Consider the following 57,671-nt stretch of genomic DNA (forward strand, 5'->3'; position numbering starts at 1 on the left):
CCGCGGACGAGTCCAGCTCGCCCTTCAGGCCCAACTGCTGCCGGGTGGCCTTAACGCTGGCATTGACCGAAGGCAGTCCGGCCGCGCCCGCCTGCACGGTTTGCTCGCGCGCGCCGGCGATACGCAACACCGCCTGTTGCAACGTAAGATTACCGGCTATCGCCCGCTCGATCAGGCCGTCGAGCTGCGGATCGTTAAAACTGCGCCACCAGGCCGGGTTCGGTTGCGACGCCAGCGCAACCGACGACGCGCCGGGACCGGGCTTGCCGCCGGCCTGCGCAAACGCGGCCGGTGTGGCGGGACGGGGCGGCTGGTAATCCGGTCCCACCGCGCAGGCGGCCAGGGCGAGCGGCAAGACGCCGAGGCTGAAACGCCATACCAGTAAGCGATGCCGCCGCCGGGCGGCCAGTAAACAAGCCGGCATATCAATGTGCTCCCGCGTTGCCTTCGCTTTTGACCGGCGACAGCAACAGACATAAAGGTATAAGGATAAAGGCCACCACCGCGCACAGGGAAAAAACGTCGATATACGCCAGGATCCGTGATTGCGAAATCATCTGTTGATACATCTGGCCGGTGGCCAGCTGCATCGGATCGCCGATCTGGTGGGAAAAATCGCGAATAGCCGCCGCGGTGCGGTTCAGCGTCTGTTGAAACTGCTCGTTAAGCGGCGACATGTTATGCACCATGGCGGCGCTGTGGACCTGGGATCGTTCGGTGATCGCCGCGGTGGACAGCGAAATACCCACCGACCCCGCCACGTTGCGGAACATGGTAAACAGCGCCGAGGCGTCGGCGTTCAGCCGCGGCGCCAGCGTGACGTAGGCAACGGTGGTCAAGGGGACAAACAGGAAACCCAGCCCGATGGACTGCGCGCTGCGCATCATCACCAGGGTATTAAAATCCACGTTGGGCACCAGATGGCGCGAATAGATAAACGACAGCGCCAGCAGCAGGAAACCAAAGGCCACCAGCCAGCGGGTCTGCACGATCGGCATCAGCTTTAACACCAGCGGGATCGACAGCACAATCAGGATGGCGCCCGGCGACAATACCAGCCCGGACAGGGTGGCGGTATAACCTAATTCCTGCTGCGCCAACTGCGGCATCACCACTGAACTGCCGTAGAGGATCATCGCCATGCCGGCCATCAGCAGGCTGGCAACCGCAAAATTACCATCCTTCAGGCAGCGTAAATCCACCACCGGTTTTTTGGCATACAGCAGCCAATATACCGCGCCTACGATGCCGACCACCGTGAGCACCGCGAACAGCCGGATAAAACCGGAGGTGAACCAGTCGTCGTCCTCGCCGCGATCCAGCATCACCTGCAGGCAGCCCAGTCCCAGCGCTATCAGGCCGATGCCGGTAAAGTCGATGCTGAGTTTTTTACCCTTGACCTTGCGCTCCCACGGCGGATCCTCCAATAACTGGTAAATGGCCAGCAGGGTCAGCACGCCGATGGGAATATTGATCAGGAATACCCAGCGCCAGCTGTAGTTATCGGTAATCCAGCCGCCGAGCGTCGGGCCGATCACCGGCGCCACGATAATGGCGATGGAGGACAGGCCGAACGCCTTGCCGCGATCCTCCGGCTTGAAATAGTCCAGCAGCACCGATTGCTGGACCGGCTGCAGTCCGCCGCCGAAAAATCCCTGCAGCACCCGGAACAGGATCATCTGCCACAGTTCAGTGGCTATGCCGCACAGGAACGAGCACAGGGTAAACATCAGGATGCACAGCAGGAAATATTGCTTGCGGCCGAACGCCCGGCTGAGGAAGGCCGAAATGGGCAATACGATGCCGTTCGCCACCAGATAGGAGGTCAATACCCAGGTGGATTCATCATAACTGGACGACAGCGTGCCGGCGACATGCGGCAGGGCTACGTTGACAATGGTGGTATCGAGGATTTCCATAAATACCGCCAGCGTCACCACCACCGCCACCAGCCAGGGATTGCCGGCCGGCCGCCAGTCGCGCCCGCCGCTCATTCCAGCAGTACCTTCGGCGCCACCGAGAGTCCCAGGGGCAGGGGAGTATTGGCGTCAAGACCGCTGTCGATAACAATCTTCACCGGCACGCGTTGTACAATCTTGACGAAGTTGCCGGTGGCGTTTTCCGCCGGAAACGCCGAGAAACGGGAACCGGTGCCTTGCTGCACGCTGTCCACATGGCCGCTCAGCTTCATATCGGGGAACGCATCGACGGTAATCTCCACCTTGTTGCCGGGGCGCATGCGTTCCAGTTGCGATTCCTTAAAGTTGGCCATTACCCAGATATCGGGCGAGACCAGCGAAAACAGCGCGCTGCCCGCCTGCACCAGCATGCCGGGCTGGACGTTGCGCCGGGTGACATAGCCGTCGAACGGCGCCCGCACCTCGGTATAGGAAAGATTAAGATCGGCGGTCTCCAATTGGGTTTTTGCCTGCCCGACCTGTTGCCGCCGGGCTTCAACCTGGGACTCGGCCTGGTTGATTTGCAAGCTGACCTGCGCGGCCACCTCCACCTGGGCGCGGGCGCTGGCGGCATCCGCGCGGGCGGCGCGCACCTGGGCGCTGGCGCTGTCGATATTTTGCTGTGAGGTGGCGCGGGGATCCACGCCGCGCTGGCGGCGGAATTCCGCCTCGGCGTTTTGCAGGTTGGCGTCGGCCCTGGCCTGCTGGGCCTGGGCCTGGGCCAGTTGGGCCGGATACTGCACTTTGGCCAGCGCCAGCTGCGCCACGGCCTGGTGAAGCTGGGCCTCGGCCAGCCCTAACTGGGCCAGAGCCCGATCGTGCTGGGCTTTATAATCCCGCGCGTCGATCTGCAGCAACAGATCTCCTTTATGTACCCGCTGGTTATCCTTGACCGCCAGGTTCACCACATAACCGGCGACTTTCGGCGCCACGGTGACCGCATCGCTGTCGGTAAAGGCGTCATCGGTGGTTTCCTGGTTGCGGGTGGTCAGCCAATAAAACAGCCCGACCGCAAGCAGGACCAATGCCACGATCCCAAGGATAATCAGCGGCTTTTTGCCGGGGCGTTTGCGCGGGGGATTTTCCTCGCCGCCGCCGTCGCCGTTGTCTGCGTCGTCGTTATCCGGCGCCCGGCCGCCATCCCGGCGGTGATTATCCTCAACCCGCTTCCCTGGGGGCGGCGGGGCGCCGCCGTTGCCCGCCTGCCGCCGGTTTGCCTGGCGGGAGTCTGATTCCTGGTCATCGCCGCGGCCGGTCGCGCGCTTAGGCAACGCGTCATCTGATTCGCTATTGTTATTGCTGTCCATAGGCCTCATCAAGATATCGGCAGCGAAACGCTGCGCCGGTGAGAAACGGGGGATGGTTTTGTTGTTCAAGCGATTATAGCAAAGGGAAAAAAAGACGAGGCGGAACGCGCCAAACCGGCGCGGCGCGTTCCGTTGGTTTTTTATAGCCGCTAAAACAAAGCGTTGCCGTGCCTGGGATGCCGCCGGCCGCCACCGTGCGGGTAAAGGGTAAAAAAAGAGTTAAAATTTATGTCAGCGGCTTATGCCATGCCGCCCGGGAGGGTGGGTAGCGTCGAAAGCGGCGGTTGATTACAGATAAAACGTTGGGAGGAGGGCAGAGGGTGAAGACAGGTTTAGGATTCTACTTATCGGTTTAATAATGACAGCAAAAAAATATCAATTACACGACGTTTAGAGTCAATGATACTCTGCCAGTCTGGTTTGTATCATAAATTAATTGCATTTAAGGTAATATTAGCACATATTAATTGGGATTATCATGAAAGATAATGCTGGAAAAATACAAAAAAATATACCCGATTATCACGATTGTGTAATTCACGTTCGGTTTATTTTCTATAGCACAAAATAACTTCTTAATGAATTTTTATTTCATTTATGCAAAAGATTTTCAAAAAAACACTCTATTTTACGCGCGGCGTCGGCTGCATTTATTTATCTGCCGGACTTTATTGTTATAGAGATAACGCCGCCTGCGGGATACCCTTTTATCATGACCAAAACTGCCATGCTCGCTGTTGCCGCCGTTGCTCCCGTTGGTGATGATAACCGCGCCGGCGCGCCAACGGCACTGCCCGGCCGCGGGCAGGTGCGAAGAATTATTATCCTCACCTATCCCGGCTGCTTTCTTGGCGAAATAATTAAGCTGCTGGAGATGCTGGCGGCGCTTAATGACTTCGCCGTGCAGCATGGCGGGCAGAAAGTACAATTCGTGACGCAAATCTATTCATCGGTGGGCGGGCGGATATCCTCGCCGGCCAGCCGGATGATCCACGCGGAAACCCTTACCATGCGCGGACCGGTGCCGGTCGAGACCGATTTGCTGATCGTTGCCCATGGCACCCGGGCCGCCGCCGCCGCGCCCAACCCCTTATTGTCCCGCTGGCTGCAGGCGGTATGCCCCGGCGCCAAACAGATTGTCGCGCTGGGTTCCGGCGCGTTGCGCATGGCGGCGGCCGGGCTATTGAATCACCGCCAGGCGACGACCCATTCCGCGCTGGCGCCGTATCTCGCCGAACACTATCCGCTGGTCAGCGTCAACGTGCCGGCGGCGCTGCAAATCGACGGCAATATTCTGACCACCAGCGAACATATTGATTTGCGTGAGCTGGCGCTGCTGCTGTTAAAAGAACCGTTACCGCCGAACCGGCCCGCACAAGGGGGCGAACAGGCTTTACAACTCGACACTACGCCGGTTATGGCCAGGGTTTTTACCCGCCATGACACTATCTCGCACCGGGTGACGCTCTGGTGGCTGGCGCATATTGATGAAGATTTGAGCATGGACCGTTCGGCGCGGTTTTTAGCCATGAGCGAGCGCAGCCTTCGTCGCCATTTCACACTGGAGGTGGGCTATTCGCCGTATCTTTTTTTGCTGTTGCTGCGGTTGGAATTAGCGCGCCAGGCATTGATTGACACCGATTTACCCATTGACAAGATCGCCCGGCGCGGCGGGTTGCACGACGGCCAGCAGTTGGCGCGCATGTTTCGCAAATTTTTCAAAATCACTCCTCATCAATATCGCACGCAACCGCGCGAGGCAAGGCCGTCGCTTGACCATCCCTTATATGCCGCCCTGTTTAACGGCCGCGCCATCCCGCCCTGGCTGCAGGAATTACAGTGCGACGCCGCTTCCCATTCCGGCCGTTGAACATGGCCCGGATACGCATTATTTTAATGAACAAATCATGGGTGAATTCAACGTTTTCCATTATAAATCATATTGATAAGGTGGTTTTTATGCCAATGGCAAGTTAATTTAATCAATGGGCTGGGAACCATGGCAGGATTTAATGGGGGAATAAAGAGAATATATTTATACTTATATGGTAATTATACTTTAAATAAATTAACCTTGATTAAAATATATGCTACTGCTGAGATATATTCAAATGTCGACCAAAAGGCATCCTTATCCCAAGATTAACCCTGCAAAGTCGGTAATCATCCTTCAGCGCGTGAGCCGGATATTATGGCTTTGGCCGTTAATGCAGGTATTCCGTCCGGATTTGCGACGGTATACATTACCTTGTCTCACCTTTTTCGGTTAAAATAACCGCGAGAAATGGCCGGTTTAATAAGCCAAATCCATTCAAATCGCAAATCGCATCTTTCAAGGAAATACTATGTCCAGCAAACGTCTTTTTAAAGTCGGTGCTTTGTCACTTTTATGCCTCGGCGCCACCGTTATTTCCCCCGCTTTCGCGGCCGGTACCGCCTCGACTAATATTGCGGTTACCGCCGCGGTAGAATCAGCCTGCACTATTTCCACCACCGCATTGGCGTTCCCGGCCTATACCGGTACCGCCGTAGTGGATACCACCGCGACCCTGTCGCTGACCTGTACTAACGACGCGCCTTACGTGGTAGCGCTGGGCGCGGGCACCGGCACCGGCGCCACCACCGCGTTGCGCGTCATGACCGGTTCCGTGGCCGGCTCGGTACTGAACTACGGTTTATACTCGGATGCAGCCCATACCACTACCTGGGGTAACACTTCAGGCACCGATACCGTCGCGGGCACCGGCAACGGCGATGAGCAGAATATCACCGTGTATGGTGAAATCGCCGCCAACCAGCTCTCCTCGGTGGTCGGTGACTATACCGATACCGTAGCCGTGACCGTTACCTACTAATATAAGATCAGCCCCTATGCCCCGTTACGTTAATTTTATCCGGGCGCTTATGCTGGCGGGCCTGTGGGTCATCGTACCCCAGGTCTTTGCGCAGGCATTGGCTATCGTCCCCATCCGTCAGGATCTGTCCTCCGTTCACCGCTCCGCCAGCTTTACCCTGACCAATAACGCCGACACCCCGAGCGTAATACAGATCCGTGGCTACAGCTGGATTCAACAAGGCAATAACGACACCTTCGTCAGCACCAATAAGCTGTCGGTCAGCCCGCCATTCGCCACCATCCCCGCCGGCAAATCCCAGACCGTGCGGGTGTTGCTGCGTGAACCGGCGGCCAAGGGCGAAGAGGCCTATCGCATTATTTTTGACCAGATTCCGGAGCGCGGCGTTGCCAAAGTGCAGTTGGCGATACGCTTTACCGTGCCGGTTTTTTCGCTCAGTACCCAGCCGGCCAGTCCGGACGTACAGTGGCGCATCGAGCGCCAGGGTGAAGGCATGATGCTGGTGGCGGTAAACCAGGGCCTGAAGCACAGCATGTTATCCAACCTGAGCGCCACCACCGTGAGCGGCGAGCGTTTAAAACTCACCGGCCCCGGCATGCCTTATATCCTGGCGGGCAATCAACAACATTGGCTTATCAGCGATCCCAGGCACCTGTTGACCACGGGATCCAGGATCCATGTGCAAAACGCCAACACGCAGAATAAATCGGATCAATGGGTCAATGTCGGCCCTGGTCATTGACAGCCCCCGGGCGTCGCCGGCTGCCGGGCCAGGTGCTGATCCTGGCGCTGCTGTGGCCGTTAATGGCATCGGGCGCGGAAACGGCAACCGCAACCGCACCGTTACCGGCAACGGCGCCGGACGCCGGGCAAAGCCTGTTGCTCAACGTGGTGGTCAACGGCCGCAACCACGATAATATCCAGGAGATCGCCGGACGGCAGGGCGCGCTGCTGTTAACCCGTGAGCAGATTACCGCCTCGGGGCTGATCCTCAACGGGCCCTATACCGATACCGGCGGGGGGCTGATTGCCTTAAGCAGCATCAAGGGCTGGACCTGGCGGCTGGATGAGAATACCCAAACGCTGTTTATTCAGGTGCCGTCCGGCGATCAGATTGCGCAGCAGTTTAGCTCGGACGTGATGTCCGCGGGCGATGTCGCGCCGCACAGCGACCGGGGCGCGGTACTGAATTATGATGCGCAGGTCACCGATTACAACGGCCAGGACAGCAGCAGCCTGCTCGGCGACCTGCGGCTGTTCGGCGATAGCGGCGTACTGACCAATAGCGCCATCCAAACCCATAACCCCTACCTCGACCGCACGGTACGGCTGGAAAGTACCTATAGCCGGTCCGATATATCCACCCTGCGCACCTGGAATACCGGCGACTATATCAGCGGCGGCCTGGACTGGACCCGGCCGGTGCGCATGGGCGGCGTGCAGATGACCACCAATTTCGGCCTGCGGCCCGACCTGGTGACCTTTCCCCGTCCGGGGATCAGCGGCGAGGTGGCGGTGCCCTCGTCGGTGGATATCTATGTCAACGGCCTGCACCAGATGACCCGCCAGGTGGACGCCGGGCCGTTTGACATCACCTCGCTGCCGGTGACCACCGGCGGCGGCGATGTCTCCATGGTGGTCAAGGACGCCAACGGCCGGCAGACCACCCAGACCTTGCCTTTTTATGCCAGCAGTTCCATGCTCCGCCAGGGACTGGAATCCTTGTCGGTGGAGGCCGGTTCGGTGCGCCGCGGTTATGCCAGCCGATCCGCCGATTATACCGGCGGCGCCGCCTCGGCAAGCTACCGGCGGGGCGTATGGCCGGCGGTAACGCTGGAAACCCATCTGGAAGCCACGCAAAAACTGGTCATGGGCGGGATCGGCGCCGATCTGTTGGTCAGGGATCTGGGGGTGTTATCCGGTTCGCTGGCCGCCAGTCGTTATGGCGAAAAGCAAGGACAACAATATGGGCTGGGCTTTTCCCATACCGTGCATACCTTCAGCTACGGTTTCAGCGCGCTGCGGGCCGACGCCGACTTTTACGATATCGCCGCGGCCTATGGCGACAGCACCGCGGGCACTACCCTGCGCGCCAGCCTTGGTTTTCCGGTGTTCCCCGGCAATGGCTCCTTCGGACTGGTCTATGCGCGTAAATTAGTGAACTATTACAACAGTTATAATTATGAGTCCGAGCGCATAGCCACCTCGTCCCTGTCGGGCACCTATTCGGCCCCGCTGCCGGCGTTGGCGGCGTTCGGCTATCTCACGCTATTGCATGATTTTGATTATGATAAAGGCAATAGCCTGTATGTCGGCATCTCCATCCCCTTTGGCAAGCGCTCGACCATCAGCACCAGCGCCAGCGTCAGCCACGGCGACAGTTATCAAACCGTGCAGGCGCAGCAGTCGGCGGTACAACATGGCGATATCGGCTGGAGCCTGGCGACGCAAAACGGCGCGGTGTCGCGGCAAAACGCCGGCCTGGAATATAAGGCCGACTGGGGCCTTATCGGCACCGAAGTTGAGCAGGGCAGCTCCGGCCACGCGGTCCGGGCTTCCGCCCGTGGCTCGCTGGCGGCTATCGGCGGCCATGTTTTTGCCGCCAATACCATCGAGAACAGTTTCGCGCTGGTGGACACCGATGGTTTGCCCGGCATCACCGTCCTGCAGGAAAACCGTCCGGTGGGCAAGACCGACCGCAATGGCCTGATGTTTATCGAGGATATGCGCGCCTACGAAAGCAATCGCCTATCCGTTGATCCCAACGATGTGCCGATGGATGTCGCCCTGACCAATGAAGCCATGACCGTCAGGCCGCGCGATCAATCGGGCGTCATCGCCCGCTTTCCCATCCGCCGCAGCCGCGGCGCTACCCTCTTGCTGGTGGACGCGCAGCATAAACCCTTGCCGCTTGGCAGCGTGGCGATCCTGGTGGGCAGCGGCGCCCAGGCCATGGTGGGCTACGATGGCCAGACGTTTTTCGAGGACCTGGCGGAGCACAACCAGCTGAAGGTCGAAACCACCGGCCGGCCCGACTGTACCCTGAGCTTTGATTATCATCCCCAGGCCAACGTCCTGCCGCAAATCGGGCCGTTAACCTGCAACACAGGAGCATGAACATGCGTTCACCTACTGCAAACCGTACCTTGCCCGTCTTGCTTATCGTCCTGTTTGCCGCCCCGGCGCTGGCCTACGACTGCACGATCGCCTCCACGCCGCTGAATTTCGGCGCGCTGGCGGGCGTCGCCGGGGCCACGCGGCAAACTACCGCCACCATCACCGTGGTATGCCGCAGCGGCGCCGCCGCCGCCAACGTCAGCTATCAGATTTTGCTTGACGGTCCGGCGGGGGAGGGGCAGCGGCAAATGTCGGCCGGCGGCCACAGCGCCGATTATCAGCTCTATACGTCCGGCAATTACCAGCAGGTCTGGGGCAACAGCGGCGGCGGGGTAATTACCGACGGCTACAGCCTGGACGCCAACGCCACGGTAACCCGCACTTACACTGTTTACGCTAAAATGAAAGCCGACCGCGACGATCCGCCCGGTAGCTATATCGCCAATACCGCCGTGCAGCTGTTATATTAATAACCGCCTGGGCCGGCGCCGTACCATCGGCGCCTGGCCGATGATGTCTCGCGGAATAAGGATATCCATTTTCATGACCTCTGCACAAAAACAGCTTAGCTTTGCCCTGGTACTTGGCTCACTGGCCGCGCTCGGCCCCTTATGTACCGATTTTTACCTACCCGCACTGCCGGAACTGGCCGGCTCCTTGTCCACCAGCACCGCCACCGCGCAGTTGAGCCTTACCGCCGGCCTGCTCGGCCTGGGGGTCGGCCAACTGTTTTTTGGCCCGCTCAGCGATAAGCTGGGGCGCATGAAGCCATTGCTGTTTTCGCTGATGCTGCTGCTGCTGGCCTCCATCGCCTGCGCGTTGGCGCAAAATATCGGCCAACTGCTGGCGGCCCGGTTAATACAGGGCCTGGCAGGCGCGGGCGGCGCGGTTCTGTCGCGGGCGGTGGCCCGGGATCTCTACAGCGGACACGCGCTGACCAAATTTTTCTCCGTGCTGATGCTGGTCAACGGGGTGGCGCCCATCGGCGCCCCGGTCCTCGGCGGCGCGCTGCTGGCCTGGCTGGACTGGCGCGGGTTGTTTATCGTGCTGGCGGCGATTGCGCTGCTGCTGCTGGCGGTATGCGCCTGGCGGTTAAAAGAAACCCTGCCGCCCGCCCGCAGAAGCCAGGCCTCGCTGCTCAGCGTGTTCGGCGGCCTGGGCGGGCTGCTGGTGCAACGGCAGTTTATGGGGTTATGCCTGACGCAGGGTTTTAGCATGGCGGGGATGTTTGCCTATATCGGCGCCTCGCCCTTTGTCTTGCAGCAGCTCTACGGTCTCAGCCCGCAGGGCTTTAGCTTTTGTTTCGCCATCAACGGCCTGGGCCTGATTGCCGCCTCGCAGATTGCCGCCCGCACCAGCGCCAGGTTAGGCGAATACCGGGTGCTGGCCTTTGGGCTGGGCGTGGCGGGGACCGCCTCCAGCGCCTTGCTGCTGTGCGGCCTGCTCGGTTCGCCGCTGCCGTTTATCCTGGCGGCCCTGTTCTTTTCGGTGATGATTAACGGCCTGATCGGCACCCTGGCGTCGTCGCTGGCCATGCAGACCCAGGGCAAAAATGCCGGCAGCGCCTCCGCCATGATTGGCGTGGCGATGTTCGCGCTCGGGGCGATAAGCGTCCCCTTTACCGGCATCGGCGGCACCTCGGTGGTGACCATGGGCCTGACTATCTGGGGCTGTTATATCATCGCCATCGTGCTTTTCCTGGTGATGGTGAATAAAAAAGCGCTTAGCGCCGCCGCCTGAGTGTTTAACCACATTCCCGGGCGGGGGCGGAAAAAATATATTGGCGAAAAAGATTTATTAAATACGCCCGCCGCAAAAATACCCGGCCGATGCTCTCGTCCGGGTATCATTTTTTAAGCAAAATTCGCAGACGAATGCGTCAAATATTGCGTTTTTGTTATTCATTAATAGGTTACTAATAGATTAACCCTGCCGAAATAACCCACAGATTGATGCGGCGCCACGCGGATATTTGTCAATAAATACGCCGCCTTTTTTAGTGACAAAAAAATACAGGCTTTTAGCGATTTTCGTTTGTGGAGAATCGGATATACTATGTCGTCATCAACCGCGGTCCCGCGGTATTTTTCAGGTACTGGATAATGTTATCTTTGTTTCGTGTCGCTTGTTTCGGCGTGTCACTTTTTACGCTTACGAATGTGATGATTAATGATGCACGCGCCGCCGTCGACGCACAGACGACGCCCTTGGTATCGCCTCTGGTGATTGCCTCCGGCAGCGCTATTGTCTTTGATATGACGGACAATCATCTGCTGTATTCATCCAATGCCGATAAAGTCATGCCTATTGCCTCGCTGTCGAAGCTGATGACCGCCATCGTGGTATTAGACGCCAAACAGCCGCTGGATGAGATTATTTCGGTGGATATCCATGAAACGCCGGAATTAAGGGGCGTATTTTCACGCGTGCGGGTGGGCAGCGAAATCAGCCGGCGCAATATGCTGCTGCTGGCCCTGATGTCCTCGGAAAACCGCGCCGCCGCCAGCCTGGCGCACCATTATCCCGGCGGTTATCCGGCCTTTATTGCCGCCATGAATGCCAAGGCGCGGTCCCTGGGCATGATGAATACCCATTACGTCGAGCCCACCGGCCTGTCGTTTAATAACGTCTCGACGGCGCGCGATTTATCCAAATTACTGATCGACAGCCAGCAGTATCCGTTGCTTACCGAGCTGAGCACCACCCACGAAACCATGGCGACCTTCAGCAACCCGCCTTACACCCTGCCGTTCCGTAACACCAACCATTTGGTTTATCGCCCGGACTGGACTATCCAGCTGACCAAGACCGGGTTTACCAACCCGGCGGGGCATTGCCTGGTGATGCGCACGGTAATTAATCATCGGCCGGTGGGATTGGTGGTATTGGACGCCTACGGTAAATATACCCATTTTGCCGACGCCGGGCGCATTCGCAATTGGCTTGAGACCGGCCAGGCCTCCCCGCTGCCGTCGGCGGTGTTCCCGGCCGCTCCCGCGCTGCTTTCCATCCGCTCGGCGTATAAACCCGCCGCGCATCGCGCCGCCCGGGCCAATAATAATAAGCTTAAAAGCCATGCGGCGGGCCAGACGGCGTATAAAAAGACCCGCAGCGGCAAACCCGGCCAGGCGGCCGCCGTCAAGACCGCCAGGGCCGCCCAGGCCACCGCTGCCAGGAAGGTCAAGCCCGGCCAGACCGCCTATAAAAAAGCCAAAGCCGCCAAGCCGGGCCAGACGGCATACAAAAAGTCCAAAGCCCACCCGTCAGGACAAACGGCGAAAAACAGCGCCGGCGATCGGGAAAAACAGGTCGATTAAATCCCGCCGCGGCCGGCTATTATGCCCGGCCGCGCAAATCCTCGATAATCTCTCCCTGGCTTACCGCTTCTTGCTCATGTGAATCTTCACGCCATTTCTCGGCCAGCGCCGCCTGATACCACTCCCGCAGCGCCGGCTGCGCCAGCATGGTCCCGCACCACTGCCGCGCGGCGTCCGACAGCGGCAGGCCGTAGGTCTGGACCCGGAATACCACCGGGGCAAAAAACGCGTCCGCGGCGCTAAAGACCGGACCGGCCAGGAATGGGCCGCCGAAACGGGAAAGGCCCTGCCGCCACAAGGCATCCAGGCGCGTCAGATCGTCGCGCAGCGCCTCGGGCAACGTCCGCAAGCGCACCCGCACGCCGCAGTTCATCGGGCACAGGTTGCGCAGCGTGGCGAAGCCGGAATGCATCTCCGCCGCCGCGCAGCGCGCCCAGGCCCTGGCCTGGCGTTCCTCCGGCCAGACCCCGGCGTGGGTATCCGCCAGGTATTCGGTTATGGCTAACGAATCCCATACCACGGTCGTGCCGTCATACAGCGCCGGCACCCGGCCGGACGGCGAAAAATGCTGGAACAGGTCATGATTGTCGCCCGACTGGAACGCATGCAGCGCTTCATCAAAAGGAATTTCCAGCGCCTTCATCAATACCCAGGGGCGCAGTGACCAGGACGAGTAATTTTTGTTGGCGATATGCAGTTGATACAAGATTGAATACTCCGTTGCTGTCTGGGTGATGATTCGCGTCGCCGAACGCTCGGCGCAACGCGTCTTAACCCTTGTCGGCGGCCCGGCAGCGCGTCAGGGTAATCCGGAAACGCGGCGTGCCGTGGCCGCCGGGAACCGGGCCCGGGTCGGCCGTGTCCGCCGCGCGCGCGCCCATGCGTTGGTAAAATCCGGCGGCAAGGGGATGGCAATCAATCAACAAACGTTCGGCGCCGGCCCGGTGGGCGGTATTGATCGACCAGCCGAATAACGTCTTGCCGATGCCGGTCTTGGCGTTCGCCGGCGCGACGAACAGTCGTTCGAGGAAAGCGATTTCATCGTGAAGCAGCAGCTGTGCGGCCCCTAGCAAAGCGTTATCGGCTGCGGCGACGCAAATCAGCGAGTTTTCCATATCCGCCGGGCGGAAGGTCAGCCGTTCACGGCAGGCGTGCCGCAGCGCGTCGTCGTAGCCTAATAACGCCGTTGACTGCAAACAGAGCTCGGTGAGTTTAGCCAACTCATCAATACGGGCCGCCCTGAGCTGAAACATCAACGGCTCCCCGCGCGACATCGGTAAATGCGCAGGATAAGGTCGGTGGCGCGCCGGGCGTCGTTACCCTCCGCCAGCGGCGTGCCGTCCTGCGCCACCGCCCGCTCGAAATCCTCGATAACCGCTTCATGCCGGGAGGAATCCGTTATGGCGGGGCTGCTGGCGCCGTCATCGGGCGCCGGTTCCACCCGCGTCGCCGGATTGTCGATACCGGCGATATGCCATTCGCTGATACGGTCGTTAAGCAGGGTGAAGGTCCCTTTTTCACAGCTGACCTCCAGGCGGGGAGGATATCCCGGCGGGGCGCAGGTGGAGGCGACTATGGTGCCGATCATGCCGTCGGCATGGCGCAGCACCACCGCGCCGTGATCCTCCGCTTCCATCCGGTGGGCAAAGGTGTCCAGCTCTCCCTGTACCCGTTCCGGCATGCCGAACAGCCAAATATAATTATCGATATTATGGCTGGCCTGCTGCATAAAGACGCCGCCGCCGTCGATGGCGTAGCCGCCGCGATAGGGGGCGCTGTCGTAATAGGCCTGGTCGCGCCAGAATCGGCAGCTCAGGTCGGCGGAATAAACCCGGCCGAACGCCTGCCGCCCAAGCAGTTGTTTAACCGCCTGGTTATCCGGATTGGTTCGACGCTGGTAACTTACGGCCAGGATGACCTGGTGCCGGGCGGCGGCATCTATCATATCGTCCATGGCGGCCTGGCTGATATCCAACGGTTTTTCCACCAGCACATGCTTGCCCAGGCCCGCGGCCTCGATGGCGCTTTGGTGATGCAGCCCGTTGGGCGTGGTGACGATTACCGCGTCAAACGGCCGGTCGACCGCCGCCAGGGACGGCCAGCAAGGCAGGTGGCCTTCGGCCTCGCCCGGGGTTTTGCCGCGGGAAATAAATCCCACCGCTTCACTTGCCGGCAATGCCCGCAGCGCCTTGAGGTAGGTGTGGCTGATGTTGCCTGTACCAACGATGACATATTTCATAAAAGAGTCGGTGCCTTGTTGAAAAAGAAGAACCGATCATCCCTGAACATCATGATTACCGGCGAAAAGCGGGCCGGCATTGCCATCGGGCTGACGCGCCTTAAGCGATTGTCAGCGCTTGTATAGACCGATCATGACTTGTAACACCAAAGCAGTATTGCAAAGGTCATCGCGCTTGCCAAGCCCCCAGTGAGGGCGGCATGGGGTTGCCACGATAAAGCGCCGTCCTCAGGACGGGTTATGCCCGTCGCCCTGCTCGCGCCACTGTTTCAATTTGGTGGTTTTACCAATGCCGGGATTAAAGGTATTGGTGGGGTCGCTTTGCCGATAGAACGCCGCCAGCACCGGCTTGGCCTGGTAAAGATGGCCGACGTTATGTTCGGCCGGGTATTCGGCCCCGCGTTGGTTAAGCAGTTCCAGCATCCGTTCTTTCAGCGCATGGCTGTCGACGCCTTTGCGCACGATATAATCCTGGTGGAATACATGGCACATAAAATGACCGTAATAGAGTTTGGCCACCAACTGCCGGTCAATCTCCGGCGGCAGGGTCTCGAACCATTGGGTTTCATTACGCGGCAGGGCGATATCAAGGGCGAGAATATCCTCCACCTCGGCGCCGTGAACCGCATGGTAGCGCACCGCGGCCCCGGCGGCGGCAAACCGGTGCAGGAAGGCCTTGCCGCCCTCGTCGTCGGTGCAGATGAAATAATCCCCCGGCTCCCGGGCAAAAAAGTTTTTCAGGTACCCCTCGGCCTCATTGATGCCGTCGCCGGACATTTTCAGCAGCAGATGATGCTCATAGGTATCGCGGAACGTCCTCATGCGCGGCGGCAAATGCTGCGGCCACAGGCGGCCCGCCAACTGCAGGAAACGATCGCTGAGCTGCGGCGGCAGCCAGGACTGGGCGTTCAGCGTGGCGTCGATACGCCCCTTGAGCTGGAACATCCGCGGCATCCAATCGGTGCCCAGCCGGTTGATCATGACAAAGGTATCTTTGCCGTAGGTGGCGCTGATATCGTAACAGTCGCGGTGCATATACTCGCCCGCCACCGGCAGGTTGGCGAAACCGGACAGCACGTCGCGCCGCAGCCGGGTGAGTACCTGCGGGTCATTGGTGCCGATATAGAATACCTGCTGCCGGGTTTCGGCGGGGAAGGTGTCGAGGCGCACCGCGAACACCGCCAGCTTGCCGGCGCTGCCCGACGCCTCGAACAGCCGGCGCTGGTCGGCGTTAAACCGCGACGGGGTATCGGCGTCCACGTCACGCACCCGCCCGGCGTAATCATGATCGGAGCAGGCATGATCGGCGGGATGGACGTCAAGCGCCGAGTATTGCTGGTCCTCCAGCCGGGTCAATATCTGTTCCGGCGTGGCGCCTAAATCAATGCCCAGATGGTTGACCAGCCGCAGCTGGCCGTGCTGGGCAACCTCGGCAAACAGCGCCATCTCGGTATAGGCCGGGCCGCGCTTGACCAGCGAGCCGCCGGAGTTATTGCAAATGCCGCCGATAACCGACGCGCCCAGGCAGGAGGAGCCGATGACCGAATGCGGTTCCCGTTTCAGGGGCTTCAGGAGTTTTTCCAGCGTATACAGCGTACTGCCCGCCAGGGCCACCGCCTGCCGGCCCTCGTCGAGCAACTGCACCCCGCCCAGGCGCCGGGTGCTGATCACCACCACCTCGCGATCGTAATCCGTCCCGTTGGGCGTGGAGCCTTCGGTCAGGCCGGTATTGGCCGCCTGCATGATAATTACTTTGTCGGCGGCCACGCAGGCTTCCAGCACCCGCCACAGCGCCAGCAGCGAGTCGGGCGAGACCACCGCCAGCGCCGGTCCGCTGCCGGAACGGAATCCCTTGCAATAGCGCTGGGTCTGGCGGCTGGAGGTAAGGACATGGCGCTGGCCGACAATGGCGGTAAGCCGTTCTATAAACGCATGTGATAGGTAAGGCGAAGTTTGCGGCATAACGATATCCCTTGCTCTGCGGGGTAGACTAACTTTATATCCCCGGGCGGGCATGACGCCCCGGAATATGATGCACTGAACTGGCTCGTCTGATCTATGAATATACGCCGGGAATAATGCCAATGGGAATTTAATGAAAATCGACATCCAGAAACACATGCTTTCAATAATTTAACCATACCCGATCCGGTTCGTGATGGTCTACACTGAGCTCTGCGATGCCCCGTGGCATATTGACCAGAACTTCCGTACCGGGCGTCCGGCCCGGTCCGCTTTCCCGAGTATGAGAACAACGATATGAAATGGCTGTGTTCACTTAGCCTGCTGACAGCATTAACGCTTCATCCCGCCCTGGCGGACAACACCCAGCTTCCTTCCCCTGATTTGCCGCGCGACGCCTACGTCAACGCGCTGCTGCAAAAAATGACCCTAGAGGAAAAAATCGGCCAGCTGCGGCTTATCAGCGTCGGGCCGGAGAATCCGAAAGAGGCGATTCGCGAAATGATCAAAAACGGCCAGGTGGGCGCGATCTTCAATACGGTGACCCGCCAGGATATCCGCAAGATGCAGGATCAGGCCATGCAACTGCCCAGGCTGAAAATACCGCTGTTTTTTGCCTATGATATCGTCCATGGCCAGCGCACCATATTTCCCATCAGCCTGGGCCTTGCCTCCAGCTGGAACCTGGACGCGGTAGCCACCAGCGGGCGCATCGCCGCCTTCGAGGGCAGCGAGGACGGGCTTAACATGACCTGGGCGCCGATGGTGGACGTGACCCGCGATCCGCGCTGGGGCCGGGTCTCGGAAGGGCTGGGGGAAGATACCTTCCTTACCGCGGAAATCGGCCGGGCGTTGGTGCAGTCGATCCAGGGCAAAAACCCGGGCGAACGCCATGCGCTGATGACCTCGGTGAAGCATTTTGCCCTGTATGGCGCGGTGGAAGGCGGGCGTGACTACAACACGGTCGATATGAGCCCGCAGCGGATGTTCCAGGACTATATGCCGCCCTATAAGGCGGCCCTGGACGCCGGCAGCGGCGGGGTGATGGTGGCGCTTAATACGGTAAACGGCATTCCGGCCACCGCCGATTCCTGGTTGCTGAAGGATGTCCTGCGCAAACAGTGGCATTTTTCCGGCATTACCATCAGCGACCATGGCGCCATCAAGGAACTGATCAAACACGGCGTCGCCAGTTCACCGATCGAGGCGGTAAAAATAGCGCTTAACGCCGGCATCAATATGAGCATGAGCGACGAGTATTTTATCCGCTACCTGCCGCAGCTGGTGAAAAGCGGCGACGTCAGCCAACAGGAAATCGATGAAGCCGTGCGCCACGTGCTTAACGTGAAATACGACATGGGCCTGTTCCGCGACCCATACAGCCATTTGGGACCGGTGGGCAGCGACCCGCAGGATACCAATGCCGAAAGCCGCCTGCATCGTGACGCGGCCCGGCAGGTGGCGCGCCAGAGCCTGGTATTGCTGAAAAACCGCCTGCATACCCTGCCGCTGAAAAAGCAGGGTACCATTGCCGTGGTCGGTCCGCTGGCGGACAGCCAGCGGGACATCATGGGCAGCTGGTCGGCGGCCGGCCGTCCCGGGCAAACCGTTACCCTGCTGCAGGGAATGCGCAACGCCGCCGGGAATAAAGCCACCATTGTCTATGCCAGGGGCGCGAACATTACCGACCATAAGGATATGCTGGCTTACCTGAATTCATACGATCGGGCGGTGCAGAACGATTCGCGCGCGCCGCGGGCGATGATAGACGAAGCGGTCAAGGCCGCCCGCAATGCCGATGTGATCGTCGCCGCGGTGGGGGAATCCCAGGGCATGGCCCACGAGGCGTCCAGCCGTACCAATATCACTATCCCGGATAGCCAACGCGCGCTTATCGACGCGCTGAAAGCCACCGGCAAGCCGCTGGTGCTGGTGCTGATGAACGGCCGTCCGCTGGCGCTGGTGCGTGAGGATCAGCAGGCGGACGCCATGCTGGAAACCTGGTTCAGCGGCACCGAAGGCGGCAACGCCATCGCCGACGTGCTGTTTGGCGATTATAACCCGTCCGGCAAGCTGCCGATGTCCTTTCCCCGTTCGGTGGGCCAGATCCCGATTTACTACAATCATCTCCCCACCGGCCGGCCTTACCTGGCGGACAAGCCGGATAAATACACCTCGCATTATTATGATGAGGCCAACGGTCCGCTCTATCCGTTTGGTTTCGGCCTGAGCTACACCACCTTCAGCGTATCGGCGCCGACGCTGTCCAGCCCGACCCTGCGGCGCGGCGGCAGCATCACCGTCAGCGTAACCCTGACCAATACCGGCGATCGCGACGGCGATACCGTGGCGCAGCTGTACGTGCATGACGTGGCGGCATCGTCGAGTCGTCCGGTCAAGGAATTGAAAGGCTTCCAGAAAGTCTTCCTCAAGGCCGGCGAAACCAAAACGGTGGCTTTCAAACTGGATGCCGACGCGCTGAAATTCTATGACCAGCAGATGCGGTTCGCCGCCGAGCCGGGCGAGTTCGAGGTGATGGTCGGGCTGGATTCGGCCAGGGTCAAGACCACGCGATTCACCCTGTTGTAAAATGTGCTTGCGGGCATGACGGGCAGGACCCTGCGCAGGTTTGCCGACAATAAAGCATGTCCCCCGGACATGCTTTATTGCAAAAAAAAAACCGGGTTAACATTAATACCCCGTTATGGCACAGATTTTTTCGGCCGCTCCCGGTAAAATAATCCATAAGTCCGGCTTATCGAGGCAATATCATGGCGTTTACCGAAGTGGTCCTGGTCAATGAACGCGATCGGTGCGTGGGCCGGATGGAAAAACTCCAGGCCCACCGCGAGGGGCTGCTGCATCGGGCGATTACGGTCTACGTGTTTAACCCGCAAGGGGAACTGCTGCTCCAGCAGCGCGCCGCCGCCAAGTACCACTGCGGCGGATTATGGAGCAATACCTGCTGCGGGCATCCCACGCCCCAAGAGGATACCCTGGCGGCGGCCCACCGTCGTTTGCACGAAGAAATGGGCCTGCGCTGCGTCCTGACGCCGATGTTTGATCTGCAATACCGTCTGCCGCTGCCCAATGGCCTGATTGAACATGAGTTCGACCATGTATTTTTCGGCATCAGCGCCCAGGCGCCCAATCTCAATCCCGACGAGGCCATGGCCTGGCGCTACCAGGCGTTGACGGCGGTGCTGGCGGATATCAACCAATGTCCCGCGATGTTCACGCCCTGGTTTAAGCTGACGATTTCCGCTATACCGCGGCATTTCATCGAATTCATGCGGCTTGAGCGCGCATGTTGATATTAACCTGCCGGTCATATTGCCGCCGGTGAATCATTAGATCCTATATTGCTCCCGCGCTTTACGATCTAGGGTTATGCTTTCTTCATCAATGAATAAATTTTAATTTGAACTATTATTTCAGAAACCTATTGAACGCCGATCCATGGCGGATATTTTAACCATAACCTCTGAGAGGAAAAAAAATCATGGGTAATTTTTTTCATCACGGACGAGCTCTGTGCCTTGCCGCAGCCATGCTGGGCATGACCGCCGGCGTCCAGGCGGCCGACGCGCCGGTGCGGGTGGGGTCTAAAATCGATACGGAAGGTTCGCTGCTGGGCAATATTATCGTCCAGGTCCTGGAATCCCATGGGGTGAAAACCATTAATAAATCCCAGCTGGGCACTACCCAGGTATTGCGCGGGGCCATCACCTCCGGTGAAATTGATATTTATCCCGAATATACCGGCAATGGCGCTTTTTTCTTCAGCGATGAAAAAGATCCCGCCTGGAAAGATGTCAATGCGGGGTATCAAAAAGTCAAACAACTTGATTATGACAAAAACCATATCGTCTGGCTGGACCCGGCGCCGGCCAATAACACCTGGACCATCGCCATCCGCGAGGACCTGGCCAAAGGTAAAAACATCGGCTCATTGACTGATTTAAGCCGTTATCTCAAAGAGGGCGGCAAGTTTAAACTGGCGGCGTCGGCGGAATTTATCGAACGCCCCGACGCCTTGCCCGCCTTTGAAAAAACCTATGCGTTTAAACTGCAGCAGGATCAGCTGCTGTCGCTGGCCGGCGGGGATACCGCGGTGACCCTGAAGGCCGCGGCCGAACAGACCTCCGGCGTCAATGCCGCCATGGCCTACGGCACCGATGGGCCGGTGGCCGCGCTCGGGTTGCGTACCCTGTCCGATCCTGACGGCGTGCAGCCGATTTATGCCCCGGCGCCTATTGTGCGCGAAGCGGTTTTGAAACAGCACCCGGATATGGTGGTCTGGCTTAAGCCGGTATTCGCCTCGCTCGATACCCAGACGCTGCAAAAGCTGAACGCCAGCATTGCGGTGGAAGGGCAAAACGCCAGCAAGGTGGCGGCGGATTACCTCAAGCAAAAGGGATTTGTGAAATCGTAACCCTCCAGGCGCACGGGGGAATATCCCGCCGTGGTTAAAAACCCTGTCCTGCTGACCCTGACGGTATTGCTGGTGTTGGCGGGCGCCGTGCTGCCGTTTGTCAACTATGCGCCGAACCGCCTGATGTCCGGCCAGGGCATTGGGTTTATCACCCTGATGCGCGGCGTATGGTTTTTGCCGCTGGCGCCGGCCGCCGCCTTCGCCGGGCTGTGTTTTGTCACGCCTTCCCGCCGGATGCAGGTGCTGGTGGTGGTGCTGGCGGAGCTGTTGCTGTTCTGCCTGGCGGCTCTGGCCGGCGTGGTGGCCGCGCAGCTGGCCGGGCAGGGCGGGAGCCTGGTACGCACCTCGTTTGGCAGCGGCTTCTGGCTGATGATTGTCCTGTGCCTGCTGATTGCCGCCGACGCCATCGGCCGGGCCACCGCCAGCCATACGCTGCGGGTATTGGCCAACGCGCAAATCTGGTTGCCGCCGGCGGCGCTGATCCTGACCGGTCGGCTGGATCAGCTGTCGCTGTTTAAAGAGTACGCCAATCGGCAGGATATCTTCCAGCAGGCGCTGGGCGAGCATCTGACCCTGCTGTTCGGCACCCTGGTCCCGGCCATTATTATCGGCATTCCGCTGGGATTGCTTTGCCATCGTTCGGCGCGCTGGCGCCCGGCGCTGTTTTCCACCCTGAATATTATCCAGACCATACCCGCCATCGCGCTGTTTGGACTGCTGATAGCGCCGCTCAGCGGCCTGGCCGCCGCCTGGCCGTGGCTGCGCGCGGCGGGCATCGGCGGCATCGGATTGGCCCCGGCGCTGATCGCCCTGGTGCTGTACGCCCTGCTGCCGCTGGTGCGCAGCGTTAACGCCGGTTTGCAGCAGGTGCCCGCCGAGGTGATAGAAACCGCGCTGGGCATGGGCATGACCTGGGGGCAGATATTTCGCCGTATCCAGGTGCCGCTGGCGTTGCCGGTGATCCTGTCGGGGATTCGCATCATTGCCGTGCAGACCGTCGGCATGGGCATGGTTGCCGCCCTGATCGGCGCCGGCGGCTTTGGCGCGCTGATGTTCCAGGGCCTGCTCAGCAGCGCGCTGGAACTGGTGCTGTTGGGGGTGATCCCGGCCATTGCCCTGGCGGTGCTGGTGGACACCCTGTTTAAACTGATCATCTCTTTTCTCGAGACGGTGCGCCAATGATTCAATTTCAACACGTCAGTAAAATCTTTCACGGCAAGCCGGCGGTGGAAAACCTGAACCTGAATATTGCCGAGGGCGAGTTTACCGTGCTGATTGGCACTTCTGGCTCGGGCAAGTCCACCACGCTCAAGATGATCAACCGCTTAATTGAACACGACCAGGGCAAGATTTTATTCGCCGGCGATGAAATCCACAGTTTCAAACCGCAGGAGCTGCGCCGGCGCATGGGCTATGCCATTCAATCCATCGGCCTGTTCCCGCACTGGACGGTTGAGCAAAATATCGCCACCGTGCCGCAGTTGCTGAAATGGCCGAAGGCAAAAATTCGCGATCGGGTCAGCGAACTGCTGGCGCTGCTGCATCTGGACGCCGATCGGTTTCGCGGTCGTTATCCTCACCAGCTTTCCGGCGGGCAGCAGCAACGGGTCGGGGTGGCGCGCGCGCTGGCCGCCGATCCGGAGGTGCTGCTGATGGATGAGCCCTTCGGCGCGCTGGACCCGGTCACCCGGGCCTCGCTGCAGGCGGAAATCGCCCGTATCCACCAGCTGTCCGGCCGCACGGTGGTGCTGGTGACCCATGATATTGACGAAGCGCTGGCGCTGGCGGATCGCATTGTCCTGCTCGATCAGGGGCAGGTGATCCAGCAGGGTTCGCCGCGCCATTTGCTGACCCGGCCCGCCAACGCGTTTGTGCGTGATTTTTTTGGCCGCAGCGATATCGGCATAAAATTACTGGCGCTGGGCGCGGCTGGCGCCCATGCGCGTAAAGGGGAGCGCTTGCCGGGCAAGCCGATCGCGGCCGCCATGACCCTGCGCGAAGCCCTGTCGGAGTTTGTTTCCCGCCAGACCGAACTGTTGCCGGTGGTGGATGAGCAGGGGCGGCCTATCGGCGTGCTGCATTTCCGCGATCTGGTCAAGCCGGCGGTGGAGGAATAGCATGCTGCGCCGGATAATCACCGATCCGTTATTATGGTGCGTGCTGCTGCTGTTGGCGCTGATGTTCGGCATGACGCGGCTGGACTGGCTGTTCTCGCAGTTGTTTCCGGCGCTGGATCGTCCGGTCTATCTGCAGGATAGCTTTGCGTCCCTGGCCTGGGCCCATGTGCAACTGGTGCTGATGTCGAGCCTTATCGCCGTGGCGATTGGCGTCGGCGCCGGCATCGGCGTGACGCGGGCGGCGGGTAAAGAGTTTCGTTCGCTGGTGGAAACCATCGTGGCGGTCGGCCAGACCTTTCCGCCGGTGGCGGTGCTGGCCGTCGCGGTGCCGGTAATGGGGTTCAGCGAGCAGCCGGCGATTATCGCGCTGGTGCTATATGGCCTGCTGCCTATCGTGCAGGGCACCATTGCCGGTATCGAAACGGTGCCCGGCTCCATCCTGGAAACCGCGACCGGCGCCGGCATGAGCCGCCGGCAGATTTTGACCCGGGTGGAACTGCCGCTGGCCGCGCCGGTTATCATCACCGGCATCCGCACTTCGGTGATTATCAATATCGGCACCGCCGCCATTGCCTCCACCGTCGGCACCAAAACCCTCGGTTCGCCGATTATCATCGGCCTGAGCGGCTTTAATACCGCCTATATCCTGCAGGGCGCCGTGCTGGTGGCCCTGCTGGCGGTGATAAGCGATATGCTGTTCGAGCGCTGGCTGCGCTGTTTTCACCGCCCCTGAGGCCGGTGGAGAAACCCTCAGCTGTGGACGATAACAATATAACCGGCCAACATCACGCCGCCGATGGCGCCGAGGGCGCACAGCGATATCAGGCCGAACACACCCGTTTTGATAAGATTCATACCGATCCTCAATACCGTAAGTAATCACATTATAAGTGCTGCGGCGAGCGAAACAAGCGCCGTCGGTAAGCGGATGTAATGGCTGCCGGCGGCGTATGCTACCGTTGCGGTAAACATCCAGGAAATCGGGCCAGCGCGTAGCGGAAACATCCCGGGCATGTGCTGGATGCCGCTTCCAATTCCGGCGGTCAACTGAAGATATATACAGCATAAGGCTGACGCCGGGGCCGGTCTGTGGGACAATAGCCGCCCCTCTATTAAAAAGATGTTGGTTCATGCCGCTGTCCGTCGCTACCAAGGCGCAAATCCATGATTGGTATAAAGCGCTGCAAAAACATATCCCGGATTTCATATCCCGTACGCCGCAGCGCCAGATGATTGCCGAAGTGGCGAAGGCGCTGTCCGGGGATATCGAACGCCATTTAGTGATCGAGGCGCCAACCGGCGTGGGCAAAACCCTGTCTTACCTGATCCCCGGCATCGCCATCAGCCGCGCCGAGCAGAAACCCCTGGTGGTCAGCACCGCCAACGTGGCGCTGCAAGACCAAATTTTCAGTAAGGATCTGCCGCTGCTGAAAAAGCTGATTCCTGATTTAAAATATACCGCCGCCTTCGGCCGCAGGCGTTACGTCTGCCCGCGCAACCTGGCGGCGATGGCGGCGGACAGCGTATTCCAGGGCGACCTGAAACTGTTCCTCGATGACGGCCTGGTGCCGGCCGACGGAAAAGAGCGCACGTTGTGCGGCAAAATGCAGCAGGACCTGGGCCGTTTTGCCTGGGATGGCCTGCGCGACCACTACCCCAAGTCGGTCAGCGACGCGCTGTGGGGCAAACTCAGTACCGATAAAGCGAACTGTCTCGGGCGTAATTGCCATTATTTCCGCGAGTGTCCGTTTTTTCTTGCCCGCAAGGAGATTGAAAGCGCCGATGTGGTGGTGGCCAACCATGCGCTGGTGATGGCGGCGCTGGATAGCGAATCGGTGCTGCCCAACCCGAAACATATGCTGCTGGTGCTCGATGAAGGGCATCACCTGCCCGACGTGGCGCGTGACGCGCTGGAAATAAGCGGCGAAATCACCATCGGTTTTGTCGCCCACCAGTTGGAACTGTTCATGCGCCAGACCGAGCAGATCCTGGCGCAGTTCAAACCGGCCAAGCCGCCCCTGCTCAGCGGCGGCGAACGCCTGAAGAATCACTGCGCCGAAATCCAGGAACTGGTGGCGCAGTTTGAACTGCAGGCGGTGTCCTTCCTGCCGAAGGACCGCGTGGCGGCCGAATTCCGCTTTGAAATGGGCCAGTTGCCCGCCGCCATGGGAGAGCTGGCCGCCAGGTTGCATAAGCTTACCGACGCGCTGCGCATGCTGACCGAATTCCTGCTCAACGATCTGGCCGAGAAGACCGGCAAGCAGGATATCGTGCGCCTGCACCAGGCGCTGCTGCAAACCAGCCGCACCCTGGGCTATTGGGAATCGACCAGCCGGTTATGGAAACTGGCGGCGCAGGAGAAAGCGTCCAATGCGCCGATATCCAAATGGCTGACCCGGGAAATGCACGATAGCGGCGCGCATATTTTCCTGCACTGCGTCGGCATCCGGGTCAGCGATCAGCTGGAAAAACTGCTGTGGTCCAGGATCCCCCACGCGGTGGTGACCTCGGCCACCCTGCGCTCCCTCAACAGCTTTGCCCGGCTGCAGGAACTGTCGGGGTTGCAGGAGCGGGCCGGGGATCGTTTTGTTACCCTCGGCTCGCCGTTCGACCATCGCCGCCAGGGCAAACTGGTAATCCCGCAGATGCGCTACGAGCCGGTGATGGCGCGGGAAGCGGAGCATATCGCCGAAATGGCCGCGTTCTTTCGCGCGCAACTGGCCGCCGGCGCGCATCACGGCCTTCTGGTGCTGTTTGCCAGCAATCGCGCGATGCAGCTGTTCCTCACCCATATGACCGACCTGCGATTGCAGCTTTTGGTCCAGGGCGACCAGCCGCGCTACCGGTTAATCGAGGAACACCGCCGGCGGGTGGATCAGGGCAAAACCAGCGTGCTGATGGGCCTGCAGTCCTTTGCCGAGGGCCTGGACCTCAAAGGTGAATTACTGACCCAGGTGCATATCCATAAAATTGCCTTCCCGCCTATCGACAGCCCGGTGATCCTGACCGAAGGGGAATGGCTGAAAAGCCAGAAGCGGCACCCGTTTGAAGTGCAAAGCCTGCCCAGCGCGTCGTTTAACCTGATCCAGCAGGTGGGCCGGCTGATCCGCAGCCATGAGTGTACCGGCGAAATTGTGATTTACGACCGGCGGCTTATCACCAAATCCTACGGCGCGCGCCTGCTGGCGGCGCTGCCGGTATTTCCCATCGAGCAGCCGGCGATGCCCGCGCCGGCCGGGGCTCCACCCGGTCACATCCCGGTTAAGGGCTGATGGGACGCCGCGCTCCCGGCAATACTTCCGCTAAGTGTGGACGGCGCCGCATGCTCAGGCGTGGCTTTCACCCTCCAGCTTCTGCGCAATGGCATTTTCCGCGGCTCGGGTTACCTGTTCCACATGTCCCGGGCAGTTGAACAGCGTTTCATACACCCGGTCGGCGATGGGATGGATCAGGTCGAGGCAATCCATCTGATGGTTATTCATAAACTGCCTTACCACCGCCCCGGTGGACGTCGCGGAGCCGTCCTCCACTTTGGCGATATGGGAATATTTATGCCAAATACCCACATCGGTCATGGCCTGCTGGAGAATATCCCGTTTGAATGTGGATCCAAAGCTAACAGGTTTATTTTCCTGGAGCCTGGTGGCGACGGCACTATCAATGGTTTTATTAATTCGCGCCGGCAGATAAAGTGCGAATTCCTGTAATTGCCATCCCAGCCTATCTTCAGGGTTATTCAGTAAGCCGGATTTCATTTCCTTTACCACGGCTTGCGCGGTTTGGGTAATAAACGCTTCACGATCGATAGGCCGGTCGTTTAATACTTCCAGGGAGGTAAATGTTGTCAGCTGGGGCCGTTCGGCCGCATCATCTGAATTTTTTTGCGCGGAGATAAGATCATAGTGTTTACCATTCCAGCCAGCCAGGGCGCGCATAAAAGACAACAAACCCCGGTCCGACGGCGAACCGCCGCTGTCCCCGGCGGCCGGCGCGGCCATGCTATCGCCTGTTTCCATTTCACTATAACCGTCCTCGCCCTCCATGCCGGATTTGCCCGCCGTTCTTGCCGAACTATTCCTGGCATTGGCCAGTTTTTTTACCAGCGCAGTCAATACGTGGGTTCTGAGCTTAACCTGGCCCGCGGCGCAGGACATGATTTTTGTATATGAGGATGGATTTATATTCGTTATATGCATAGCGCTTGCCTCATATTAACCAACAATGTGGGTAAATTAAAATAGTGTTTTTTTTATATCATGCATTTATTTAGCTTTCGAGGCATTTACCGGCGGTTGAGCGTTATCTACAAGTCCGGCTATGATAATTATTCTTTTTGGCCGTTTTAATTAAGATTCTGTAAAGAATATAAAATTTTTTGCTGTTTTTATTGGATCCTATTCTCTAGGTTTGTGAGGAAAAGAGATGCTGTTGCATACAAACCGCGCGGGGTGATGTCGTCGACAAGGGACGCTGACGTTAAACCCGGCTATCGAGGTCCGCGGCCGGGCATTTGCCCCTCGCTGCCGGCGCCGCATTTTACCAGGATGAGTTGCAGCACTTTATTAGCGCATTAATGAAAGGTATTGTGGATAGATGAATCCCCGCGGCGGCGGCGGAGGGCGGGTGTTTAACTTTTCATGGCTAGTGGAAACGGTCGGTTATGGATTACAGCAAGGTTATTAAAGAGGTCGGACGGGGCAAAAACCATGCCCGCGATCTGGATCGGCAGACGGCCGGCATCCTCTATCGCGCCATGCTGGCAGGAGACGTGCCGGAGCTTGAGCTTGGCGGGCTATTGATTGCCTTTCGCATCAAAGGCGAGGCCGAAGAAGAGATGCTGGGATTCTATGAGGCCATGCAGGAGCAGGTCATGGCGCTGCAGGCGCCGGCCGGGATGCCGCCGCCGGTGGTTATCCCCAGCTATAACGGCGCCCGCAAGCAGGCCAACCTGACGCCGTTGCTGGCGATGGCGCTCACACGTCTCGGTTTTCCGGTGGTGGTGCACGGCGTTACCGATGATCCGGGCCGGGTGACCAGCGCGGAAATTCTCCGTGAATTAGGCGTGGCGTGGCATGATTCCGCGCTTGCGGCGCAAAGCGCGCTGGTGCTGGGACGCGAGCCGGTGTTTATCCCGGTGCACCGCCTGTGTCCGGCGCTCGATGCCCAGTTGAAGCTGCGCTGGCGAATGGGCGTGCGCAACAGCGCCCATACGTTGGCCAAGCTGGCGACGCCGTTCCATCATCACCTGCACTGGCGCCTGTGCAGCGTGTCGCATCCGGAATACATCACCCGTATAGCCGCTTTTTTCAACGCTATCAACAGCAGCGGCCTGCTGATGAACGGCACCGAGGGTGAAACCTACGCCAATCCGCAGCGTCTGGCGAAAATCTATGCTTTGCACCAGGGGCGGCAACAACTGTTGCTCGACCCACTGGCGCATGCTTTGCCGGCGCTGGAAAAACTGCCGGACGCGCGCGATGCCTTGACCACCGCGCGCTGGACTGAATCCTGCCTGCGGGGAGAGTTTGCCCTGCCGGAGGCTATCCGGCTACAGCTGGCTGCCATCCTGCTGGCCACCGGCCAATCTTCCGCCCTTGCCCAGGCGCTGGCCACGGTCGATCGGATTATTCCCCACGGCTGATCGCGGGCAGCCGGGGGCATGGCGACGGCAAGCGCCTTGCGCCGTTGGCCGGGGTTACGGTCGATGAAACGAATTTAATAGGGAAACGATATGCAACAGGCAGTGGAGTATTTTAACGCGCTGAACCGCGATTACCTGGCGGTGCACCGGGCCAAGGAAGATCTGTTCTGGCAAAATTATATGGCGATGGGCGGTGATGATGTCTCGGACCGTTTTGCCGCCGCGGAACAGGCCTATAAACGGTTTATCGCGGCACCGGCGCGCCCGGGGGAGATTCGGCGGCATATTGCCGCGCTGGAACAGTCGCCGCAAAACCGCGAGCGTGACGACACCCTGCACGGCCTGCGCGGCTGGGCGCGTTTTTTTGACTGCAACGTGATCGAAGATGCCCGGGCGCAGAGCCTGATGGATGACATTATCGCCGGGGAAAATAGCCTCTATGCCCGGCGCAAAACCCTGACGCTGGCCCATATTAACGATAAGGGCGAACGGGTGCCGGCGTCCCTGGGCGAACTGATGACCAACCAGGCCAACAACGCCGATGAGTCCGCGCGTCAAAGCTCGCAGCTGGCCCTGCGCGAGCTGGAGCAGTGGCTGCTGCACAATGGCTTCCCGACCCTGGTACGCCTGCGCAACCGTTTTGCCCGCCAAATGGGGTATCGCAATTATTTCGATTACAAGGTTAATAAAACCGAGCGGATGACGCCGGAACAGCTGTTCGCCATTCTGGATCGTTTTGAGCGGGAGACGCGGGAGGGCAACTTGCGCAGCCTGCGGCAGCTTGCGGCGGAAAAGGGCCAGGAAGCGCTCAAACCCTGGAATATCCGCTATCAGACCGCCGGCGACGTCACCCGCCAGATGGATCCCTACCTGCCGTTTGCCGAATCCCTGGGCCGCTGGGTGGACAGTTTTAAACGCCTGCATATCGGTTTCAACGGCGCGCGGATGCAGCTTGACCTGCTGGTGCGCAAGGATAAGTACGAAAACGGCTTTATGCACGGGCCGGTGCCGCCGTTCTGGCAACAGGGCGAATGGATCCCGGCGCGCATCAACTTTACCAGCCTGGCCAAACCGGACCAGGTCGGCAGCGGCATCAACGGCATCAATACGCTGTTTCACGAGGGAGGACACGCGGCGCATTTTGCCAATATCCGCCAGAATGCCCCCTGTTTCTCCCAGGAATTCCCGCCCACCTCCATGGCGTATGCCGAAACGCAGTCCATGTTTTGCGACAGCCTGCTGGACGACGCCGACTGGCTGAAACGCTATGCGCTAAACGGCAACGGCGAGCCTCCGCCGGATGAGCTGATCCGGGCGTGCATCGCCGCGCGCCAGCCCATGCGCGCCTTCAACGAGCGCCATATCCTGCTGGTGCCCTACTTTGAATGGGCATTGTATCAATGGGAGGATGAGCGGCTGACGCCGGAAGCCATTACCCGGCTGGCGCGGGAAACCGAACAACGCATCCTGGGAATTGAGGGCAGCCCACGGCCGACGATCGCCATTCCGCATCTGCTATCGCAGGAATCCGCCTGCTCCTATCAGGGGTATCTGCTGGCGCTGATGGCGGTGGAACAGACTCGCCGGTTTTTCCTTAAGCGCGACGGCTATCTGGCCGATAACCCGGCCATCGGGCCGGATTTGGCCACCCATTACTGGCTGCCGGGCAATAGCGTTACCCATGACGACACGCTCCGCAGCCTGACCGGGGAAGGGTTTAATCCCCTCTACCTGGCGGCGGCCTGTAACCAGACGGTGGAACAGGCCTGGCGACAGGCGCAGGACAGTATGCAGCAGGGGCAGGCGCGGGCGCGGCCCGCCGCCGATTTTGATCTGGACGCCGCCATCACCATTATCGACGGCGAGCGGGTGCTGGCATCCAATGAGCATGGCGATGCCCAGATGTGCCGGGAGTTTGCCGCGGCGATTCGTCGGGAATATCAATAAGCGGGAAAGCCGGGGGATATCAATCTTTATGGTAAACCGGGCTGTAGCCTTCAATGGCCTGGTTCTTCTCGGGTGAAAAAACCTGGCGCGGGCAGTTGCCGGCGGTACTGGCGGTGGTTTTGCTGATACAGGCGCTATCGGCGCGCGGGTTACGCGGCATGTCGCCTGTCCGATAGCCGGGCAGCGCGTAGGCCGCGGCGCTCAAGATCAACAGGGAACTGGCTATAATCATGTGCTTCATAATAATCACGCTGTAAATAATATCATATCGAATGCTTATGATACGCTTGATAAATGGATTTTACCGCCGTGATTATTGATAAAGTACCTCGGAAAATTTGATGAATCGTAAACAAACATGTCCTTACGCGGTTACGGGTGCCCGGATCCGGCCCTAACGCGGGTTTCGATCGTCCGGGCGCACCATGTCAAAGCGCTGCTCGTCAGAAATACCGTAGTAGGCGCTGGGGCCGCCGGCGCGCAGTATGGGATGGGCGGCGGCGGTTTGATAAACGCCCTGGTCGTTAAGCAATTTTTTATCAATATGCACCGCCACCACTTCACCCAACACCAGCCAGCTCTCAATTAACCCGCCCTGCGCATCCTGCAGCTGGATGCATTGGGTTAACTTACATTCAAAATTTACCGGACTTTCGGCCACGCGGTGCGCCGCCACCCGCTCTCCCAGTACGGGCGTCAGGCCGGCAAAACCGAATTCGTCCTGGCCCGCGGGCAGCGAGGCGGAGCTATTATTCATCGCGTCCGCCAGTTCACGGGTCGCCAGGTTCCAGACAAACTCACCGGTGGCGCTGATATTGGCCACGCTATCCTTCCAGCCGACGCTGCAAAAACCCACAATCGGCGGATGGTAGTTAAAACCGTTGAAAAAACTATAAGGCGCCAGGTTGCGCTGCCCCCGTGTATTGACCGAGGCAATCCAGCCTATGGGGCGGGGACCGATGATGGCGTTAAACGGATCGTGAGACAGGCCGTGCCCGTGGCGCGGTTCGTAAAAATGCATGGAAGATGAACTCATGGATTCTCCAGCAACAGGGTTTTTCCAACAACTCGGACATTTATGCCGGCGGGCATCGGCGTCCCCCCGCGCAGGGCAGGCGCCGTATCGTCGTTGAAACGGCGAGGTGCCGCGGTGGCGAATAGTGGCCGCCGGCGGCCATCGGCGGGCCGGCGTTTCAGGATTATGATACGGCGGGCGCATCAGCGCAACTGGCTGTCTTTGCTTCCCCGACGGTTGTAGCCGCTGTGGGCCTGCTGCTTTTTGTCGCGCTCTGATTGGCACTTCACGCACAACCGCACGCCGGGCAGCGCCAGGCGCCGCGCCTCGGGAATCGGTTCGCCGCACTCCTGGCAATGATGCGCGCTTTCCCCTGTGAGCAGGGACTGCCGCGCCCGCTCCACCGCGTCATTGATGGTGGAGTCTATCTGTTCCTGCACCGCGCCTTCCGGCGCCCAGCCGCTAGCCATAAGCTTTGCCCCATCCGTTAAGCCTGCGTGAAAAAAAGCAAAAAGCCGGCAACCTGCGCTGCCAGCTTTTATGTATTTCCCTGATTAACCGGCATCGCGCGTGCGCGTGCCGGTTAAGGATAGGATTTATTCGATATTAGATTCGATAAACCACAGGAATTTATCCAGGTCGCGGGACGCCGCGGTGAAGATATCGGCGGTGTCTTCATCGTCTTCCGCTTCGGAAATCGCCTTACGGGTGTCGTTCGCCACCACGCCATAACGATCGGCCAGGGCCTTCAGGTGATCCTGAACGCTATGGATATTGGTCGGATAGCTGGTCAGCGGGGTCTTGTCATTGGTGACCTGTACGGTACCGAGCGCCACGCCGCCTAACTGAACCACACGTTCGGCAATCGTATCCTGATGATCCTGAATGACGGTACGGAAGCCGTCGAGCATTTCATGCACCGCGATAAAATTGGCGCCACGCATGTTCCAATGCGCTTGCTTGGTGATCAGCGCCAGATCGACATACTCGATCACCAGGCGGTTAAGCAGCGCGATACTGGAAATCTTGACAGATTCTTCCAGATTGTTACGCGTATAAATTAGTTCGGAAGATTTCGTTTTAACCAGTTTAGCGGTACTCATCATTAATCATCCTCTTAATTGATCATTATTAATTTCGTTCAGGCATAAAGTATAACAGCGTTTGGCAATCCTGCATCCTATCACTCATATCGCCGATACCTTTCAGTGTCGCCACCGCTGAACGCATTAAACAGCTTATCAGGATAAAAGGCACCAGCCACTGTAACCTTGACTTTTTCACAACGCAGCAGGTTGTTACGAGTCGGTAATACAAATGGTTTTCATTTAAACAAATGCCTCTAATAATTATTATAGCAAAAATTAAATGGTTCAACACAGTGCCCCGGGGCGGCGCAAAGTAAAAAAACAAGCGCAGCGGCAACAAAAAGGGACGCATTTAATGTTCCTATTTTGGGCGATCTAGCAGCGTAATAACATAATTAAATAGCAACGGCGGTTTTTATGAACGAAAAATATGAGAACGGCGGCATGACCCCATGAAAAAAAATCAAGCGTAAAGTGCAATGGCGGACTATTTTTTAGTCATTCCGTTCGGATTAATCTGGATATGTTGTAAGGATACGTAAAGGTGAATTTGTGAGCCATAGCCCAAAACATAAGTAAAATGAATAGGATAGAACGCTTTGAAAACTTATGTTACACCATACGTTTACTTGGACAACATTTATTAAGCAGAGTTTCGTGCTACTTTTTGTTATATTTTCATGGTTAGGACGTAAATTCACATTTGAGGTGGTTATGAACAAAATTGCATGTCTTTCAGCGTTAGCTTGTGTATTGGCAGTAGCGGCGGGTTCGGCAACGGCGGGCGAAAGCACCGTTACCGCGGGTTATGCCCAAGGTGATATGCAGGGCGTCATCAACAAGGCTTCCGGTTTTAACCTGAAGTACCGTTACGAAATGGACGAAAGCGCGCCTTGGAGCATGATCAGCTCCTTTACCTATCTGGAGAAAAACCAGTCCCAGGACGGTTTTTACCAGAAAGGCCAATACTACGGCATCACCGCCGGTCCGGCATACCGTATTAACGATTGGGCCAGCGTCTATGGCGTAGTCGGCATGGGCGTGGGCAAAACCACCAATAACGACCAACGCGGCGGCGACAACAACGGCTTTAGCGATGTAGGCGTAGCTTACGGCGCAGGCCTGCAGTTCAACCCTATGGAAAATGTCGCGCTTGACGTTTCCTATGAACAAAGCCGTATCCGCAGCGTCGACGTCGGCACCTGGATTGCCGGTGTTGGTTACCGCTTCTAATTTTCTTTCCGCGGTCGGGCGTCACCGGTTTTCCGGTTAACGACTCCCGGCGGTAAGATGATAAGCATGGCCGATCCTTTCAGCCATGCTTTTTTTATTCCCGGGCATAACGCTGTTACGTCATTACAAAATTTCATTTTATACCACATCCCTGTTATATTTCCCTCTTTATACTCACCCCGGCAGACCCGGCTTATGTATAATTGCTGCCGTTATTTTACTGGATCTGGCCATGTGCGTTCGCCCATATCATGCAGGCGCACGCCTTATCCGTCGAATATATTGTTTATACATGTTGAATATGACAACGCTGATATTTGTTAGTGAAGTTAATATGACAACATATTAAAAGAACCCTAAGAAATAGTGCTGGCAACTGCGTCTGAAACGGTGGCAATACCAACCACAGCGGGTGGCCATCGCAGGCCGGGGCGCGATACGACCGCGCCGGCGGATGTCGGGCGGGGAGGCGCGGTATAAGGCATGCGACGCCGCGCCAAAGCTGGCTCATCCGGTCCGGGCCGGATCGCGCTGGGCGATGGCGGCAAAGTGTTCGCATACAGAGAGAGCAATCTAACAGCGGAGTGTGGCATAATGTGGGTAATGTCACGTTTTTAATGAAGAGTATCTCCTTTTGCTAATCTGTAACAACATCACCATGCAATTCGGTAGCAAACCGCTATTTGAAAATATTTCCGTTAAATTTGGCGGCGGCAATCGCTACGGCCTGATTGGCGCCAACGGCTGCGGCAAATCCACCCTGATGAAAATCCTCGGGGACGATCTGGTGCCCAGCGGCGGCCATGTCAGCCTGGATCCCAACGAACGCCTGGGCAAGCTGCGCCAGGATCAGTTCGCGTTTGAACACTATACGGTACTTGATACCGTCATCATGGGCCACGCCGAGCTGTGGGCGGTGAAAGAAGAGCGCGACGGCATTTACGCCATGGCCGAAATGAGCGAGCAGCAGGGCTACCGGGTCGCCGATCTGGAAGTGCTGTATGGCGAAATGGACGGTTATACCGCCGAAGCGCGCGCCGGTGAACTTCTGCTGGGCGTCGGTATTCCCCTGGAGCAGCATTACGGCCCGATGAGCGAAGTGGCGCCGGGCTGGAAACTGCGCGTGCTGCTGGCGCAGGCGTTGTTCGCCAATCCGGATATCCTGTTGCTGGACGAACCGACCAATAACCTGGATATCAATACCATCCGCTGGCTGGAGCAGGTATTGAACGAGCGTAACAGCACCATGGTCATTATTTCCCATGACCGGCATTTCCTGAATATGGTCTGTACCCATATGGCGGATCTGGATTACGGCGAGCTGCGCATCTATCCCGGTAATTACGACGATTATATGACCGCCTCCACCCAGGCGCGTGAACAGCTGATGTCCGGCAACGCCAAGAAAAAGGCGCAGATTGCCGAGCTGCAATCTTTTGTCAGCCGCTTTAGCGCCAATGCGTCCAAATCGCGCCAGGCCACTTCCCGCGCCCGCCAGATCGAAAAAATCAAGCTGGACGAGGTTAAGGTCTCCAGCCGGCAGAATCCGTTTATCCGTTTTGAGCAGGGTAAAAAACTCTTCCGCAACGCCCTGGAAGTGCAGCAGCTGACCCAGGGTTATGACGGCCAGCCGTTGATCGGCAAAATGAACCTGATGCTGGAAGTGGGCGAGAAGATGGCGGTGCTAGGCCCCAACGGCATCGGTAAAACCACCCTGCTGAAAAGCCTGGTGGGCGAGCTGCCGCCGGTCGGCGGCACCATCAAATGGTCGGAAAACGTCAGCATCGGCTATTACGCGCAGGATCATTCCAGTGAGTTTACCGAAAATATTAACGTGTTCGACTGGATGAGCCGGTGGAAGCAGCCCAGCGACGACGAGCAGGCGGTGCGCAGCATCCTCGGCCGCTTGCTGTTCAGCCAGGACGATATCAACAAACCGGTCAGCGTGTTATCCGGTGGTGAAAAAGGCCGCATGATGTTCGGCAAGCTGATGATGGAAAAACCCAATATCCTGCTGATGGACGAACCGACCAACCATTTGGATATGGAATCCATCGAGTCGCTGAACTCGGCGCTGGAACTTTACCAGGGGACGCTGATATTTGTCTCCCATGACCGTGAATTCGTCAGCTCGCTGGCGACGCGCATCCTAGAGCTGACGCCGGAAAAAGCGATCGATTTCAGCGGTAATTATGAGGATTACCTGCGCAGCCAGGGGTTGAATTAAGCGAGTCTCCCCCTAGCCTATCCATTGCGGCCCCGCCTATGCGGAGCCGCTTTATCTCTGGTCCGCAGATATTCCGCCAGGATATGTTTTCGACACCGTCGCCTGCTTATCAGCGGTGATAAGTTTTTTTAGGCCAGGCACTATACGCGGAGTATTATTTTGTTATGCTCGCCATTGCCACTCAGCCATTTTAGAATGCTGAATTATTCATGTAATTGTAGTTTTATGTTCGTATTCATCCTGTGTCTTATTATTTAAATTAATGGAAACTAAATATGTTAAGGAATACAGGTTCACTGCCCGATATTTGTGTTCAACGCGGAAAGCAGAATGAATTTATTAATAGCTCTAATTGTGTTAGTGGAAACAAATTGCACTGTAATAGCGTTGAGAACCTGTCGCTAGCTATAGCGCCTTCCATCACAAAAAAAAGGACACGGACACCGTAAATAATAACCGGTTAAAAAATGCCATCGAGCTATTATTTTTGAGTGAAGAAAGAACGGAATTAGAAAAAATAAATATTTTTGAAAAAGAATATTTCGATGCGGTTAATAAGAGATCAATAAATTTTCCGGTGATTGCAAAGGATTTCATAAAGACTATCCGTAGCGAATTCAAAGCCAAATCAGATAATAAGCATTAAGGACGCGATGACGCCAACATCATTGAAAAAAAGCTGAAATTATATTCCCAAGTTAACTCCAGGTTGCGTAAAGGGCAAAGTTTCAATGTAATGTGTCCGGCAATGAATAATGATAAAAAATACATCGAAGCTTACGATAAAAATCACACTTCTCGTGAGGCATTCCGCAATTGGGGTCGATTACTTTGGGAAAACCGCAGTGTTGCTATTGTAAATTGCACTCACCAATGCGCGGTGGGGTACTATTTACTGGACCCAATGTTTAGGCAATTACTATCGCGTGATTTTTATATAGATGTGCTATCAATGACGGATAACAATGATAAACGCGCATTTTCGCACGATGTACTTATATTTAAAAATTATCCTCCTAAAAAACCTATGCCTGATAATACACGTAAGGCATGGCATCAAAATGATTTTATTATCGATCCTCGGGCAAAAATCTATTGTCCCGCCCATGAGTATGCAGAACATTGGAATGAGAAAATGCGTAAATGGGACAGTAGAAACTTATCATAGGCAAGGATACCAGAGCCAAAGAATTGCTTGGTTTTTTTGAGCAATGCCGTATAAAAAGCTACTTCGCTTAGCATGTGCCCCCTGTTGATAATAATTATAATGACCTTGATAACTGGCATGAAGATGCTCGAAGGATAGCGTTCGCTAGCTTGTCTTGCGCATGGGACCGTTGATGAAGCGATACGCTACTTGAGGTCCTTGTAATGTATCGCCCCGTTTTTAATGGCATATCCCGCTCATCCCGGATTCGCCATGGCAGGGTGCGCGCATGGAGATCGTTTTTGCTGGTTGTGACCATGGGTTCCGCGCAGCGGCGTATGGCCCGTTAGAAGACCGATAGTCGAGAGGGCCGGGCCAGCTGGTCCTGTCATCGCTTGCCGGCACCAGGCGTCAAAGAACGCCGCCGCTGGCAAAAGAATCTTCTCGCAGCGTATCAGCGCCCCCGGCAATACCGCCGCAGGTGCGCCCGTCACCCGGGCGCCGCCGTTCCGCATACTTTGCAATGAGGATCCCGCGGCAATAGCATCTCCCGAAACTGCAGGGTCATGGCGTCATAGGTGACCAGCCGGCCCACGGGCGCCTGGCCAAACCCCGTCAGCAGCTTGATTGCCTCCATGGCCTGCAACGAGCCGATAATGCCCACCAGGGGCGCCATCACGCCTGACTCCGCGCAGGTGAGGCCCTCGGCGCCGAACAACTGGCTCAGGCAGCGATAGCATGGCTCGCCGGGCCGGTAGGTAAACACGCTGATTTGCCCTTCCATACGGATGGCCGCGCCGGACACCAGCGGCATCTTTTGGGCAAAACACAACCGGTTAAGCTGTTCGCGGGTCGCCAGGTTATCGGTACAGTCCACTACCACGCCATGCCGCGCCATCAGCGCCGCCAGCGCCTCGTCGTCAAGGGAGGCGTTGCGCGTGGCGATGGCGACATGGGGATTGACCGACGCCAAGGCCTCGGCGGCGGAATCGACTTTTGCCATGCCGATGCGCCGATCGTTGTGCAGGATCTGCCGCTGCAGATTGGACAGCGCCACGGTATCAAAATCCAGCAGGGTAAGGCGGCCGACGCCGGCGGCGGCGAGATACAGCGCCGCGGCGCAACCAAGCCCGCCCACGCCTACCACCAGCGCGCCCGCGCTTTTCAGCTTTTCCTGGCCGTCAAAATCGAAGCCGCGCAGCGTGATTTGCCGGTTGTAGCGCAGCATTTCCTGATGAGTCAATTCGTCCGCCACGGCCTGGCCTTATGATTGCAACACATAATTAAAGGGCTCGATATCCACCCATTCCCCCACGGCCACCGCACCCTGTTCGGCCGGCAACACGATAAAGCAGTTGGCGGCGCTAAAGGAGCTGAACACATGGGAACCCTGCGGGCCGGTGCTGCCCACCTCGATATCGCCCCGCGGCGAGGTATGGAAAACGCCGCGCTGGAAATCCATCCGGCCGGGCGTTTTTTTCAACGGCGTCAGTGTCCTGGCACGCAGCCGGGCGGGTAATTGCCAGTGAATGCGGCCGCTGAGCCGCGCTATCAGCGGCTGCACCAGTTGATAAAATGTCACCGCCGCCGACACCGGATTGCCCGGCAGGCCGCAGAACCAGGCGTGATCAAGCCGGCCGAAGGCAAAGGGCTTGCCGGGTTTCATCGCCAGTCGCCAAAAGGCGATTTCACCCAGTTCCTCAAGGATGGTTTTGGTATAATCGGCTTCACCCACCGAGACGCCGCCGCTGGTAATCACCAAATCCGCCTGGCTGTCCGCCTGGCGGAACGCGGCGCGCAGGGCCTGGGCGTCATCGGCGATAATGCCCAGGTCGATAACCTCGCAGTTCAGCCGGCGCAGCATCAGGCGCACGGCAAAACGATTGGTGTCGTGGATTTGCCCGTCGGCAAGGGGCGCGCCGATGGGCTGCAGCTCGTCGCCGGTGGAAAATAGCGCTACCCGCAGCCGGCGTTTTACGCTGACGTCGGTTATGCCCAGCGACGCCAGCAGCGGCAGTTCGGCCACGCCCAACGCGCAACCGGCCGACAGCACCTGATCCCCCCGGCGGATATCGTCACCGATGCGGCGGATATTCTGCCCCGGTTTCACCGGGGCGGTAAAACGCACGCTATCCCCAACCGGTTCAGCCTGTTCCTGCATGATCACCGCCTCGGCCCCGGCGGGTACGGCAGCGCCGGTCATGATGCGTAGTACGCTACCGCGCGGCCAGTCACCGGCGAATGGACGGCCGGCAAAGGATTTACCGGCCACCGGCAACGGCGTCCCGGCGGTTAAATCAGCCAGGCGCACCGCATAACCGTCCATGGCGGAGTTATCAAACGGGGGCACGTTTACCGGTGAAATCACCGCCGCGGCGGTCACCCGCCCGGCGGCGTCGGTCAGCGCCAGGGTTTCGCTTGCTTCGAGCGGGCTGACCCGGGAGCGCATTTTTTCCAGCGCCTGTTCAAGCGTAAGCAGGGACGAATTTAACGATGCCATATCAACTCCTGTAACGTCGGCCGTTAAAACGGCGGCCGGAAGGGCAGAAATGCCTGGCTTATTATGTCAGAAAATACGCGGGGGGAGTATGCGCGCGTGGGGTGGGTATTGCCGCTTTTTAGCTAAGCTTTAGCGAGGTTTATCACTTACGGAAGAACAATATCGTTGATGCAATCAATAGTTGCATTTCCGCTTTACACTGGCGGGCTGGGTTAATATAGTCAAAAATAATAACTAAATTGTTCTATGTCACATTTATTTAATTAATAACTAAAGTATGTCCGGGTACTTCGCTGTTTTACCGGCAGGCGCCCCATCCCTTGACCATAGATTTACAGGGTACGTTATTTGATGAGCAGAGCAGTGATAGTCATCCATGGCGGTGCCGGCGCCATTGCGCGCCAGGCCATGAGCGCGGAAAAAGAGCAGTACTATAACCAGGCCCTGGCCGGTATCGTCGAACGCGGACAGGCGATCCTGGCGGCGGGCGGCAGCGCCCTTGAGGCGGTGACCGAAGCGGTGCGCCTGCTGGAGGAGTGCCCGCTGTTCAACGCCGGCAAAGGCGCGGTCTTTACCCATCAGGGCCAGCATGAGCTGGATGCCAGCATCATGGACGGCACTACCCTCGGCGCCGGCGCCGTCTGCGGCGTGACCCATATCCGCAATCCTATCCTTGCCGCCCGCGCGGTGATGGAGCACAGCCCGCACGTGATGTTCGCGGGACCTGGCGCGGAAGCCTTCGCCTTTGGCCGGGGACTGGAGCGGGTAGAGCCGGAATTCTATTACACCGCCGAACGCTACGCGCAACTGCAGCGCGCCCTGGCCGCTGACGCCGGCGCCATTCTCGATCACGATGCCCCGTCCGGCGGCGATCCCCTGGATCCGGACCGTAAATTCGGCACCGTCGGCGCGGTGGCCTGCGACCAATATGGCCATCTTGCGGCGGCCACCTCCACCGGCGGCATGACCAACAAGCAGGTCGGCCGGGTAGGGGATTCGCCGATTATCGGCGCCGGGTGTTATGCCGATAACGCCACCGCCGCGGTATCCTGTACCGGCAGCGGCGAAGTGTTTATCCGCGGCGTGGCCGCCTACGACGTCAGCGCCCGCATGGCCTACGGCGGGCTGTCGCTCCAGGATGCCGCCGACCGGGTGATTTTTGACAAAGTGCCGGCCCTTGGCGGCTCCGGCGGCCTGATTGCGGTGGACGCCGCCGGCAACGTGGCGCTGCCGTTTAACAGTGAAGGCATGTACCGTGGCGTCGGGTATGTCGGCGCCACCCCCGATATCGGTATTTACCGCTGATGGCGGGCCCGGTGACGCCAGATCGCAAGGCCGGCCCGGCCACGGCCGGCGGACCGGGATTGGCCGCGCAACAGGTGCTGGCGGTACGCGACCTGAGCGTGCATTTTTCCCATGAGGGCCGGCGTATCGAGGCGGTGCGGCGCATTTCATTTGATATCAACCGTGGCGAAACCCTGGCGATCGTCGGCGAGTCCGGCTCCGGCAAGTCGGTCACCGCGTTATCTATCATGCGGCTGGTGGAACTGGGCGGCGGCCGGGTGGACAGCGGCGCCATGCTGTTTCGAGGCCGCAACGGCGAGGTGCTCGATCTGGCGCAAGCCGGTCAATCCCGGCTCCGCGCCCTGCGTGGCGCCGATATGGCGATGATTTTCCAGGAACCGATGACCTCGCTTAATCCGGTGTTTCCGGTGGGGGAGCAGATCGCCGAATCCATCCGCCTGCACCAGGGCAAAGATCACCGCAGCGCCCGGCAGGAGGCGTTGCGCATGCTGGATCTGGTACGCATTCCCACCGCCAGAAGCATGCTGGATCGCTATCCGCATCAGCTGTCCGGCGGGATGCGCCAACGGGTGATGATCGCCATGGCGCTGTCGTGCAAACCGGCGCTGCTGATTGCCGATGAGCCGACCACCGCCCTGGATGTTACCATCCAGGCGCAGATCCTGCAGTTGATCCGTACCCTGCAGCGTGAAATGCAGATGGGGGTGATGTTTATTACCCATGATATGGGTGTGGTGGCCGAGATGGCCGATCGGGTGCTGGTGATGTACCAGGGCAACGACGTGGAGTCGGCCCCGGTCAACGAGCTGTTTGCCCGGCCCCGGCACCGCTATACCCAGGCTCTGCTGGCCGCGGTGCCGAAGCTGGGCTCGATGTCCGCCGGCGATTTCCCGGCCAAATTTCCGCTGCTGAAAAAACAGGACGGGGCGCCGGCGGCAGGCGAGGCCGCAAGCCAGAGTCCCGGGCAGGCTGAAGCCGCCAACGCGGCGGCGCCCTGGCGTAACGGGGTAGCTAACGGCGCGTCCCCTGTTCCTGACGCCGCGAACGCGCAGGATACCGTGCCGCCGCGGGCCGCGCCTATTTTACAGGTAAAAGACCTGGTTACCGGCTTTGATATCCGCGGCGGCATCTTTAACCGGGTACGGCGCCGGGTGCATGCGGTGGAAAAGGTCAGTTTTTCCCTCTATCCCGGCGAAACCCTGGCGCTGGTGGGCGAATCCGGCTGCGGCAAATCCACCACCGGACGCTCGCTGCTGCGCCTGGTGGAGAGCCAAAGCGGCGATATCATATTTAACGGCCAATCGATTACCACGCTCGCGGGGCACGATTTGCAGCGTTTGCGCCGCGATATCCAGTTTATTTTCCAGGATCCCTATGCGTCGCTCGATCCCCGGCTGACCGTCGGTTATTCGATTATGGAACCGCTGCTGGTGCACGGCGTGGCGCGGGGTAAAGAGGCGCAGCGTCGGGTGGAGACTGTGCTGGAACGGGTAGGGCTGCTGCCCGAGCATGCCCAGCGTTATCCCCATGAATTTTCCGGCGGCCAGCGGCAGCGCATCTGTATCGCCAGGGCGCTGGCGCTTAAGCCCAAAGTCGTGGTGGCCGATGAGGCGGTCTCGGCGCTGGATGTGTCGATCCAGGCGCAGATTATTAACCTGATGCTTGATTTGCAGCGTGAATTCGGCATTGCCTTTTTATTTATTTCCCACGATATGGCGGTGGTGGAGCGGGTCAGCCATCGGGTGGCGGTGATGTACCTGGGGCAGATCGTGGAGATCGGCCCTCGCCGCCAGGTCTTCGCTAACCCGCAGCATCCCTATACCCGCAAATTAATGTCGGCGGTGCCCGTTCCCGATCCCGCGCGCCGCCGGCCGGAACATGCTTTACTGGTGGATGAAATTCCCAGCCCCGTCAGGGCGCTGGGTGATGAACCAATCGTTGCGCCGTTGGTTAAGGTCGGGGAAGGGCATTATGTTGCCCGTCATCCGATCGGCGGCGCCTACTGACAGGGATTTTCATGGAGAATGCAACGTTATGATAAAAAACACTATTAAGCGGAATGTGCTTATTGCCTCGGCGGTAATGGGCGCGCTGGCGTCGGTGCCGGCCTGGGCGGCCAAGGATGCGGTGATTGCGGTGGGTTCCAACTTCACCAGCCTCGATCCCTATGATGCCAACGATACCCTGTCGCAGGCGGTGGCCAAGTCGTTTTACCAGGGATTGTTTGGTTTCGATAAGGATATGAAGCAGGTTAACGTGCTGGCGGAGAGCTATCAGGCCAGCGCCGACGGCCTGACCTATACCATTAAGCTGCATAAAGGCGTGAAGTTCCAGGACGGCACCGATTTCAACGCCGAGGCGGTCAAGGTAAACCTGGATCGCGCCAGCAATCCGGATAATCACCTCAAGCGCTACAATCTGTTTAAAATGATCGACAAGACCGAAGCGGTCGATCCCTTGACGGTCAAAATCACCCTAAAAACGCCGTTCTCACCGTTTATCAATAACCTGTCCCACCCCGCGGCGGCCATGATCTCCCCGACGGCGCTGCAAAAATATGGCAAGGAAATCGGCTTCCATCCGGTTGGCACCGGTCCTTACGAATTTGTGGTGTGGAACCAGACCGATTTCGTCAAAGTGAAGCGTTTTGACGGCTACTGGCAAAAGGATGCCGCCAAGCTCGATAGCATCACCTGGCGCCCGGTGGTGGATAACAATACCCGCGCGGCGATGCTGCAAACCGGCGAGGCCAATTTTGCCTTCCCGGTGCCCTACGAACAGGCCGCGCTGCTGGCGAAAAGCAATAAGCTGGATTTGGTGTCGGCACCGTCCATCCTGCAACGCTATATCAGCCTGAATGTAACGCAAAAGCCGTTTGATGACGTCAGGGTACGCCAGGCCATTAACTACGCCATTAATAAAGACGCGCTGATCAAAGTCGCCTACGCCGGGTATGCCGTACCCGCCCAGGGGCCGCTGCCCACCGGCATCGATTACGCGGTAAAATATAAACCCTGGCCCTACGATCCCGCCAAGGCGCGCGAACTGCTGAAGGAAGCCGGGTATCCGGACGGATTCACCACCACCCTGTGGTCATCGCACAATACCAGCACCTTCCAGAAGGCGCTGCAATTCACCCAGCAGCAGCTGGCGCAGGTGGGGATTAAAACCACCGTTACCGCCATGGATGCCGGCCAGCGTGCCGCCCAGGTGGAAGCCAAAGGCGTGAACGAAACCGGCGTGCGTATGTTCTATACCGGCTGGTCCGCGTCCACCGGCGAAGCCGACTGGGCGCTGACGCCGCTGTTCGCCAGCACGTCCGCGCCGCCCGCTATCTTTAACACCGCCTATTACAGTAATCCGCAGGTGGATAAAGATTTAACCGATGCGCTGAAAACCACCGACCGCGGCGAGAAAACCCGGTTGTATAAAGACGCGCAGGATAAAATCTGGGCCGATGCGCCCTGGGTGTTCCTGCTGACGGAAAAAATGTTGTACGCGCACAGCAAGAACCTGTCCGGTTTTTACGTGATGCCGGACAGTTCGTTTGAATTCAGCCACGCCGATATGAAATAACCCGGCAGCTATGCTGAATTATTTTATCAAGCGTTTATTGGGGCTGATCCCGACCCTGCTGATCGTCGCGGTGCTGGTGTTCCTGTTCGTCCACCTGCTGCCGGGCGATCCGGCCAGGCTGGCGGCGGGGCCGAACGCCGACGCCTCGGTGGTGGCGCTGGTGCGCCAGGATCTGGGGCTGGACCGGCCCTTGCCGCAGCAGTTTATGCATTTTATATCCAATGCGGTGCGCGGTGACTTCGGCACATCGCTGGTGTCGAAACGGCCGGTCAGCACCGAAATAAGCTCGCGGTTTATGCCCACCTTCTGGCTTACCGTCGCCAGCATGGTATGGGCGGTGATCTTAGGCATGGCGCTGGGCATTGTTTCGGCGGTATGGCGTAACCGGTGGCCGGACCGCATCGGCATGACGCTGGCGGTATCGGGGATTTCTTTCCCCGCCTTTGCGCTGGGCATGCTGCTGATGCAGGTGTTTTCCGTTAGCCTGGGCTGGCTGCCCACCGTCGGGGCGGACACGCCGCAGCACTATATCCTGCCGGCCATTACCCTCGGCGCGGCGGTGGCGTCGATTATGGCGCGCTTTACCCGCGCCTCCTTTGTCGAGGTGATGCAGGAAGACTATATGCGCACCGCCCGGGCCAAAGGGGTGAATGAGTTTTGGGTGGTGGTCAAGCACGGCCTGCGCAACGCCATGATCCCGGTCGTGACCATGATGGGCCTGCAGTTTGGTTTCCTGCTGGGCGGCTCGATTGTGGTGGAAGCGGTATTTAACTGGCCGGGTCTCGGGCGTTTATTGGTGGATTCGGTGGAGATGCGGGATTATCCGGTGATCCAGGCCGAGGTGCTGCTGTTTTCACTGGAGTTTATCGTTATTAATTTACTGGTGGACATGTTATATGCGGCAATCAATCCGTCTATCCGGTATCAGTAAGGACCCGCGATGAAATTCTGGCGACGAAACGCCGCCCTGGCGGCGATGCCGGTGCTTAACCCCCATCGCGTGCGTACCCCCTGGAGCGAGTTCTGGCGGCGCTTTAAACAGCAGCCGCTGGCGCTGGCGGCCGGGATATTTGTGCTGCTATTGATTATTAGCGCGCTGTTGGCGCCCTGGCTGGCGCCGTTTGACGCGGAAAACTTTTTTGATTATGACCGCCTGAACGAGGGGCCGTCGGCGGTGCATTGGCTGGGGGTGGATTCACTCGGGCGCGATATTTTCAGCCGTATCCTGATGGGCACGCGTATTTCGCTGGCGGCGGGCTTTTTTTCCGTCTTGCTCGGCATGTTTATCGGTACGGTGCTCGGCCTGGTGGCCGGGTTTTATGAAGGCTGGTGGGACCGGCTGATTATGCGGATCTGCGACGTGCTGTTCGCGTTCCCGGGTATTTTGCTGGCCATTGCCGTGGTGGCGATCATGGGCAGCGGCATGTCGAATGTGATTATCGCCGTGGCGATTTTCAGTATTCCGGCGTTTGCCAGGCTGGTGCGCGGCAATACGCTGGTGCTCAAACACCAGACCTATATCGAATCGGCGCGCAGTATCGGCGCCTCCGATCGCACCATCCTGCTGCGCCATATTCTGCCGGGGACGATGTCCTCCATCGTGGTGTATTTTACCATGCGTATCGGTACGTCGATTATTACCGCCGCCAGTCTGTCGTTCTTGGGCTTGGGCGCGCAGCCGCCGACGCCTGAGTGGGGGGCGATGCTGAACGAGGCGCGGGCGGATATGGTGACGGCGCCGCATATTGCCATTTTCCCCAGCCTGGCGATTTTCTTGACGGTGCTGGCGTTTAATTTGCTGGGGGATGGGTTGAGGGATGCGTTGGATCCGAAGTTAAAGAATTAGGGAATATAGGCGTTGGGCGAGGGGTTCGCTGGTGGCGCATGTGGTGGCGCATGTGGGTGAGGAGCGGTTTCGCTTGCGGCGCTGGTGGGTGAGGAGAGGGGTTCGCTTGCCGCGGGCGGCGGTGTATTTTGCTGCCCCGCGCGGGCAATCGACGAGGGGCCTGCAGTCGCCCCGGCCCCCTCGACCCCCGGGCTCCCGGCAGATCGCGCGCCGCTGCGCGGTGCCTTCCGTCCCATCTCCCGCCCTATGGACCGCACGGCACGCGCTCCCGGCGCGAGCCTTAGCTCTCGCCGCATCCCTGCGGCTCGTCCGGCCGTGAGCCGTGCCGTCAGCGTGCTTGATGCCGGTCCAAGGTCAACGTCAAAATCAACGGCCAATGCCGGAAGCAGATGCCAATGCCGGAAGGCTACAGTCACTGACAAAAGCAACTGTAACGAGCCATATCGTGGGTTAGCATAATGCAAGTTGTCGTTATGGGATTGACGTTCATTATTTTTTTTGCAATCTATACATAATAAATAAAAATAAATAATGAATTTGAAATTCGCGATACGTAGTGCGATATTTCTATTTATGATAATTTTGTTAAACAAAACTTGATTTTTTTATTTTCTGTCGCTTTTTTATTCATCCACTGGTAAACTAACCAGTAGAGGAAAAATAAACATAACGTTGCCAGTATCATATAGGGGCACCATGAAATTGCTTGTTTCATTCCTAATTTTACTATTTTAAATTTGATTCAATATAATATAACTATAGTGATATTTACCAGTGATACTATGCGCAAGCTCTATGATTTATCAGTCTATACTAACAAACGCGGCGATCAAGAGTTGAAGCTCTATACCGCCGCTCACCACCAGCAACTAGAGAAAGGTAGTTACCATGGCTAAAAAGAAGTGTAAGTCAGAAATCGTTACATCCCAAGCAAAAGTTGAAACCCTTTATTATACTGTGGGCTACGTTCCAAACGGCGGTAAACGCAACGCGCCGCCTGCGTTGCATATCAAAGGCAATTGGCTGCATCACTGCGGTTTTTTCACCGGTCAGCCTGTCACCATTACCGCTAAAAACGGCCAACTGATCATTAATGCGGAGCTTTTAGTTTAATAAGCTTCAAATTAATGTACATATAAATGACATGCTCAGCTCCCGCTTATTAATAATAAATATCCAGCGATTTAGTTAATCTTAAAAGCTATTTTCATTCAATAGCGGGGTATTTCAAATTATGCAGGTGCAGGTAGTTGACCTTGCTCCGGCATAAAGCGCGCTGACGGCACGGAGCTACATAATCCGCCTGCCGTCAGGCAAGTTAAATCCGCATGTAGCGTCATAAAGCCACAAGCAAACCCGCACGTAGTGCCATAAAGCCATAAGCAAACCCGTACGTAATGCCTTATTTCCACCCGCAAATCCTGCACGCAACGCAAGACACCGGCTTGAAACCTTTTTTAAAGCACTATGTCAGCAAGCAAAGCCATACCTATTTCCCGTCCCACGCATCAACCCTCTCCTCCCTGATCTTCACCTTGCCCTCATCATTAAGCTTGAAGTAATCCTGCGCCATTCCCCCCTCCCAATCACCATAGCTCGGATTCGGCAGTACGATATACTTACGCCCGAACTCCTCCTGATGGCGGTTAACAAAATCCCGCCGCTGCGTATTGAGCTTATGATAAGTCTCGCCGCTGAAATCATTCAGGTTATCGCCGACATACACCACGATATCAAAACCCTGTTTCTCCACCATCGCGAAACGTTCGATCTTATTGGAATTGCCGCCGGTAGGTTTCAGCAGCAACGTTCGCGGGCCGACGTCGGCAAATCCAAGCGCCTTGAGGTTATCCACCGTGGCGGCGTAATCGGCCTGCGCGCGGTTGGAAACATAAAAAATACGGCCGCCGTGCTCCAGTACATAGCGGGAGAATTCCACCGCGCCCGGCAGCGCCTTGGCCTCGCGCGCCTGGGTCCACTTGCTCCAGGTGGCGTCGGTAAACGGCTGGTGGTTTTTTATCTGCCAGCCGGCGTAGGCGCTGTTATCAATCATGGTCTCATCCAGATCGACGACGACCGCTTTTTTCAGGCCGGGCCTGGCTCTGGCCTGGGCAAAGGACGTTTCGGCGGTATTGAAAGCCTGGTAGGACAGGGCGCTGATTTCGCCGGATTGCTGCATCCAGTTAACGGCAAATACCGTTTGATCGGTGAGCTTCTGCTGGGCCGTCTCCGGCGCCGCGGCCTGCTGCCGGGGAGCGCAGCCGCCGACCAGCAGGCTGAAGGCAACAACGGTGAGGCCGCATTTTATGGTCTGCATTGTTTCTCCTTGTCATATCCCGAAATTATCTCGGATGACATCATCCGAACTTAACGACTCGACGCGATCGATGAGGCCCCTTGGACGATGGCCATCAATTTGCACAATAAATTTGTTATTTGTAATTAATATCATGCAATTGATTAATGATGAAACTAAAAAGCAGCGGCCATGTTCATAGCCGTTATCGATGGCGGCGTCGTTGGCTTTGTCAGTAAGTGTAAATCCGACGGCGATTTATCGCGCAACCGGTGGGTCATTTCTACGCTTAAGGGGATCGTTGCAATGGAGAAAACAACATGCGCTGGATAATAACCCTGCTACTGTCGGGCGGTTTGCTGATGTTGGGCGCACCGGCGACGGCGGCGGAACTGAAGGTCACCCAATTGCTGACGGGTATGGATCACCCCTGGTCGCTGGCGTTTTTACCGCAGGATAACGGCGTACTGATTACCGAACGGCCGGGGCGGCTGCGCTACTGGCGGGCGGGACAGCCGTTATCCGCGCCCGTCGGCGGGGTGCCCAAGGTCTACGCCCACGGCCAGGGCGGTCTGTTCGATGTGGTCCTGGCGCCGGATTTTGCCCAATCGCGGCGTATTTACCTAAGTTATGCCGAAGCGGGTAAAGACGATGCCGGCACTGCGGTGGGTTATGGCCGTTTATCCGAAGATAATCAGCGGTTAACCGATTTTAAGGTGATCTTTCGCCAACTGCCGAAGCTGTCCAGCGGCGAGCATTTTGGCGGCCGGCTGGCGTTTGACCGGCAAGGGTTCCTGTATATCAGCCTGGGTGAAAATAACCGCCGCCCCACGGCGCAGGATCTAACCAAACATCAGGGCAAGATCGTCCGCCTCACCGCCGATGGCGAAATTCCACCGGATAATCCGTTTGTCCATAATGAAAACGCCCGCCCGGAAATCTGGTCTTTGGGACATCGCAACCCGCAGGGTTTGGCGTTAAATCCCTGGAGCGGCGTCATATGGGAAAATGAACACGGCCCGAAAGGGGGCGATGAGGTGAATATCGTCGCCAAAGGCGCTAATTTCGGCTGGCCGATCGCCACCTACGGCATTAATTATTCAGGGTTAAAGATCCCCGAAGCTCAGGGCGGCGTGGTGGCCGGCACGGTACAGCCGATCTGGTACTGGCAAAAATCGCCCGCGGTGAGCGGTTTGGCGTTTTATGCCGCCGATCGTTTTCCCCGGTGGAAAAACTCATTGTTTATCGGCGCCTTAAAACAGCAGGCGTTAATCAGGCTGACCTTGCAGGATGATAAGGTGGCCTCGGAGGAACGGTTGCTGGAAGATCGCCAGGAACGCATCCGCGATGTGCGGGTGGGACCGGACGGTTTTGTGTACGTGCTGACCGACGAACGCAATGGAAAACTACTTAGGCTGGGGCTGGAATAACGGCCGGCCGGATAGTGGGCGCGCGGCGTCTGGCGGGATGGCCGCCGCGGGGGATGTATGCGTGCAAGGCAACAGGCACCGGAAGGATTAATGCGCTCCCGGACGGGCAAACGGCAAACAGTGCCGGCCGAGGGCGCCATGGCTCAGGTTAACTCAGCGGCAGCATAACCCTCGTCTGGAAGGCGTGACGGGACGATATAGCCTCATACCAGGTTTGCAGGTGGGTACGCGGCTTGCGCTCGATATCAAGCGTAAACCAATTATAGGCAAAACAGCCCATGGGAATATCGCCTATGCCAAATTTGTCCCCGGAAAAATAGGGATGTTTCTCCAGAGCGGTTTCGGCGATATCAAACAGCTGCTCGCATCTTTTGATGCCATTTTCGATCAGCTGCTTATCGCGCCTGGTCGCCGGCGTGCGGATTAAATTGATATACACCGGCGAGAGCGCCGGCGCCAGGCAGGATAAAGTCCAGTCCATCCATTTTTCCGTGCCGGCGCGTACCGACGCATCGGCCAGCAGCCAATGGCCCTGGCCGAATTTTGCCGCCATGTAACGCACGATGGTATTGGACTCCCACAATACCAGATCGTTTTCATCATCCTGCATGCAGGGCACCAGGCCATTGGGATTTAACGCCAGGAACAGTGGATCCCTGTTTTTACCGTATTCTCCGCCCGCCTGTATAAAATTGAACGCGAGGTCAAGTTCAGCCGCGCACCATAGTACCTTCTTAACGTTCACCGAATTCTCACGACCCCAGATTGTCAACATTGCACATTCTCCGTATACATTTTCAAAAAACAGTTTGGCAATCGTCAGCGCGGTTCATAACAAGACGTTAAGCCTAAAGCAAAAAGCGGTAAACATTTTCCGCCCGTTTACGCCGCGTAAGTATGATTTTAGCGTAAAAAAAGCAATATGAGCTTTAAAACAGTGGCTTTTGCTGTTTTCATCGCTATTTTATGAATAATAATCTAATAAATGCCAGATTTATTGTTGATTATTTCACTATACTCCTTTAAACGATATTTTATTTCAAAAAAAAAAGGCTTGGCAATAACAGGCTAAACCTGACTGATATTTATGTTTTAATCATGGGTTTTACCGCCCCGGCCGGGGTGTATTCATTTTGGGACAGATATCGTTATGACGTTGATAAAAACCGTACGCGTTGCTTTATACATGGGGCTTTTTGCCTTGGGATTGCAGTTGGCCCAGGCAAACGGCGATCCAAAAACCATCGTCTTCGGCGTCGCGCCGGGGCCCTATGGCGATATGGTCAAACAGGCCATCAAGCCTGAACTGGCTAAAAAAGGCTACAAAGTCGAGGTACGGGAGTTCAGTGATTATGTACAGCCGAATATGGCCCTGGCCAACGGCAGCATCGATGCCAATTTATTTCAGCATACACTGTATCTCGAGAAATTCGCCGCCGACAAAAATCTTAAGGTGAGCAAGCTTATTACCGTGCCGACAGCCAGCATGGGGTTTTATTCCCATAAGATTACCGCCATCAGCGATCTCAAGAAAGGCGATATCATCACCCTTTCCAACGATCCCACCAATCTGGCGCGCGGCCTGCGTTTCCTGGAAAAACTGGGCCTGATTAAAATCAAGGCCGATATTGATCCGACCAAAGCCTCGGAACGGGATATCGCCCTGAACCCACGCGGCCTGGTATTCAAGCCGCTCGAAGCAGCCCAACTGCCGCGCACCCTGGACAGCGCCAGCGGAGCGCTGGTCAACGGCAACTTCGCCTTTGCCGCCGGGTTAAAACTGTCGTCGGCCCTGGCGTTGGAAACGCTGGATGAAAACCTGAAAAATGTAATAGCCGTGCGTACCGACGATCTGGACAAGCCGTTTGCCAAAGACATCAAGGCCGCGGTGGAGTCTCCGGCCTATGCCGAGGTGATTAACCAACCATCCTCGGTATTCAGTCAATTCCAGAAACCGGAATGGATGCAGTCCGCAGCCCAGGTCAAACCTTAAGATTTTGCCTGCCGGCCCTTACGTCCGGCAGGCTGTTTTTCCCGCTTTGGATGTTATCGTGGAGTTTGCGGACAATGATCCAGTTAGACCATATCAGCGTTGACTTTCCCCAGGGGAAGCAACCGGGCGCCCGTGCGGTGGATAATGTTAGCCTGCATATTAAAAGGGGCGAAATCTACGGCATTGTCGGGGCCAGCGGGGCGGGCAAAAGCACCCTGCTGCGCACTATCAATCTACTCCAGCGGCCGAGCACGGGCGATGTTATCGTCAATGGGGTCAGGGTAAGCGAGCTTTCCGGCAGCGGATTGCGCCGACAACGCCAGAAAATCGGCATGATTTTCCAGCATTTTAACCTGATGTTTACCCGCACGGTGGCGGCAAACGTCGCCTTCAGCCTGCGGGCGGCCGGCAAATCCTCCGCCGACATTGCAAGCCGGGTACCGGAAATCCTGGCACTGGTGGGACTGACGGATAAGGCGACGGCCTTTCCGGCCCAGCTTAGCGGCGGGCAAAAACAGCGCGTCGGCATTGCCCGCGCCATCGCCAACCAGCCCGAAGTGTTACTTTGCGACGAACCGACCTCTGCGCTGGACCTGGAAACCTCGGCATCGATATTGACGCTGTTAAAAGAGATTAACCTTCGCCTGGGAATTACCATAGTATTGATTTCCCATGAAATGACGGTCATCAAGACCATATGCGACCGGGTGGCGGTCATGACCGGCGGCAAGGTGGTGGAGGAAGGGGCGGTGTTTGATATTTTTGCCACCCCGCAGCATGAATTTACCCGTCAACTGGTCTCGCATACCTTTAATCTGGAACTGCCGCCCCGCTTAATGCAGGATTTGCGCGGTACGCTATTAAAGATACTGTTTGTCGGCGCCTCCGCCGAGCAGCCGGTATTGTCGGATGTCGCCACGCGTTTCGGCGTATCGGTGAATATCCTGCACGGCAAGATTGAATATATCGGCCACCGCGCGCTGGGATTGCTGGTGGCCCTGCTGACCCATCCGAGCCAGCCGGAGCAAGTGGCCTTGGCCGTGGCCTATATCCAGGAAAATACCGCGCGCGTGGAGGTGCTGCATGGCTGATTTATGGCTCGACCTGTTGGCCGCGTTTGGCGAAACCTTCCAGATGGTGGGCATCGCCACGCTGTTTTCCATTATCGGCGGCCTGCCGCTGGGCTTTCTTATCTACGTTACCGACCGCCATCTGTTCTGGCAAAACCGCGCGCTCTATCTTACCGGCACGGTACTGGTCAATATCATCCGTTCGATACCCTTTGTGATCCTGCTGGTGCTGCTGCTGCCGTTGACGCAGTTTCTGCTGGGGAATACCATTGGGCCGATTGCCGCCGCGGTGCCATTATCCGTCGCGGCGATCGCTTTTTATGCCCGACTGGTGGACGGGGCGTTGCGCGAGGTGGATCCCGGCATTGTCGAGGCCGCCGAAGCCTTTGGCGCCAGCCCGTTACGTATTATTTGCACGGTATTATTGCCCGAGGCGCTGGCCGGTTTATTACGCGGGCTTACCATTACCCTGGTCAGCCTTATCGGCTATTCCGCCATGGCGGGTATCGTCGGCGGCGGCGGTGTCGGCGATCTGGCCATCAGGTTTGGCTACTATCGTTATGAAACCAAGGTAATGATCATTACCGTGGTGGCGTTGGTGATTTTAGTGCAGATAGTCCAGGTGCTTGGCGACGCCCTTGCCGCGCGCGCTGACCGGCGCGGCAAACGCTGAACCGGCGTCCGGTGTTCGGCGGTGTGCGCCGGCGCCGGACGGCGTAAAGATAAAAAAACGTAAAAAGAGCTGAAAATTTATCGCCGATGCGGCAAAGTTGGGATGTTTCGAATAAACTCAAATTGTTGGAATATGTTAAGGCATCCTGAACGCCGTTGTTCAGGTTGTTAGGCTCAATCCTCTACCGTGAGTAACGCGGTAACCATTTTTGAATGGATACTCTGGCCACGCCATGAAGAATTACGCTTTTCCACAAAAAATAACTACCCTGACCCTGGGCGCGCTTCTGGTGCTGTCCTCTATCCCCGCCGTCCGGGCCGAGGCCCCCGCCCCCGCGCCGGAAGTGAACGCCAAGGCGTTTATCCTGATGGATTACCAGAGCGGCAAGGTCCTGGCGGAATCGAATGCCGATCTGCGCCTGGACCCCGCCAGCCTGACAAAAATCATGTCCAGCTATGTGATTGGCCAAGCGCTGAAGGCGAAAAAAATTACCGAACAGGACAAAGTGACCATCGGTAAAGACGCCTGGGCCACCGGTAATCCGGTGCTGCGCGGCTCTTCGCTGATGTTCCTTAAGCCCGGCGAGCAGGTATCGGTGGCGGATCTCAATAACGGCGTGGTGATCCAGTCGGGCAACGATGCCAGTATTGCCCTGGCGGATTATGTGGCCGGCAGCCAGGATGCGTTTGTCAGCCTGATGAACAAATATGCCGATGCCATGGGGTTGAAAAACACCCATTTCCTTACCGTGCACGGACTGGATGCCGAAGGGCAGTACAGCACCGCGCGGGACATGGCGATCATCAGCCAGGCGCTGATTTATGACGTGCCGGACGAGTATGCCCTGCATAAACAAAAAGAGTTTACCTATAATAAGATCAAGCAGCTGAACCGTAACCGGCTGCTGTGGAGCAGTAACCTTGCGGTGGACGGCATCAAGACCGGTTTTACCGACGGCGCCGGCCATAACCTGGTGGCTTCGGCAACCGATAACGGCATGCGGCTGATTTCGGTGGTGCTTGGCGCCCCGACCGACGGCGTGCGTTTTCGCGAGAGTGAGAAGATCCTGACCTGGGGATTCCGTTTTTATGAAACAGTGACGCCGATTGTCGCCGGCAAACCTTTTACCCGCCAGCGGGTCTGGTTCGGCGATCGCAGCGAGGTGGATTTGGGCGTGGCGCGGGATGCGTCGATCACCTTGCCAAAGGGCCAGATGAAAAACCTGAAAGCCTCGTTTACGCTCACGTCTCCTCATCTCGAGGCGCCGCTGGCTCGCCACCAGGTGGTGGGGACGATAGACTTCCAACTGGACGGCAAGGTTATCGAACAACGTCCGCTGGTGGTGCTGGATGAAGTACAGAAAGGCGGATTTTTCCGCAATATCTGGGATTGGATCCTGCAAACCATCCATGGCTGGTTTGGTAAATAAACAAACTCATCTTACCTTAAATAAATAACTATGCCTCCCATAGGGGGGCATAGCGTTGCGTTCAGCAACTGATACCAAAGACTATCACAGCAGTTTATACACAATCGCCGACAGCGCGATAAACCCAACCGCCCAGACAAAATAATTGCTGGCCGCGCCGCGATAGCGGGCCATGGCCGGCACTTTATGAATGGCGTACATAGGCAGCAGGAACAGCAGCATGGCGATAATCGGCCCGCCCAGCATTTCGATAATACCCAGGATACTGGGGTTAACGGTCGCCACCAGCCAGGTGGACACCAGCATGAACAGTCCGGAAAGCCGATCCAGCGTGACGTCATGGACGGGTTTGCCGCGCTTGCGCAATGCCTTGCCCATCAGGCTGATAAGCCCTTCGCTGGCTCCCAGGTAATGGCCCAGAAAGGATTTGGTGATTGCCACAAAGGCGACAATCGGCGCCAGCAGGCCGATAAAGGGATTGTTAAAGTGATTGGCCAGGAATGACAGGATCGAGATGTTTTGCGCTTTTGCGGCGGCCAAATCCTCCGGTGAAAGACTCAGGACGCAGCTGAAGACGAAAAACATCACCGTCAGCACCATCAGGATATTGCTGCAGACTAAAATGCGCGAGCACTTCTGTTCTGCCCTATCGCCATATTCCGCTTTTTTGGACATGGCGAACGCGGAAATAATCGGTGAATGGTTAAACGAAAACACCAGCACCGGAACGGCCAGCCACAGGGTACTTAATAATCCGCCTTGCCCGGCGCCGCTGAATGGCATGGCGCGGGTGAAGATATCGGCGCTCCAGTGCGGCATAAGAAACGCGCCCAGGAACAGCAGCACCGCGACAAAGGGAAAAACCAGCACGCTCATGACCTTGACGATGATTTCCTTGCCGAGGCGGATGACGGTCATCAGGCCCAGGATCAATATCAGCGCCAGCAGCGCGCGCGGCGGCGCCGTGAGATGTAATTGATGGGTTATGAAGCTGTCGACGGTATTGGTGATGGCGACGCCATACACCAGCAAAATGGGATAAATAGCAAAAAAATAGAGCAAGGTGATCACCTGGCCCATCCGCGGGCCAAAATGTTGCTCGACCACATCGGTGATGTCCCTGCACGCGCTGTTGCCGGATAGCACCAGGCGGCATAAGGCCCGATGGGCAAAGAAGGTCATGGGAAAAGCAATCAGCGCCATAATCAATAGCGGCACTAAGCCGCCGATGCCCGCATTGATGGGTAAAAACAGCACTCCGGCGCCGATGGCAGTGCCATAGAGCCCCATCATCCAGACAGCATCCGATTTACGCCATGATGACGATGTTGCCCGTTCGACCAGGGTTTCCGGGGTTGCTTGTGTCGTATTCATTGTTTCTCCAAAAACAAAGCGGAACGAATAAAAAATAAACGCCAAGCGTTCATGGGGGAGCCGCTTTTATTGCAATAGCAGTAATAGGGAATTGTAAACGCGATAAATAGGTAAAATAGTATGGCCTGGTGGGTTCAGCTAGCTATAATATAGACTTTATTCTCGATAATCATGCGTTAAATTGTTTTTTTTGATCCAAGTCTATTATTTAACTACAACGACCGTATTTTGCGGCCGATAAGAATAATAAAGTGTCCTGCTATAGTGTTTGGAATCGTTCATTAACGTTAAGGATAACTAACATCTTAATAATATTAATATTTTTATTAGTTATAAATAAAGGTTGTGTTGGCGACGGGAAAAGCTACATTTACTGGTAGCGTAATGGGGGGGTATGATATAGAAAGGCTAGCGCGTATAAATTTTGGCTGGGTATTATATTGAAAGGTTAATTGTTAAACTATGTTCTAAAGTGCTTATCTAATGATTTTATAATAATTCTAATTAATAATTACTCGCAGGATCATGTTTAAGGGTGTCCATTAAAGACGCAGACAATATTTATCTTCGGCGG

47 protein-coding genes and 1 pseudogene (1 of these 48 only partly in view) are annotated in these 57,671 nt (G+C 57.5%); 30 read left to right on the forward strand and 18 right to left on the reverse strand.

Translation table 11 applies throughout. From position 1 onward, the window contains the following. The 3 genes in view from GRH90_RS08730 to GRH90_RS08740 are tightly spaced (at most 1 nt apart) and all read right to left on the reverse strand, a layout consistent with a single transcriptional unit that may run on beyond the window. Nucleotides 1-424, reverse strand: partial view of an efflux transporter outer membrane subunit gene (locus tag GRH90_RS08730; RefSeq protein WP_162365556.1) — the beginning only. The gene continues 1,187 nt to the left of window position 1, outside the view; the window shows 424 of its 1,611 coding nt (coding positions 1-424); the start codon lies at nucleotides 422-424; its stop codon lies beyond the left edge, outside the window. 1 nt (nucleotide 425) lies between these two features. After that, entirely contained in the window at nucleotides 426-1,994 is a 1,569-nt protein-coding gene (locus GRH90_RS08735; RefSeq protein ID WP_162365557.1) for a DHA2 family efflux MFS transporter permease subunit, read from the reverse strand. After that, nucleotides 1,991-3,265, reverse strand: coding sequence for an HlyD family secretion protein (locus tag GRH90_RS08740; RefSeq protein WP_162365558.1), 1,275 nt, complete (start codon nucleotides 3,263-3,265; stop codon nucleotides 1,991-1,993). Before GRH90_RS08740 ends, GRH90_RS08735 begins: the two co-directional genes overlap by 4 nt. 712 nt (nucleotides 3,266-3,977) lie before the next feature. Here GRH90_RS08740 and GRH90_RS08745 point away from each other — a divergent pair. The 7 genes and pseudogenes from GRH90_RS08745 to pbpG form a co-directional block, all read left to right on the forward strand. Continuing rightward, nucleotides 3,978-5,135 carry a helix-turn-helix domain-containing protein gene (locus GRH90_RS08745; protein WP_162365559.1) on the forward strand — a complete coding sequence of 386 codons (1,158 nt, stop codon included), beginning with the start codon at nucleotides 3,978-3,980 and terminating at the stop codon, nucleotides 5,133-5,135. 475 nt (nucleotides 5,136-5,610) lie between these two features. Then, entirely contained in the window at nucleotides 5,611-6,120 is a 510-nt protein-coding gene (locus tag GRH90_RS08750; RefSeq protein WP_162365560.1) for a Csu type fimbrial protein, read from the forward strand. Between the two features lie 16 nt (nucleotides 6,121-6,136). Continuing rightward, nucleotides 6,137-6,862, forward strand: coding sequence for a fimbrial biogenesis chaperone (locus GRH90_RS08755; RefSeq protein ID WP_162365561.1), 726 nt, complete (start codon nucleotides 6,137-6,139; stop codon nucleotides 6,860-6,862). Beyond that, entirely contained in the window at nucleotides 6,859-9,237 is a 2,379-nt protein-coding gene (locus tag GRH90_RS08760) for a fimbria/pilus outer membrane usher protein (protein WP_246235946.1), read from the forward strand. The genes GRH90_RS08755 and GRH90_RS08760 overlap by 4 nt, the downstream gene beginning before the upstream one ends. A 2-nt stretch (nucleotides 9,238-9,239) precedes the next feature. After that, on the forward strand, nucleotides 9,240-9,707 hold the full coding sequence (locus tag GRH90_RS08765; protein WP_162365562.1) for a Csu type fimbrial protein: 468 nt from the start codon (nucleotides 9,240-9,242) through the stop codon (nucleotides 9,705-9,707). Nucleotides 9,708-9,780: 73 nt separating this feature from the next. Next, the gene (locus GRH90_RS08770) at nucleotides 9,781-10,977 is read left to right on the forward strand and encodes a multidrug effflux MFS transporter (RefSeq protein WP_162365563.1); all 1,197 of its coding nucleotides are present in this window, start codon (nucleotides 9,781-9,783) and stop codon (nucleotides 10,975-10,977) included. Between the two features lie 362 nt (nucleotides 10,978-11,339). Continuing rightward, nucleotides 11,340-12,215 (forward strand): annotated as a pseudogene (gene pbpG / locus GRH90_RS08775) (D-alanyl-D-alanine endopeptidase); the annotation flags it as partial. Between the two features lie 358 nt (nucleotides 12,216-12,573). On the opposite strand, the gene GRH90_RS08780 reads toward pbpG, so the two are convergent. The 4 genes from GRH90_RS08780 to dld all read right to left on the reverse strand — a co-directional run bounded on the left by GRH90_RS08780 (nucleotide 12,574) and on the right by dld (nucleotide 16,755). Continuing rightward, complete coding sequence (locus tag GRH90_RS08780) at nucleotides 12,574-13,260, reverse strand: glutathione S-transferase family protein (RefSeq protein WP_162365565.1); 687 nt, start codon at nucleotides 13,258-13,260, stop codon at nucleotides 12,574-12,576. A 64-nt stretch (nucleotides 13,261-13,324) separates the two neighbouring features. Continuing rightward, nucleotides 13,325-13,807, reverse strand: coding sequence for a GNAT family N-acetyltransferase (locus tag GRH90_RS08785; RefSeq protein ID WP_162365566.1), 483 nt, complete (start codon nucleotides 13,805-13,807; stop codon nucleotides 13,325-13,327). Continuing rightward, nucleotides 13,807-14,793: a Gfo/Idh/MocA family protein gene (locus tag GRH90_RS08790; protein WP_162365567.1), complete on the reverse strand. Its 987-nt coding sequence runs from the start codon at nucleotides 14,791-14,793 to the stop codon at nucleotides 13,807-13,809. Before GRH90_RS08790 ends, GRH90_RS08785 begins: the two co-directional genes overlap by 1 nt. Before the next feature lie 228 nt (nucleotides 14,794-15,021). Further along, nucleotides 15,022-16,755, reverse strand: a complete 1,734-nt coding sequence (dld, locus tag GRH90_RS08795) for a D-lactate dehydrogenase (RefSeq protein ID WP_162365568.1) — start codon at nucleotides 16,753-16,755, stop codon at nucleotides 15,022-15,024. A gap of 297 nt (nucleotides 16,756-17,052) precedes the next feature. Between dld and bglX the strand changes: the two genes are divergently transcribed. From bglX to GRH90_RS08825, 6 genes are all read left to right on the forward strand, one after another. Further along, the gene (gene bglX / locus GRH90_RS08800) at nucleotides 17,053-19,344 is read left to right on the forward strand and encodes a beta-glucosidase BglX (RefSeq protein WP_162365569.1); all 2,292 of its coding nucleotides are present in this window, start codon (nucleotides 17,053-17,055) and stop codon (nucleotides 19,342-19,344) included. A 182-nt stretch (nucleotides 19,345-19,526) separates the two neighbouring features. Then, complete coding sequence (gene idi / locus GRH90_RS08805) at nucleotides 19,527-20,069, forward strand: isopentenyl-diphosphate Delta-isomerase (RefSeq protein WP_162365570.1); 543 nt, start codon at nucleotides 19,527-19,529, stop codon at nucleotides 20,067-20,069. 236 nt (nucleotides 20,070-20,305) lie between these two features. Further along, the gene (gene osmF, locus GRH90_RS08810) at nucleotides 20,306-21,190 is read left to right on the forward strand and encodes a glycine betaine ABC transporter substrate-binding protein OsmF (RefSeq protein ID WP_178113092.1); all 885 of its coding nucleotides are present in this window, start codon (nucleotides 20,306-20,308) and stop codon (nucleotides 21,188-21,190) included. Nucleotides 21,191-21,220: 30 nt separating this feature from the next. After that, nucleotides 21,221-22,372 (forward strand): ABC transporter permease, encoded by a 1,152-nt coding sequence (locus tag GRH90_RS08815; protein ID WP_162365572.1) that lies wholly within the window; start codon nucleotides 21,221-21,223, stop codon nucleotides 22,370-22,372. Next, nucleotides 22,369-23,307, forward strand: coding sequence for an ABC transporter ATP-binding protein (locus tag GRH90_RS08820; protein WP_162365573.1), 939 nt, complete (start codon nucleotides 22,369-22,371; stop codon nucleotides 23,305-23,307). The genes GRH90_RS08815 and GRH90_RS08820 overlap by 4 nt, the downstream gene beginning before the upstream one ends. A gap of 1 nt (nucleotide 23,308) precedes the next feature. Then, entirely contained in the window at nucleotides 23,309-24,040 is a 732-nt protein-coding gene (locus tag GRH90_RS08825) for an ABC transporter permease (RefSeq protein ID WP_162365574.1), read from the forward strand. 17 nt (nucleotides 24,041-24,057) lie between these two features. On the opposite strand, the gene GRH90_RS26225 is transcribed toward GRH90_RS08825, so the two are convergent. Continuing rightward, a complete protein-coding gene (locus GRH90_RS26225) occupies nucleotides 24,058-24,162 on the reverse strand; it encodes a YohO family small membrane protein (RefSeq protein WP_246235948.1) in 105 nt (34 codons plus the stop codon). 275 nt (nucleotides 24,163-24,437) lie between these two features. Here GRH90_RS26225 and dinG point away from each other — a divergent pair, with 275 nt between their 5' ends. Next, entirely contained in the window at nucleotides 24,438-26,579 is a 2,142-nt protein-coding gene (gene dinG, locus GRH90_RS08830) for an ATP-dependent DNA helicase DinG (RefSeq protein WP_162365575.1), read from the forward strand. Between the two features lie 54 nt (nucleotides 26,580-26,633). Here dinG and GRH90_RS08835 read toward each other — a convergent pair whose 3' ends face one another. Beyond that, complete coding sequence (locus GRH90_RS08835; protein WP_162365576.1) at nucleotides 26,634-27,419, reverse strand: hypothetical protein; 786 nt, start codon at nucleotides 27,417-27,419, stop codon at nucleotides 26,634-26,636. A gap of 548 nt (nucleotides 27,420-27,967) precedes the next feature. Between GRH90_RS08835 and ybiB the strand changes: the two genes are divergently transcribed. Next, nucleotides 27,968-28,948, forward strand: a complete 981-nt coding sequence (gene ybiB, locus GRH90_RS08840) for a DNA-binding protein YbiB (protein ID WP_162365577.1) — start codon at nucleotides 27,968-27,970, stop codon at nucleotides 28,946-28,948. Nucleotides 28,949-29,038: 90 nt separating this feature from the next. Continuing rightward, nucleotides 29,039-30,895: a M3 family metallopeptidase gene (locus GRH90_RS08845; protein ID WP_162365578.1), complete on the forward strand. Its 1,857-nt coding sequence runs from the start codon at nucleotides 29,039-29,041 to the stop codon at nucleotides 30,893-30,895. A gap of 19 nt (nucleotides 30,896-30,914) precedes the next feature. On the opposite strand, the gene GRH90_RS08850 is transcribed toward GRH90_RS08845, so the two are convergent. The 4 genes from GRH90_RS08850 to dps all read right to left on the reverse strand — a co-directional run bounded on the left by GRH90_RS08850 (nucleotide 30,915) and on the right by dps (nucleotide 33,013). Next, complete coding sequence (locus GRH90_RS08850; RefSeq protein ID WP_162365579.1) at nucleotides 30,915-31,136, reverse strand: hypothetical protein; 222 nt, start codon at nucleotides 31,134-31,136, stop codon at nucleotides 30,915-30,917. A gap of 153 nt (nucleotides 31,137-31,289) precedes the next feature. Next, nucleotides 31,290-31,931, reverse strand: coding sequence for a flavin reductase family protein (locus tag GRH90_RS08855; protein WP_162365580.1), 642 nt, complete (start codon nucleotides 31,929-31,931; stop codon nucleotides 31,290-31,292). A 182-nt stretch (nucleotides 31,932-32,113) separates the two neighbouring features. Then, nucleotides 32,114-32,380: a DksA/TraR family C4-type zinc finger protein gene (locus GRH90_RS08860; protein ID WP_162365581.1), complete on the reverse strand. Its 267-nt coding sequence runs from the start codon at nucleotides 32,378-32,380 to the stop codon at nucleotides 32,114-32,116. A 126-nt stretch (nucleotides 32,381-32,506) separates the two neighbouring features. After that, entirely contained in the window at nucleotides 32,507-33,013 is a 507-nt protein-coding gene (dps, locus tag GRH90_RS08865; RefSeq protein ID WP_162365668.1) for a DNA starvation/stationary phase protection protein Dps, read from the reverse strand. 699 nt (nucleotides 33,014-33,712) lie between these two features. On the opposite strand from dps, the gene ompX reads away from it, so the two are divergent. The 3 genes from ompX (at nucleotide 33,713) to GRH90_RS08880 (ending at nucleotide 37,626) form a co-directional block, all read left to right on the forward strand. Then, the gene (gene ompX / locus GRH90_RS08870) at nucleotides 33,713-34,231 is read left to right on the forward strand and encodes an outer membrane protein OmpX (protein WP_162365582.1); all 519 of its coding nucleotides are present in this window, start codon (nucleotides 33,713-33,715) and stop codon (nucleotides 34,229-34,231) included. Nucleotides 34,232-34,865: 634 nt separating this feature from the next. Further along, on the forward strand, nucleotides 34,866-36,458 hold the full coding sequence (locus GRH90_RS08875; RefSeq protein WP_162365583.1) for an ABC-F family ATPase: 1,593 nt from the start codon (nucleotides 34,866-34,868) through the stop codon (nucleotides 36,456-36,458). 748 nt (nucleotides 36,459-37,206) lie between these two features. Further along, nucleotides 37,207-37,626: a hypothetical protein gene (locus GRH90_RS08880; RefSeq protein ID WP_162365584.1), complete on the forward strand. Its 420-nt coding sequence runs from the start codon at nucleotides 37,207-37,209 to the stop codon at nucleotides 37,624-37,626. Nucleotides 37,627-38,095: 469 nt separating this feature from the next. On the opposite strand, the gene moeB is transcribed toward GRH90_RS08880, so the two are convergent. Together moeB and moeA are read right to left on the reverse strand one after the other, a co-directional pair. After that, the gene (gene moeB, locus GRH90_RS08885) at nucleotides 38,096-38,860 is read right to left on the reverse strand and encodes a molybdopterin-synthase adenylyltransferase MoeB (protein WP_162365585.1); all 765 of its coding nucleotides are present in this window, start codon (nucleotides 38,858-38,860) and stop codon (nucleotides 38,096-38,098) included. 9 nt (nucleotides 38,861-38,869) lie between these two features. Then, nucleotides 38,870-40,105, reverse strand: a complete 1,236-nt coding sequence (moeA, locus tag GRH90_RS08890; RefSeq protein WP_162365586.1) for a molybdopterin molybdotransferase MoeA — start codon at nucleotides 40,103-40,105, stop codon at nucleotides 38,870-38,872. Nucleotides 40,106-40,456: 351 nt separating this feature from the next. On the opposite strand from moeA, the gene GRH90_RS08895 reads away from it, so the two are divergent. The 6 genes from GRH90_RS08895 (at nucleotide 40,457) to GRH90_RS08920 (ending at nucleotide 47,945) form a co-directional block, all read left to right on the forward strand. Continuing rightward, entirely contained in the window at nucleotides 40,457-41,410 is a 954-nt protein-coding gene (locus GRH90_RS08895; protein WP_162365587.1) for an isoaspartyl peptidase/L-asparaginase family protein, read from the forward strand. Nucleotides 41,411-41,469: 59 nt separating this feature from the next. Next, nucleotides 41,470-43,416, forward strand: a complete 1,947-nt coding sequence (locus tag GRH90_RS26670; RefSeq protein WP_246235959.1) for a dipeptide ABC transporter ATP-binding protein — start codon at nucleotides 41,470-41,472, stop codon at nucleotides 43,414-43,416. 28 nt (nucleotides 43,417-43,444) lie between these two features. After that, the gene (gene gsiB / locus GRH90_RS08905) at nucleotides 43,445-44,986 is read left to right on the forward strand and encodes a glutathione ABC transporter substrate-binding protein GsiB (protein WP_162365589.1); all 1,542 of its coding nucleotides are present in this window, start codon (nucleotides 43,445-43,447) and stop codon (nucleotides 44,984-44,986) included. 10 nt (nucleotides 44,987-44,996) lie between these two features. Beyond that, nucleotides 44,997-45,917 carry a glutathione ABC transporter permease GsiC gene (gene gsiC / locus GRH90_RS08910; RefSeq protein ID WP_162365590.1) on the forward strand — a complete coding sequence of 307 codons (921 nt, stop codon included), beginning with the start codon at nucleotides 44,997-44,999 and terminating at the stop codon, nucleotides 45,915-45,917. Nucleotides 45,918-45,926: 9 nt separating this feature from the next. Next, on the forward strand, nucleotides 45,927-46,832 hold the full coding sequence (gene gsiD / locus GRH90_RS08915) for a glutathione ABC transporter permease GsiD (RefSeq protein WP_162365591.1): 906 nt from the start codon (nucleotides 45,927-45,929) through the stop codon (nucleotides 46,830-46,832). 888 nt (nucleotides 46,833-47,720) lie between these two features. Further along, on the forward strand, nucleotides 47,721-47,945 hold the full coding sequence (locus tag GRH90_RS08920) for a SymE family type I addiction module toxin (protein WP_162365592.1): 225 nt from the start codon (nucleotides 47,721-47,723) through the stop codon (nucleotides 47,943-47,945). Nucleotides 47,946-48,321: 376 nt separating this feature from the next. Here GRH90_RS08920 and GRH90_RS08925 read toward each other — a convergent pair whose 3' ends face one another. Beyond that, nucleotides 48,322-49,149: a 5'-nucleotidase, lipoprotein e(P4) family gene (locus tag GRH90_RS08925; RefSeq protein WP_162365593.1), complete on the reverse strand. Its 828-nt coding sequence runs from the start codon at nucleotides 49,147-49,149 to the stop codon at nucleotides 48,322-48,324. 299 nt (nucleotides 49,150-49,448) lie between these two features. On the opposite strand from GRH90_RS08925, the gene GRH90_RS08930 reads away from it, so the two are divergent. After that, the gene (locus GRH90_RS08930; protein WP_162365594.1) at nucleotides 49,449-50,558 is read left to right on the forward strand and encodes a PQQ-dependent sugar dehydrogenase; all 1,110 of its coding nucleotides are present in this window, start codon (nucleotides 49,449-49,451) and stop codon (nucleotides 50,556-50,558) included. A 148-nt stretch (nucleotides 50,559-50,706) separates the two neighbouring features. Here the strand turns inward: GRH90_RS08930 and GRH90_RS08935 are convergent, their stop codons facing one another. Further along, on the reverse strand, nucleotides 50,707-51,333 hold the full coding sequence (locus GRH90_RS08935) for a glutathione S-transferase family protein (RefSeq protein ID WP_162365595.1): 627 nt from the start codon (nucleotides 51,331-51,333) through the stop codon (nucleotides 50,707-50,709). A gap of 375 nt (nucleotides 51,334-51,708) precedes the next feature. Between GRH90_RS08935 and GRH90_RS08940 the strand changes: the two genes are divergently transcribed. The 4 genes from GRH90_RS08940 to GRH90_RS08955 all read left to right on the forward strand — a co-directional run bounded on the left by GRH90_RS08940 (nucleotide 51,709) and on the right by GRH90_RS08955 (nucleotide 55,723). Next, entirely contained in the window at nucleotides 51,709-52,551 is an 843-nt protein-coding gene (locus tag GRH90_RS08940) for a MetQ/NlpA family ABC transporter substrate-binding protein (protein WP_162365596.1), read from the forward strand. A 74-nt stretch (nucleotides 52,552-52,625) separates the two neighbouring features. Further along, the gene (locus GRH90_RS08945; protein WP_162365597.1) at nucleotides 52,626-53,642 is read left to right on the forward strand and encodes a methionine ABC transporter ATP-binding protein; all 1,017 of its coding nucleotides are present in this window, start codon (nucleotides 52,626-52,628) and stop codon (nucleotides 53,640-53,642) included. Then, on the forward strand, nucleotides 53,635-54,294 hold the full coding sequence (locus GRH90_RS08950; RefSeq protein ID WP_162365598.1) for a methionine ABC transporter permease: 660 nt from the start codon (nucleotides 53,635-53,637) through the stop codon (nucleotides 54,292-54,294). Before GRH90_RS08945 ends, GRH90_RS08950 begins: the two co-directional genes overlap by 8 nt. A 232-nt stretch (nucleotides 54,295-54,526) precedes the next feature. Continuing rightward, a complete protein-coding gene (locus tag GRH90_RS08955) occupies nucleotides 54,527-55,723 on the forward strand; it encodes a serine hydrolase (protein WP_162365599.1) in 1,197 nt (398 codons plus the stop codon). An 84-nt stretch (nucleotides 55,724-55,807) separates the two neighbouring features. Here the strand turns inward: GRH90_RS08955 and GRH90_RS08960 are convergent, their stop codons facing one another. Next, entirely contained in the window at nucleotides 55,808-57,097 is a 1,290-nt protein-coding gene (locus GRH90_RS08960; RefSeq protein WP_162365600.1) for a serine/threonine transporter, read from the reverse strand. Nucleotides 57,098-57,671: the final 574 nt, after the last annotated feature.

Origin of the sequence: Acerihabitans arboris (genome assembly GCF_010131535.1) — a bacterium.
Classification (GTDB): domain Bacteria; phylum Pseudomonadota; class Gammaproteobacteria; order Enterobacterales; family Enterobacteriaceae; genus Acerihabitans; species Acerihabitans arboris.

Excerpts from the sequence above, each read along its gene's own strand:
- gsiD (WP_162365591.1), top strand. The coding sequence starts at position 45,927 with ATGAAATTCTGGCGACGAAACGCCGCCCTGGCGGCGATGCCGGTGCTT.
- ompX (WP_162365582.1), top strand. The coding sequence starts at position 33,713 with ATGAACAAAATTGCATGTCTTTCAGCGTTAGCTTGTGTATTGGCAGTA.
- osmF (WP_178113092.1), top strand. The coding sequence starts at position 20,306 with ATGCTGGGCATGACCGCCGGCGTCCAGGCGGCCGACGCGCCGGTGCGG.
- dps (WP_162365668.1), bottom strand. The coding sequence starts at position 33,013 with ATGAGTACCGCTAAACTGGTTAAAACGAAATCTTCCGAACTAATTTAT.
- ybiB (WP_162365577.1), top strand. The coding sequence starts at position 27,968 with ATGGATTACAGCAAGGTTATTAAAGAGGTCGGACGGGGCAAAAACCAT.
- gsiC (WP_162365590.1), top strand. The coding sequence starts at position 44,997 with ATGCTGAATTATTTTATCAAGCGTTTATTGGGGCTGATCCCGACCCTG.
- dinG (WP_162365575.1), top strand. The coding sequence starts at position 24,438 with ATGCCGCTGTCCGTCGCTACCAAGGCGCAAATCCATGATTGGTATAAA.
- GRH90_RS08825 (WP_162365574.1), top strand. The coding sequence starts at position 23,309 with ATGCTGCGCCGGATAATCACCGATCCGTTATTATGGTGCGTGCTGCTG.
- GRH90_RS08785 (WP_162365566.1), bottom strand. The coding sequence starts at position 13,807 with ATGTTTCAGCTCAGGGCGGCCCGTATTGATGAGTTGGCTAAACTCACC.
- GRH90_RS08860 (WP_162365581.1), bottom strand. The coding sequence starts at position 32,380 with ATGGCTAGCGGCTGGGCGCCGGAAGGCGCGGTGCAGGAACAGATAGAC.
- GRH90_RS08850 (WP_162365579.1), bottom strand. The coding sequence starts at position 31,136 with ATGAAGCACATGATTATAGCCAGTTCCCTGTTGATCTTGAGCGCCGCG.
- GRH90_RS08855 (WP_162365580.1), bottom strand. The coding sequence starts at position 31,931 with ATGAGTTCATCTTCCATGCATTTTTACGAACCGCGCCACGGGCACGGC.
- GRH90_RS08820 (WP_162365573.1), top strand. The coding sequence starts at position 22,369 with ATGATTCAATTTCAACACGTCAGTAAAATCTTTCACGGCAAGCCGGCG.
- idi (WP_162365570.1), top strand. The coding sequence starts at position 19,527 with ATGGCGTTTACCGAAGTGGTCCTGGTCAATGAACGCGATCGGTGCGTG.
- GRH90_RS08755 (WP_162365561.1), top strand. The coding sequence starts at position 6,137 with ATGCCCCGTTACGTTAATTTTATCCGGGCGCTTATGCTGGCGGGCCTG.
- GRH90_RS08735 (WP_162365557.1), bottom strand. The coding sequence starts at position 1,994 with ATGAGCGGCGGGCGCGACTGGCGGCCGGCCGGCAATCCCTGGCTGGTG.
- moeA (WP_162365586.1), bottom strand. The coding sequence starts at position 40,105 with ATGGCATCGTTAAATTCGTCCCTGCTTACGCTTGAACAGGCGCTGGAA.
- GRH90_RS08950 (WP_162365598.1), top strand. The coding sequence starts at position 53,635 with ATGGCTGATTTATGGCTCGACCTGTTGGCCGCGTTTGGCGAAACCTTC.
- GRH90_RS08880 (WP_162365584.1), top strand. The coding sequence starts at position 37,207 with ATGAATAATGATAAAAAATACATCGAAGCTTACGATAAAAATCACACT.
- GRH90_RS08740 (WP_162365558.1), bottom strand. The coding sequence starts at position 3,265 with ATGGACAGCAATAACAATAGCGAATCAGATGACGCGTTGCCTAAGCGC.
- GRH90_RS08930 (WP_162365594.1), top strand. The coding sequence starts at position 49,449 with ATGCGCTGGATAATAACCCTGCTACTGTCGGGCGGTTTGCTGATGTTG.
- GRH90_RS08925 (WP_162365593.1), bottom strand. The coding sequence starts at position 49,149 with ATGCAGACCATAAAATGCGGCCTCACCGTTGTTGCCTTCAGCCTGCTG.
- GRH90_RS08745 (WP_162365559.1), top strand. The coding sequence starts at position 3,978 with ATGACCAAAACTGCCATGCTCGCTGTTGCCGCCGTTGCTCCCGTTGGT.
- GRH90_RS08770 (WP_162365563.1), top strand. The coding sequence starts at position 9,781 with ATGACCTCTGCACAAAAACAGCTTAGCTTTGCCCTGGTACTTGGCTCA.
- GRH90_RS08895 (WP_162365587.1), top strand. The coding sequence starts at position 40,457 with ATGAGCAGAGCAGTGATAGTCATCCATGGCGGTGCCGGCGCCATTGCG.
- GRH90_RS08940 (WP_162365596.1), top strand. The coding sequence starts at position 51,709 with ATGACGTTGATAAAAACCGTACGCGTTGCTTTATACATGGGGCTTTTT.
- GRH90_RS08750 (WP_162365560.1), top strand. The coding sequence starts at position 5,611 with ATGTCCAGCAAACGTCTTTTTAAAGTCGGTGCTTTGTCACTTTTATGC.
- GRH90_RS26225 (WP_246235948.1), bottom strand. The coding sequence starts at position 24,162 with ATGAATCTTATCAAAACGGGTGTGTTCGGCCTGATATCGCTGTGCGCC.
- gsiB (WP_162365589.1), top strand. The coding sequence starts at position 43,445 with ATGATAAAAAACACTATTAAGCGGAATGTGCTTATTGCCTCGGCGGTA.
- GRH90_RS08960 (WP_162365600.1), bottom strand. The coding sequence starts at position 57,097 with ATGAATACGACACAAGCAACCCCGGAAACCCTGGTCGAACGGGCAACA.
- GRH90_RS08920 (WP_162365592.1), top strand. The coding sequence starts at position 47,721 with ATGGCTAAAAAGAAGTGTAAGTCAGAAATCGTTACATCCCAAGCAAAA.
- GRH90_RS08790 (WP_162365567.1), bottom strand. The coding sequence starts at position 14,793 with ATGAAATATGTCATCGTTGGTACAGGCAACATCAGCCACACCTACCTC.
- dld (WP_162365568.1), bottom strand. The coding sequence starts at position 16,755 with ATGCCGCAAACTTCGCCTTACCTATCACATGCGTTTATAGAACGGCTT.
- GRH90_RS08955 (WP_162365599.1), top strand. The coding sequence starts at position 54,527 with ATGAAGAATTACGCTTTTCCACAAAAAATAACTACCCTGACCCTGGGC.
- GRH90_RS08765 (WP_162365562.1), top strand. The coding sequence starts at position 9,240 with ATGCGTTCACCTACTGCAAACCGTACCTTGCCCGTCTTGCTTATCGTC.
- GRH90_RS08845 (WP_162365578.1), top strand. The coding sequence starts at position 29,039 with ATGCAACAGGCAGTGGAGTATTTTAACGCGCTGAACCGCGATTACCTG.
- bglX (WP_162365569.1), top strand. The coding sequence starts at position 17,053 with ATGAAATGGCTGTGTTCACTTAGCCTGCTGACAGCATTAACGCTTCAT.
- GRH90_RS08945 (WP_162365597.1), top strand. The coding sequence starts at position 52,626 with ATGATCCAGTTAGACCATATCAGCGTTGACTTTCCCCAGGGGAAGCAA.
- GRH90_RS08935 (WP_162365595.1), bottom strand. The coding sequence starts at position 51,333 with ATGTTGACAATCTGGGGTCGTGAGAATTCGGTGAACGTTAAGAAGGTA.